The 56,484-nt window shown below is 75.6% G+C and carries 50 protein-coding genes and 2 riboswitches (1 of these 52 only partly in view); of the genes, 15 read left to right on the top strand and 35 right to left on the bottom strand.

Going from position 1 to position 56,484, the window contains the following annotated elements:
* From AB6N24_RS06885 to AB6N24_RS06875, 3 genes are all read right to left on the bottom strand, one after another.
* A protein-coding gene (locus tag AB6N24_RS06885; protein WP_412868681.1) for a methylated-DNA--[protein]-cysteine S-methyltransferase crosses the window boundary here: on the bottom strand, positions 1-417 show its 5' portion. Its footprint begins 147 nt before the window's first position; the window shows 417 of its 564 coding nt (coding positions 1-417); it begins with the start codon at positions 415-417; the stop codon falls past the left edge of the window.
* A 7-nt stretch (positions 418-424) separates the two neighbouring features.
* Complete coding sequence (locus AB6N24_RS06880; protein ID WP_412868680.1) at positions 425-2,245, bottom strand: DNA-3-methyladenine glycosylase 2 family protein; 1,821 nt, start codon at positions 2,243-2,245, stop codon at positions 425-427.
* Between the two features lie 114 nt (positions 2,246-2,359).
* The gene (locus AB6N24_RS06875; RefSeq protein ID WP_034626666.1) at positions 2,360-2,569 is read right to left on the bottom strand and encodes a BldC family transcriptional regulator; all 210 of its coding nucleotides are present in this window, start codon (positions 2,567-2,569) and stop codon (positions 2,360-2,362) included.
* Between the two features lie 435 nt (positions 2,570-3,004).
* Here AB6N24_RS06875 and AB6N24_RS06870 point away from each other — a divergent pair, with 435 nt between their 5' ends.
* Positions 3,005-3,208: a DUF3073 domain-containing protein gene (locus AB6N24_RS06870; RefSeq protein WP_034626664.1), complete on the top strand. Its 204-nt coding sequence runs from the start codon at positions 3,005-3,007 to the stop codon at positions 3,206-3,208.
* 356 nt (positions 3,209-3,564) lie between these two features.
* Here AB6N24_RS06870 and purM read toward each other — a convergent pair whose 3' ends face one another.
* The 8 genes from purM to purL form a co-directional block, all read right to left on the bottom strand.
* Entirely contained in the window at positions 3,565-4,713 is a 1,149-nt protein-coding gene (gene purM / locus AB6N24_RS06865; protein WP_412868679.1) for a phosphoribosylformylglycinamidine cyclo-ligase, read from the bottom strand.
* Entirely contained in the window at positions 4,710-6,257 is a 1,548-nt protein-coding gene (purF, locus tag AB6N24_RS06860; RefSeq protein WP_183298139.1) for an amidophosphoribosyltransferase, read from the bottom strand. Before purF ends, purM begins: the two co-directional genes overlap by 4 nt.
* 54 nt (positions 6,258-6,311) lie before the next feature.
* Positions 6,312-6,848: a histidine kinase gene (locus tag AB6N24_RS06855; protein WP_412868678.1), complete on the bottom strand. Its 537-nt coding sequence runs from the start codon at positions 6,846-6,848 to the stop codon at positions 6,312-6,314.
* Positions 6,849-6,945: 97 nt separating this feature from the next.
* Entirely contained in the window at positions 6,946-7,323 is a 378-nt protein-coding gene (locus AB6N24_RS06850; protein WP_412868677.1) for a sterol carrier family protein, read from the bottom strand.
* A gap of 503 nt (positions 7,324-7,826) precedes the next feature.
* Positions 7,827-9,188 (bottom strand): glycoside hydrolase family 6 protein, encoded by a 1,362-nt coding sequence (locus AB6N24_RS06845; RefSeq protein WP_412868676.1) that lies wholly within the window; start codon positions 9,186-9,188, stop codon positions 7,827-7,829.
* 370 nt (positions 9,189-9,558) lie between these two features.
* On the bottom strand, positions 9,559-11,061 hold the full coding sequence (locus tag AB6N24_RS06840) for a cellulase family glycosylhydrolase (RefSeq protein ID WP_412868675.1): 1,503 nt from the start codon (positions 11,059-11,061) through the stop codon (positions 9,559-9,561).
* A 290-nt stretch (positions 11,062-11,351) separates the two neighbouring features.
* Complete coding sequence (rsgA, locus tag AB6N24_RS06835; protein ID WP_412868674.1) at positions 11,352-12,491, bottom strand: ribosome small subunit-dependent GTPase A; 1,140 nt, start codon at positions 12,489-12,491, stop codon at positions 11,352-11,354.
* Positions 12,492-12,637: 146 nt separating this feature from the next.
* Positions 12,638-15,034 carry a phosphoribosylformylglycinamidine synthase subunit PurL gene (gene purL, locus AB6N24_RS06830; RefSeq protein WP_412868673.1) on the bottom strand — a complete coding sequence of 799 codons (2,397 nt, stop codon included), beginning with the start codon at positions 15,032-15,034 and terminating at the stop codon, positions 12,638-12,640.
* A 243-nt stretch (positions 15,035-15,277) separates the two neighbouring features.
* On the opposite strand from purL, the gene AB6N24_RS06825 reads away from it, so the two are divergent.
* The 3 genes from AB6N24_RS06825 (at position 15,278) to AB6N24_RS06815 (ending at position 18,439) form a co-directional block, all read left to right on the top strand.
* Positions 15,278-16,381 carry a right-handed parallel beta-helix repeat-containing protein gene (locus AB6N24_RS06825; protein ID WP_412868672.1) on the top strand — a complete coding sequence of 368 codons (1,104 nt, stop codon included), beginning with the start codon at positions 15,278-15,280 and terminating at the stop codon, positions 16,379-16,381.
* Between the two features lie 744 nt (positions 16,382-17,125).
* Positions 17,126-17,425, top strand: coding sequence for a cellulose binding domain-containing protein (locus AB6N24_RS06820; RefSeq protein ID WP_412868671.1), 300 nt, complete (start codon positions 17,126-17,128; stop codon positions 17,423-17,425).
* A 162-nt stretch (positions 17,426-17,587) separates the two neighbouring features.
* The gene (locus tag AB6N24_RS06815; RefSeq protein ID WP_412868670.1) at positions 17,588-18,439 is read left to right on the top strand and encodes a DUF2599 domain-containing protein; all 852 of its coding nucleotides are present in this window, start codon (positions 17,588-17,590) and stop codon (positions 18,437-18,439) included.
* A 46-nt stretch (positions 18,440-18,485) separates the two neighbouring features.
* Here AB6N24_RS06815 and AB6N24_RS06810 read toward each other — a convergent pair whose 3' ends face one another.
* Both AB6N24_RS06810 and AB6N24_RS06805 read right to left on the bottom strand, forming a co-directional pair.
* Positions 18,486-19,112 (bottom strand): hypothetical protein, encoded by a 627-nt coding sequence (locus AB6N24_RS06810; protein ID WP_412868669.1) that lies wholly within the window; start codon positions 19,110-19,112, stop codon positions 18,486-18,488.
* The gene (locus AB6N24_RS06805; protein ID WP_412868668.1) at positions 19,109-19,699 is read right to left on the bottom strand and encodes a SigE family RNA polymerase sigma factor; all 591 of its coding nucleotides are present in this window, start codon (positions 19,697-19,699) and stop codon (positions 19,109-19,111) included. Before AB6N24_RS06805 ends, AB6N24_RS06810 begins: the two co-directional genes overlap by 4 nt.
* A gap of 129 nt (positions 19,700-19,828) precedes the next feature.
* Here AB6N24_RS06805 and AB6N24_RS06800 point away from each other — a divergent pair, with 129 nt between their 5' ends.
* A complete protein-coding gene (locus AB6N24_RS06800; protein WP_412868667.1) occupies positions 19,829-20,593 on the top strand; it encodes a LysE family translocator in 765 nt (254 codons plus the stop codon).
* Complete coding sequence (locus tag AB6N24_RS06795; RefSeq protein WP_412868666.1) at positions 20,590-21,396, top strand: phosphotransferase; 807 nt, start codon at positions 20,590-20,592, stop codon at positions 21,394-21,396. Before AB6N24_RS06800 ends, AB6N24_RS06795 begins: the two co-directional genes overlap by 4 nt.
* Positions 21,397-21,476: 80 nt before the next feature.
* Here the strand turns inward: AB6N24_RS06795 and AB6N24_RS06790 are convergent, their stop codons facing one another.
* Positions 21,477-21,839 carry a hypothetical protein gene (locus tag AB6N24_RS06790; protein ID WP_412868665.1) on the bottom strand — a complete coding sequence of 121 codons (363 nt, stop codon included), beginning with the start codon at positions 21,837-21,839 and terminating at the stop codon, positions 21,477-21,479.
* Positions 21,840-22,083: 244 nt separating this feature from the next.
* On the opposite strand from AB6N24_RS06790, the gene AB6N24_RS06785 reads away from it, so the two are divergent.
* The gene (locus AB6N24_RS06785) at positions 22,084-23,289 is read left to right on the top strand and encodes a TerC family protein (protein ID WP_412868664.1); all 1,206 of its coding nucleotides are present in this window, start codon (positions 22,084-22,086) and stop codon (positions 23,287-23,289) included.
* A 57-nt stretch (positions 23,290-23,346) separates the two neighbouring features.
* On the opposite strand, the gene AB6N24_RS06780 is transcribed toward AB6N24_RS06785, so the two are convergent.
* From AB6N24_RS06780 to AB6N24_RS06755, 6 genes are all read right to left on the bottom strand, one after another.
* Positions 23,347-23,733 carry a DUF1761 domain-containing protein gene (locus AB6N24_RS06780; RefSeq protein ID WP_412868663.1) on the bottom strand — a complete coding sequence of 129 codons (387 nt, stop codon included), beginning with the start codon at positions 23,731-23,733 and terminating at the stop codon, positions 23,347-23,349.
* A 144-nt stretch (positions 23,734-23,877) separates the two neighbouring features.
* Complete coding sequence (locus tag AB6N24_RS06775) at positions 23,878-24,111, bottom strand: hypothetical protein (protein ID WP_412868662.1); 234 nt, start codon at positions 24,109-24,111, stop codon at positions 23,878-23,880.
* A 156-nt stretch (positions 24,112-24,267) separates the two neighbouring features.
* Positions 24,268-25,548, bottom strand: a complete 1,281-nt coding sequence (locus AB6N24_RS06770) for a histidine--tRNA ligase (RefSeq protein ID WP_412868661.1) — start codon at positions 25,546-25,548, stop codon at positions 24,268-24,270.
* A 117-nt stretch (positions 25,549-25,665) separates the two neighbouring features.
* On the bottom strand, positions 25,666-28,509 hold the full coding sequence (locus tag AB6N24_RS06765; protein ID WP_412868660.1) for an EAL domain-containing protein: 2,844 nt from the start codon (positions 28,507-28,509) through the stop codon (positions 25,666-25,668).
* A 171-nt stretch (positions 28,510-28,680) separates the two neighbouring features.
* The gene (locus tag AB6N24_RS06760; protein WP_412868659.1) at positions 28,681-30,903 is read right to left on the bottom strand and encodes an acyl-CoA dehydrogenase family protein; all 2,223 of its coding nucleotides are present in this window, start codon (positions 30,901-30,903) and stop codon (positions 28,681-28,683) included.
* Positions 30,900-31,838 carry a TetR family transcriptional regulator gene (locus AB6N24_RS06755; protein WP_412868658.1) on the bottom strand — a complete coding sequence of 313 codons (939 nt, stop codon included), beginning with the start codon at positions 31,836-31,838 and terminating at the stop codon, positions 30,900-30,902. The genes AB6N24_RS06760 and AB6N24_RS06755 overlap by 4 nt, the downstream gene beginning before the upstream one ends.
* Positions 31,839-32,000: 162 nt before the next feature.
* Here AB6N24_RS06755 and AB6N24_RS06750 point away from each other — a divergent pair, with 162 nt between their 5' ends.
* The 4 genes from AB6N24_RS06750 (at position 32,001) to AB6N24_RS06735 (ending at position 36,789) form a co-directional block, all read left to right on the top strand.
* A complete protein-coding gene (locus tag AB6N24_RS06750; protein WP_412868657.1) occupies positions 32,001-33,359 on the top strand; it encodes an acetyl-CoA C-acetyltransferase in 1,359 nt (452 codons plus the stop codon).
* Complete coding sequence (locus AB6N24_RS06745) at positions 33,356-34,732, top strand: 3-oxoacyl-ACP reductase (protein ID WP_412868656.1); 1,377 nt, start codon at positions 33,356-33,358, stop codon at positions 34,730-34,732. Before AB6N24_RS06750 ends, AB6N24_RS06745 begins: the two co-directional genes overlap by 4 nt.
* Complete coding sequence (locus AB6N24_RS06740) at positions 34,729-35,718, top strand: MaoC/PaaZ C-terminal domain-containing protein (protein WP_412868655.1); 990 nt, start codon at positions 34,729-34,731, stop codon at positions 35,716-35,718. The genes AB6N24_RS06745 and AB6N24_RS06740 overlap by 4 nt, the downstream gene beginning before the upstream one ends.
* A gap of 141 nt (positions 35,719-35,859) precedes the next feature.
* On the top strand, positions 35,860-36,789 hold the full coding sequence (locus AB6N24_RS06735) for a DUF2510 domain-containing protein (protein ID WP_412868654.1): 930 nt from the start codon (positions 35,860-35,862) through the stop codon (positions 36,787-36,789).
* On the opposite strand, the gene AB6N24_RS06730 is transcribed toward AB6N24_RS06735, so the two are convergent.
* Together AB6N24_RS06730 and AB6N24_RS06725 are read right to left on the bottom strand one after the other, a co-directional pair.
* Positions 36,761-37,342, bottom strand: a complete 582-nt coding sequence (locus tag AB6N24_RS06730; protein WP_412868653.1) for a GNAT family N-acetyltransferase — start codon at positions 37,340-37,342, stop codon at positions 36,761-36,763. The genes AB6N24_RS06735 and AB6N24_RS06730 overlap by 29 nt on opposite strands.
* Positions 37,343-37,521: 179 nt before the next feature.
* Positions 37,522-38,805, bottom strand: a complete 1,284-nt coding sequence (locus AB6N24_RS06725; protein WP_412868652.1) for an APC family permease — start codon at positions 38,803-38,805, stop codon at positions 37,522-37,524.
* Between the two features lie 250 nt (positions 38,806-39,055).
* Here AB6N24_RS06725 and AB6N24_RS06720 point away from each other — a divergent pair, with 250 nt between their 5' ends.
* A complete protein-coding gene (locus AB6N24_RS06720) occupies positions 39,056-41,443 on the top strand; it encodes a putative bifunctional diguanylate cyclase/phosphodiesterase (protein WP_412868651.1) in 2,388 nt (795 codons plus the stop codon).
* Positions 41,444-41,622: 179 nt separating this feature from the next.
* On the opposite strand, the gene AB6N24_RS06715 is transcribed toward AB6N24_RS06720, so the two are convergent.
* The gene (locus AB6N24_RS06715) at positions 41,623-43,014 is read right to left on the bottom strand and encodes an aminotransferase class V-fold PLP-dependent enzyme (RefSeq protein ID WP_412868650.1); all 1,392 of its coding nucleotides are present in this window, start codon (positions 43,012-43,014) and stop codon (positions 41,623-41,625) included.
* Between the two features lie 38 nt (positions 43,015-43,052).
* Positions 43,053-43,168, bottom strand: a riboswitch (SAM riboswitch).
* Positions 43,169-43,286: 118 nt separating this feature from the next.
* Positions 43,287-43,387: riboswitch (SAM riboswitch) on the top strand.
* 4 nt (positions 43,388-43,391) lie between these two features.
* Here AB6N24_RS06715 and AB6N24_RS06710 point away from each other — a divergent pair.
* From AB6N24_RS06710 to AB6N24_RS06700, 3 genes are read left to right on the top strand one after another with little or no spacing between them, the layout of a single operon-like run.
* A complete protein-coding gene (locus AB6N24_RS06710; RefSeq protein WP_412868649.1) occupies positions 43,392-43,691 on the top strand; it encodes a DUF1737 domain-containing protein in 300 nt (99 codons plus the stop codon).
* Complete coding sequence (locus tag AB6N24_RS06705) at positions 43,688-44,113, top strand: rhodanese-like domain-containing protein (protein ID WP_412868648.1); 426 nt, start codon at positions 43,688-43,690, stop codon at positions 44,111-44,113. Before AB6N24_RS06710 ends, AB6N24_RS06705 begins: the two co-directional genes overlap by 4 nt.
* Positions 44,110-45,369: an O-succinylhomoserine sulfhydrylase gene (locus tag AB6N24_RS06700; RefSeq protein ID WP_412868647.1), complete on the top strand. Its 1,260-nt coding sequence runs from the start codon at positions 44,110-44,112 to the stop codon at positions 45,367-45,369. Before AB6N24_RS06705 ends, AB6N24_RS06700 begins: the two co-directional genes overlap by 4 nt.
* A 296-nt stretch (positions 45,370-45,665) precedes the next feature.
* Here the strand turns inward: AB6N24_RS06700 and AB6N24_RS06695 are convergent, their stop codons facing one another.
* The 12 genes from AB6N24_RS06695 to AB6N24_RS06640 form a co-directional block, all read right to left on the bottom strand.
* Positions 45,666-46,358 (bottom strand): hypothetical protein, encoded by a 693-nt coding sequence (locus tag AB6N24_RS06695; RefSeq protein WP_412868646.1) that lies wholly within the window; start codon positions 46,356-46,358, stop codon positions 45,666-45,668.
* 166 nt (positions 46,359-46,524) lie between these two features.
* Positions 46,525-47,898 carry a DUF418 domain-containing protein gene (locus tag AB6N24_RS06690; protein ID WP_412868645.1) on the bottom strand — a complete coding sequence of 458 codons (1,374 nt, stop codon included), beginning with the start codon at positions 47,896-47,898 and terminating at the stop codon, positions 46,525-46,527.
* Positions 47,899-47,965: 67 nt separating this feature from the next.
* Positions 47,966-49,387: a DUF418 domain-containing protein gene (locus AB6N24_RS06685; RefSeq protein ID WP_412868644.1), complete on the bottom strand. Its 1,422-nt coding sequence runs from the start codon at positions 49,385-49,387 to the stop codon at positions 47,966-47,968.
* A gap of 82 nt (positions 49,388-49,469) precedes the next feature.
* The gene (locus tag AB6N24_RS06680) at positions 49,470-50,516 is read right to left on the bottom strand and encodes a GNAT family N-acetyltransferase (RefSeq protein WP_412868643.1); all 1,047 of its coding nucleotides are present in this window, start codon (positions 50,514-50,516) and stop codon (positions 49,470-49,472) included.
* Entirely contained in the window at positions 50,513-51,208 is a 696-nt protein-coding gene (purQ, locus tag AB6N24_RS06675) for a phosphoribosylformylglycinamidine synthase subunit PurQ (protein WP_141372195.1), read from the bottom strand. Before purQ ends, AB6N24_RS06680 begins: the two co-directional genes overlap by 4 nt.
* Positions 51,205-51,471 carry a phosphoribosylformylglycinamidine synthase subunit PurS gene (gene purS, locus AB6N24_RS06670; protein WP_141372194.1) on the bottom strand — a complete coding sequence of 89 codons (267 nt, stop codon included), beginning with the start codon at positions 51,469-51,471 and terminating at the stop codon, positions 51,205-51,207. The genes purQ and purS overlap by 4 nt, the downstream gene beginning before the upstream one ends.
* Before the next feature lie 76 nt (positions 51,472-51,547).
* Entirely contained in the window at positions 51,548-52,048 is a 501-nt protein-coding gene (locus AB6N24_RS06665) for a hypothetical protein (protein ID WP_412868642.1), read from the bottom strand.
* Positions 52,045-52,695 (bottom strand): hypothetical protein, encoded by a 651-nt coding sequence (locus AB6N24_RS06660; protein ID WP_412868641.1) that lies wholly within the window; start codon positions 52,693-52,695, stop codon positions 52,045-52,047. Before AB6N24_RS06660 ends, AB6N24_RS06665 begins: the two co-directional genes overlap by 4 nt.
* Positions 52,692-53,264, bottom strand: coding sequence for a hypothetical protein (locus AB6N24_RS06655; protein ID WP_412868640.1), 573 nt, complete (start codon positions 53,262-53,264; stop codon positions 52,692-52,694). The genes AB6N24_RS06660 and AB6N24_RS06655 overlap by 4 nt, the downstream gene beginning before the upstream one ends.
* A gap of 47 nt (positions 53,265-53,311) precedes the next feature.
* Positions 53,312-53,641: a PadR family transcriptional regulator gene (locus AB6N24_RS06650; protein ID WP_412868639.1), complete on the bottom strand. Its 330-nt coding sequence runs from the start codon at positions 53,639-53,641 to the stop codon at positions 53,312-53,314.
* A 107-nt stretch (positions 53,642-53,748) separates the two neighbouring features.
* On the bottom strand, positions 53,749-55,290 hold the full coding sequence (locus AB6N24_RS06645; protein WP_412868638.1) for an NCS1 family nucleobase:cation symporter-1: 1,542 nt from the start codon (positions 55,288-55,290) through the stop codon (positions 53,749-53,751).
* Between the two features lie 120 nt (positions 55,291-55,410).
* The coding region (locus AB6N24_RS06640; RefSeq protein WP_412868637.1) for a zinc-dependent alcohol dehydrogenase family protein at positions 55,411-56,484 on the bottom strand (1,074 nt) is incomplete at its 5' end.

Raw genomic sequence — 56,484 nt, 5'->3', positions numbered from 1 at the left:
CACGAGGTTGCGCGCGCACGCCCCGCCCGCCGCCCGGACCGCCGCCGGCCGTCCCGCGGCAGCGGCGAGCGCGGTGTAGCTGACCGTCGCCCCCGGCGGGATCGCCCGCATCGCGCGCCAGAGCTCCTGCTGGAACGGCCCTCCGGGCTGGGCGACGGGCACGGTGTCGAGCGCTCCGACGTGCCCGGCGGCGTACGCACGGACGGCGTCGACGACCGCAGCAGGTCCGGGTCCCACCGCCTCGAGCGCGTCGGGGTCGAGGCGCTGGACGCCGGCGGCGCGCACGTCCGCGGGCAGCCGCTCGACGGTCTCGTCGAAGGGCCCGAAGCCGGAGACCCGGACGATCCCCTCGGCGTCGAGCACCACGGTGAGCGGACCGGCGGGGGTGTCGAGGATGGCCGCGAGCAACGTCGTCATGCCTCCATCATCGCGCCACGCGGCGCACCCTTCTGGCGGCTTTCGGACGCCGCGGCTCGGCAGCGGCGAGCTCCACCCGGTGCGACCACGCCGACCAGAGGTGCTGCGCCGCATAGCCGCGCCAAGGGCTCCACGCCGCAGCCCGTGCCTCCGCCGTACGGACGTCGACCGGCTCCCCCGCGCCGCCCGGCAGCTCGGCCAGGGCGCGCCGGAGGATCAGGTCCCCGGCGGGGAAGACGTCGGGGTCGCCGAGCGCGCGCAGCGCGACGTAGTCCGCGGTCCACGGCCCGATCCCGGGCAGCGCGAGCAGCTCGGCGCGCACGCGCTCACGGTCGACGCCGGGGTCGAGGCGCAGCCCGTCCGCGACCGCGCGCGCGACGACGCCGATGGTCGACGCGCGGCCTTCGTTGAGCCCGAGCGCACGCAGCGCGGGCGTCCCGACCGCCGCGAGCGTGCCGGGCGACGGGAAGAGGCTCAGGCCGTCGGCACCCGGCTCGCCGTACGCCGCGACGAGCCGGCCCGCGATCGTGCGTGCGGCCGCGGTCGACACCTGCTGCCCGAGCACCGCCCGCACCGCGAGCTCGAACGGGTCCGTCGTGCCGGGCACGCGCAGACCGGGCCGCGCGGCGACGAGCGGCCCGAGCAGGGGGTCACCGCCGAGCGCGGCGGCGATCAGCCCGGGGTCGGCGTCGAGGTCGAGCCACCGCCGCAGCCGGGTCACGGTCGGTGCGAGGTCGGCGAGCGAGGTGAGCTCGAGGTGCGCGTGGACCGCGCTCCCGTCGGCCGCGAGCACCACGGTCACGTGGACCGGCCCCTCGGCGCCGCGCAGCAGCCGCGTGACCGACATCGCGGCGGTTGCAGGCTCGGCGGGCGCCGCTGCCGCAAGGCCACCCGTCTCCACCGTCGCGTGCGCGCCGCCGTCGTCCGCGTGCGCCCTGGCCCCGGTGCGGCCCGCCGCCTGCGCGACGGCGGCGTCGACCGTCCGGACCCCGTCCTCCGCCGCGCCCGTGCCGGACCCGAGCGGTGCTGGCCCCGGTCCCCCCGCCGCCCGCTCGAGCCCGGGGACGGCACGGTGCGCGACGTGGCGGAACCACGAGCCCACGTCGAACGGCGGGGTGAACCGCAGCCGCAGGCTCAGGCGGGCGCCGGTCACGGGCAGCCGGTCCGTCGCGGCGGCGTCATCCAGCGCGAGGGCCCCACGGCGTCGGGCCCGGCGGAGCTCGCTCGGCGGTGCGCCGAAGTGCTCGCGGACGACGTCGTTGAACTGGCGCACGCTCGCGAAGCCCGAGCCGAACGCGACGTCGGCCATCGACAGGTCGGTCTGGTCGAGCAGCATCCGGGCGAGCTGGGCACGCCGGGTGCGCGCGAGCTGGAGCGGCGACGCACCGACCTCGGCCACGAGCACCCGGTGCAGGTGCCGCACGCTGACGTGCAGCCGCGCCGCGAGGCCGTCGACACCGACGTCGTCGACGGCGCCGTCGGCGATGGCCCGGAGCGCGCGGGCAGCGAGGTCACCGCGCACGTCCCACTCGCGCGAGCCGGGCAGGGCGTCGGGGCGGCAGCGCCGGCACGCACGGAAGCCCGCGGCCACGGCGGCGGCGGCCGCCGGGTAGAAGCGGCAGTTCTCGGGTCGGGGGGTGCGCGCGGGGCACGAGGGCCGGCAGTAGACCCCGGTGGACACGACGCCGACGTAGAGGCGTCCGTCGAAGCGGGGGTCGCGGCCGCTGATCGCGCGGTAGGCCGCATCGGGGTCGAGCCACGGCACGACCGGGGCCTCCGCGGCATCGTCGCCGTGAGGGCCGGTCGGGCTGGTCGCGGTGAGGGGCACGTCTCGAGTGTCTCCCGGGACCCGTGAGGCTCACGCGCGGAGATCGGACGGGGCAGTGACGCGCGTCGGGACAGGACGCGGCACGCCCGAGGGGAGGGCGGTGCGGTCGTCGTCTCAGGCGGTGGTGGCGCGCTGGCGCGGGATGCCGTCCAGGAGCTCACGGACCTCGGCCTCGCGGTAGCGGCGGTGACCGCCGAGCGTGCGGATCGAGGTGAGCTTGCCGGCCTTGGCCCAGCGGGTCACGGTCTTCGGGTCGACGCGGAACAGGCTCGCGACCTCGGACGGAGTGAGCAGCGCCTCGGACTCTGCGGGGTGTGCGGACATGGACATCCTCCAGGTCGAGCACCGCCGAAGCAGCAGCCCCTACCTACGGCGCCCCCACCCCGACCGTGCTGGTGTACGAATACTGCTGACCGGCACGCACACGACACCTGGGGCAGCCCCCCACGCGCCGCTTCACCTAGCATGACGTACCCGTCTCAAAGCCGCATTTCGTAGCACGAGTTGCTCACACCGGCCACTCGCGGCGTACTCTGGAACGGTTCTGCAACGATACACATCGGGGCGATCCCGACCAAACGGTAGCTTTGAGTTCGTCGGCCCCGCTGTGACGCGATCGCCCGGGTGAGAGCTCGCCGCGAGTGGTCGGAATACCGACGGAGCATGTACCGTTGCCCCACGAAGAGACGATTCAGCACCCCGGGGCCGCACGTGTCAGCACGTAGCCGCCCCGCATCCACGTAAGAGGGGGTCGATGCCATGGGGCGCGGCCGTCAGAAGGCTAAGCAGACGAAGGTCGCTCGGGAGCTGAAGTACTTCAGCCCGGAGACGAACTACCGAGCTCTCGAGCAGGAGCTCACGTCGCACGGCCGCAACGATGTCGTGACCGACAGCCGCCGCGCTGTGGACACCGACGACGACCCGGACGGGGACGACCTCCCCTCCTGGCTCACCGAGCGCTGAAGCACCCGCCGAGGCCGACCGCGAGTGATCGCGGTCGCTCGGCCGTGCCGTTCGCCGGGTGACTCCGGATCGATCGGGAGCAGCCGCGGCTGACGCCGGATCGGTCGGGACGAACCCCGGCTGACACCGGATCGGGGGCGCCGGGTTCCGGCTGCCCTCGTGGCCGGTCGACGTCGACCCCGCGCGGCGCGCGCTGTCGACGGTGCGGGCTCGAGCCGGTGGTCGCCAGCGGCAGCGCCGCACACCGGTGCAGCGGTGCCCGCGGCAGCACCGCACCCGCACGCCGGGCCCGGAGGCAGCCGCGCGCACGCCACCGCCGGCGCAACCGCGCGTGAGGAGCCGCAGCGCGTACCGGGTCAGCCGACGCGGTACGCGCCCGAGAGCCGCACGGCCCCCGCGTGGACGCCCTTGGTCCCCGTGACGAGGTCGCTGTCGCCCGCGACGTCGCGCACCGGGTCGAGCTCGCGCACCGAGCCGAGCACCCACGCGGGCAGCCCGAGCTCACCGGCGTGCGCGAGCACCCCGTCCACCGCGTCGGCGGCGACGATCGCGACCATGCCGACGCCGAGGTTGAGCGTGTTCTCGAGGTCGCCCCAGGGGACGTTGCCGAGCCCCTGCACGAGCGAGAACACCGGCGGCAGCGTCCACCCGGCACGGTCCACGTCCGCGACGACGCCGGCCGGCAGCACGCGCGCGACGTTCGCCGCGAGGCCTCCCCCGGTCACGTGGCTGAACGCGTGCACGCCACCGGCGGCCCGCTCGACGAGCGCCAGGCAGTCGGACGCGTACACGCGCGTCGGGGTGAGCAGCTCCTCGCCGAGCGTGCGACCCAGCTCGGGCACGTGGCGCTCGAGGCCCCACCCGGCGACCTCGACGACCTTCCGGACGAGCGAGTACCCGTTCGAGTGCAGCCCGGACGAGCCGAGCGCGACCAGCACGTCGCCGGTGCGCACCCGTTCGGGGCCGAGCAGCTCGTCGGCCTCGACCAGGCCCGTGGCGGCCCCGGCGACGTCGTACTCGTCGGGTCCCAGCAGGCCGGGGTGCTCCGCGGTCTCACCGCCGACGAGCGCCGTCCCGGCGACCTCGCACGCCGCCGCGATGCCGCGCACGATCCCGGCGATCCGCTCGGGCACGACCCGGCCGCACGCGATGTAGTCCGTCATGAACAGCGGCGTCGCCCCGACCACGACGATGTCGTCGACGACCATGCCGACGAGGTCGAAGCCGATGGTGTCGTGGATGTCGAGGGCCTGCGCGATCGCAACCTTGGTGCCGACCCCGTCGGTCGACGTCGCGAGCAGCGGGCGCCGGAAGCGGAGCAGCGCCGAGGCGTCGTAGAGGCCGGCGAACCCACCGACGCCGCCGAGCACCTGCGGCCCGTGCGTCGCTCGCACGGCGTCCTTCATCAGCTCGACGGCCTTGTCGCCGGCGTGCGTGTCGACCCCGGCGTCGGCGTACGTGACGGCGGGCGCGGCGCCGCCGGCGCCGGGGACCGCGGCGGTCACGGGTGGTCCAGCGCGGTCGCGCCGCCGGCACCGTGCAGGAGCGTCGCGAGGCCGTCCTCGGGGGCGCCCAGCGGCAGCTCGTTCTGCTCGAGCAGGTGCTTGCCGAGCCGGTCCGACGGCGGGAGCTCGATCGGGTACTTCCCGCTGAAGCACGCGGTGCAGAGCTGCGTCGCGGGCTGCTCGGTCGCCGCGATCATCCCCTCGGCGGAGATGTAGCCGAGCGAGTCGGCGCCGAGCGAGGCCCCGATCTCCTCGACCGCGAGCCCGTTCGCGATGAGCTCGGCGCGCGACGCGAAGTCGATCCCGTAGAAGCACGGCCACTTCACCGGCGGCGAGCTGATGCGGATGTGCACCTCGGCGGCGCCGGCCTCGCGCAGCATCCGCACGAGCGCCCGCTGGGTGTTGCCGCGCACGATCGAGTCGTCGACCACCACGAGGCGCTGCCCGCGGATGACGTCCTTGAGCGGGTTGAGCTTGAGGCGGATGCCGAGCTGGCGCAGCGTCTGGGACGGCTGGATGAACGTGCGGCCGACGTAGGCGTTCTTCGTCAGGCCCTGCCCGAACCGGATGCCCGACTCGGCGGCGTACCCGACGGCTGCGGGGGTGCCGGACTCCGGGACGGGGATCACGAGGTCGGCCTCGACGGGGTGCTCCTGCGCGAGCCGGCGGCCCATCGCGACGCGCGCGGCGTGCACGGAGCGGCCCGCGATCGACGTGTCGGGGCGCGCGAGGTACACGTACTCGAACGCGCAGCCCGCGCGGTCGACCTGCGCGAAGCGGGTGCTGCGCAGCCCGTCGGCGTCGATCGCGACGAGCTCGCCCGGCTCGATCTCCCGGACGAACGAGGCGCCGACGATGTCGAGCGCCGGGGTCTCGCTCGCGACGACCCAGCCGCGCTCGAGCCGACCGAGCACGAGCGGGCGGACGCCCTGCGGGTCGCGCGCGGCGTACAGCGTGTGCTCGTCCATGAAGACGAGGCAGAAGGCGCCCTTGAGGCGCGGGAGCACCTCGAGCGCCGTGGCCTCGAGCGTGTGGTCCGGGTCGCCCGCGAGCAGCGCGGTGATGAGCGCCGTGTCGGTCGTGTTCCCGCGCGCGAGCTCCCCGCGGCGCTGCGAGCCGTAGCGCTCGGCGACGAGGTCGACGAGCTCGGCGGAGTTCGTCAGGTTGCCGTTGTGCCCCAGGGCGACCGTCCCGCCCGCGGTGGCACCGAGCGTCGGCTGCGCGTTCTCCCACGTGCTGCCGCCCGTGGTCGAGTACCGCGTGTGCCCGACGGCGATGTGCCCCTGCAGCGCGTTGAGCGCGGTCTCGTCGAAGACCTGCGAGACGAGGCCCATGTCCTTGTAGACGAGCAGCTGCTCGCCGTTGGACGTGGCGATGCCCGCCGACTCCTGGCCGCGGTGCTGCAGCGCGTACAGCCCGAAGTAGGCGAGCTTGGCGACCTCTTCACCCGGAGCCCAGATCCCCATGACGCCGCACGCGTCCTGGGGTCCCTTCTCGTGGGGTAGGAGGTCGTGGTTCAGAAGTCCGTCTCCGCGAAGGGCCACGTCACCATGGTCGCACAACGGGCCCCGACGGCAGCACCGACGACCGCACCGCGGTCACCGCCCGCGCAGGCTCCGCCGGTCGGCGACGATCGCGGCGATCCCCGCGACGAGCGCCCCGAGGGTCGCGCCCGCGAGCGCGACGAGCAGCCGCGCGGAGCCCTGCCCGTCGAGGAACGAGATGAGACCGGTGCCGCCGTCGCCCTCGACCGCGGAGCCGGTGATCAGGGCGACCACGAAGCCCAGCACGGCGCCCAGGAGCACGCCCGCGGTCACGAACGCCCCGAACTTGGGGGCCCGACGCACGGTCGCGGGCTCGGCGACGCGCGCGAGCTCGGCCTCGTCGGGCACGGGGGCGGTCGCCGCCGTGGGGGTGTCCGAGGACGCGGTCGGCGACGCGGGCCTCGGCGCTGGGCCCGTGGTGGTGGGCGCTGCCTCCGCCGGCAGGGTCGGCGCCGCGTCCGCGGGGGTCGGCGCCGCGTCCGCGGGCGTCGTCGTCACCGCATCGGCGGGCGTCGTGGGCGCCGCGTCCGTCGGCCTGGTGGGCGCCGCGTCGGGGTGGTTCCGGGGCGGCTCGTGCGACTCGTCGGGCATCGGACCAGCGTAGGGCCGGTCGGGCGGCCGCCCCTCGGCAGCGCCGCCCGCACCTCAGCCGGCGCACGCGTCAGGCAGCGGGGCGGCCGCCTCGCGGTCAGCGCGCACGAGCGGCGTGCAGGGGCAGGTACCCCGAGAGGTCGGCCCGCTCGCCGGACGCCCGGACGCGACCCGCGGCGAGCGCGTCGTCCCACGTCAGCTCGCCGGTCGCCAGCGCGAGCCAGGTCGCGGGGTCGGTCTCGACGACGTTCGGCGGGGTGCCGCGCGTGTGCCGGGGGCCGTCGAGCGCCTGGACGGCGCCGTCGGGCGGGACGCGCACCTCGACCGCGTGGCCGGGCGCGACGTCCGCGAGCTCCTCGAGCGTGAAGCGGACCGCGGTGCGGCGGGCGGGGACCGGGGCGGCCGACGGGTCGGCGCGCCAGACGGCGAGAGCGGCACGCCCGTCGGCGGGCTCGGTGCGGCGACGTGGAGGCATCCTCCGATCCTGCCGGACGCCCCCGGACGCCGACGACCCGGGCGTCGGGCGCCGCCTCGGCCCACGCGGGAGCTCACCAGCGCACGGAGGTGTGGCCGTCGCGCGGGGCGTCGTTCCGCGCGCTGGGCGTGGGCGTCGCGCGGGACGCGGCCGGGCATGCGGGGCGTCGTTCGGCGCGCGGGGCGTGGGCGTCGCGCGGGACGCGGCCCGGCATGCGGGACGTCGTTCGGCGCGCTGGACGTGGGCGGCGCGCTGGACGTGGGCGGCGCGCTGGACGTGGGCGTCGCGCTGGACGTGGGCGTCGCGCGGGACGTGGCCGGCATGCGGGACGCGGCCCGGCGTGCGGGTTCGGGCCGGCGCCCGGGGCGTGGCCGGCATGCGCGACGTGGCCCGGGATGCGGGGCGGTGGCCGGCGCTCGTGCAGCACGACGCCGGCCGGGCGGTCCCCGCGGAGGGGTCCGCCCGGCCGGCGTCGGTCGGTCAGCCGGCGTGGGTCGCCGACGTCACCACTTGGCGTTGCGCGCGAGCTCGAGGGCCTGCGACTGGAACCACTGGCCGGCCGCGGGGCCGCCGTTGCACGCGCCGTCGCTCTCGCCGGGCAGCTTGACCCAGAGCGTCGCGTCGAGCCCACCGCTGTTGACCAGCGCCGGCTTCTCGCCGAGAGCGCGACCGCTCGGGTTGCACCACTCGGACCCGTTCGGCCCGTTGCCGTTGCGCGAGGTGTCGATGACGAACGTCTTGCCGCCCGTCAGCTGCGAGATCTGCTGGCCGTAGGACCGCGACTCGGCGGTCGTCCGGTAGTTCGACGTGTTCAGCGCGAAGCCGACCGCGTACTCCCAGCCGATCTGGTTGAGGCGCTGCGCCGCGACCGACGGCGAGAGCCAGGCCGAGTGACCGGCGTCGATGTAGACGCGGCCGCCGGCCTGCGTGAGCTTCTGCGCGGCGTACTTGAGGTAGCCGACGCGGTCGCCCTGGCCGTCGCAGTCGCCGAGCTGGGCGAGGGCGTCGGGCTCGAGCACGATCCACGGCTTGCCGACGATGCCGGCGGCGACCTGGTCGATCCAGCCGGCGTACTCGCTCGTCGCGACGCCGCCGCTCGAGTGGTTGCCGCAGTCACGACCGGGGATCGCGTAGATGACGAGGAGCGCGGTCTGGCCCTTCGCCGCGGCGGCCTGCGTGACGGTGCGGACCTCCTGCTGCGAGGTCGTGCCGCTGTTCCAGTTGCCGATCCAGGAGCCCGCGGCGTTGGTCGAGATCTTCTCGAGCAGGCGCCGGGTGTCCCCGCTGGCCGCAGCCGCCGCGGTGGCGGCCTGGGTGTTGGGGTTGACCCAGAACGTGCCGCTCGGAACCGGGGTCGTCGTCGGGGTGACGGTCGGCGTCGGGGTGGGCGTCGTCGTGGCTGTCGGCGTCGGCGTCGAGGTCTGCGTGGGCGTGGGCGTCGGCGTGCTCACCGGGGCGCCCGTGCAGGCGACGCCGTTGAGCCGGAACCCGGTCGGGGCCGTGTTGGCGCCGCTCCAGGACCCGTTGAAGCCGAAGCTCGCGGTGCCGCCCGAGCCGAGGTTGCCGTTCCAGGACATGTTCTTCACGGTCACGGCGGAGCCGCTCTGGCTCGGGACCCCGTTCCACAGCTGCTGGATCGACTGGCCGGAGGGGAACGTCCAGTCGACGCTCCACGAGCTCACCGGGTCGCCGAGGTTGGTCACGGTGACGTTGGCGCCGAAGCCGCCGCCCCACTGGTTCGTCACGGCGTAGTCGACCTTGCAGCCGGCGGCGGCCTGCGCGGACGTCGCGGTGACCGCGCCGATCCCCGTCACCGCCAGCAGGCTCGCGGACAGCAACGCGGCTGCCTTCGTGCGCTGAGACATGCTTCTCCCATCGTCAGGGTGCGTGTGCCCGCGGGATGTCGACGTCGGTGTCGGGAGCCGCGCGGGGTCGCTTCGTCAGGAGACGAGACAAGCCCAGCGAAGCCCTTCGACGCCAGACGGCAAGCGCATTCCGCGGTTCGCGAATCGTTTTGGCAAAGTGCATCTGCACCGGTGCAGGGCGGAGGCCGGAGCACCGGACGTGCCCCCGGCGCCCGGGGGTGCCGGGCGCCGCTGGGGTGACCACGGTCGGACGGGTCGCACTGCTGGGCCGCCGTGCACCGACAGGCCCGACCGCCCCGCGACGCGGCCCGGAGACCTCGGCGCCACCGGGCTCGTGCGGCCCGGTGGCGCCGAGATCAGGCGCCCGAGATCAGGCGGTCGGGAGGACGTCCGCCGTGCGGGTGCGCTCGCGCAGGAACACGCCGCCCTCCTTGAGCACGCCGGCGCCCGACTGCGAGCCGCCGCTGCACGCGCCCGGCTTGAGCAGACCGCTCGACTCGCCCTTGTCGGACCAGTTCCACGCGACCCAGCTGATCTTCTTGCTGTCGAGCAGGTCGAGCCACGCCGCCGTGCTGGCGAGGTCGTTCGGCCCGTCGCCCGAGGCGCTCGGCGTGCCGAACTCGGTCACGAACATCGGGATCCGGCCGGCCGCACGCGACAGCACGTCGCGGTAGCTCTGCTGGTGGGAGCCCGCGTAGAAGTGGAACGTGTACATGATGTTCGTCGCGTTGACCGGGTTGTTCACGACCTCGGACTCGTTCGAGCCCTCGGACACGCCCAGCGAGGACCACGCACGCGTCCCGACGAGGATCACGGCGTCGGGGTCGGCGGCGCGGATGACCGGGATGACCTGCTCGGCGTAGGACTTGATGCCGGCCCAGCTCACGCCGTTCGGCTCGTTCGCGATCTCGTAGATCACGTTCGGGTTCGCGGCGTTGCGCTTGGCGACCGACGCGAAGAACGTCTTCGCCCGGTCCAGGTTGTAGTTCGGGTCACCCGGGTTGAGCAGGTGGAAGTCGATGATCGCGTACATGCCGCGCTGCGAGATCTCGTCCACGTAGGTGTTCACGCGGTCGGTGAAGAGCGACGGGTTCGTCTCGTAGCCCTGCTCCTGGACGTACATCGCGACGCGCGCGACGTCGGCCTTCCAGTCGGTCGCGAGCGCGTCCCACGTGGCGTCGGTGTAGCACGAGGCGAACCACTGGATCCCGTGCGTGCTGACCCCGCGCAGCTGGATCGGCTGGTTGAAGCGGTTGCACAGGTTCACGCCGCACACGTGGAGCTGGCCGTTGACCTGCGCGGGCGAGCCGACCGGGCCCTGGCCCCCGCCGGCGGGCGGCGGCGTCGTGGTGGCCGTGGGCGTGGGCGTCGCGGTGGGCCGCGGGGTGGACGTCGCGGTCGGGGTCGAGGTCGGACGAGGGGTGGACGTCGCCGTGGGGGTCGGGGTCGGCGTCGTCGTGGTGCCGCCCGTGCACGTGGTGCCGTTGAGGCGGAACGTCGTCGGGACCGGGTTGCTGCCGCTCCACGAGCCGTTGAAGCCGAAGCTCGCGCTGCCGCCCTTGGCGAGCGAGCCGTTCCACGTGGTGTTGCGGACCGTCACCACCGCGCCCGACTGCGACGCGACGCCGTTCCACAGCTGACCGACCTGCTGCCCGCCGGCGAACGTCCACTGGACGTCCCAGGAGCTCACGGGGTCGCCGAGGTTCGTGACCTTGACGTCGGCGCCGAAGCCGCCGCCCCACTGGTTGGTGACCTTGTACTCGACCGAGCAGCCGACGGCCGCCTGGGCGGTGGTCGCGGTGATCGCGCCGATCCCTGTGACTGCCAGGACCGTCGCGGACAGCCACGCGGCTGCCTTCCTGCGCTGGAACATGCATCTCCTCGTCGTGAGCACGTGCGTGCGGACGCCCGACCACCGGCCCGGACCGCCGGCACGAGGGGTGCGCGCGGTCCCGGGCCCGCGCGGGGGTCACGCGAGCGGGTTCTCCAGGGTGCCTCGCGGGGGTGCGTGCGTGCACGCGATACGGCATGAGAAACGTTTCATCACTCGGCCGCGGTGCCGCGCGCCTGGCCGTCCGCCGTGGCCATGGGGCGTCGCGGGGACCCGTGCGACGGGCCCGCGGCCGCGCCCGAGGGACCCTGGCCCGGACCGGTCCGCGGTGCTCAGCGGCGCGGCGCGGTCGCCCGCTGGTGGCGGTGGTGGTCGGCCGTCGCCCGCTTGTGCTGCGCCTTCGCCTCCGCGGCCAGGCGCGCGTCCGCCCGCCGCGCCTGGAACGCCGCCTCGCGCGCCAGGCGCTGCCAGCTCGCGAACCGCCGCTGCGGCAGCTCCCCGGAGTCGAGCGCGTCCCGCACCGCGCACCCGGGCTCGCTCGCGTGCGCGCAGTCGCGGAACCGGCACCGCGCGGCGAGCTCCTCGACGTCGGGGAAGGTCGTGCTGAGCGCGTCGGCGTCCGCGACCAGACCCACGCCGCGCACGCCCGGGGTGTCGATGAGCATCGCCCCGCCGCCGAGCGGGACGAGCTCGCGGTGAACGGTCGTGTGCCGGCCCCGGCCGTCGGCGCGGCGCTCCCCGGTCGCCATGACCTCGCGCCCGGCGAGCGCGTTGACGAGCGTCGACTTCCCCGCGCCGGAGGGTCCGACGACCACGATCGTCGCGCCCGGCGTCAGGAGCGCGCGCAGCGGCTCGAGGCCGGTGCCGCCGGTCGCGCTGACGACGTGCACCTCGACCCCGATGGCCACGTCCGCGACCTCGGCGGCGATGGCGTCGGCGTCCGCCGCGAGGTCCGCCTTGGTGAGCACGACGACGGGCTGCGCGCCCGAGCGCCACGCGAGCGTCAGGAGGCGCTCGACGCGACCGAGGTCCGGCTCGGGGTCGAGGTGCTCGGCGACGACGACCACGTCGACGTTCGCGGCGAGGGCCTGGGTCAGCGAGGTGCGGTCCGCCGAGTCGCGGACGAGCGCGGTGCGACGGGGCACGAGGCGGGTCACGCGGGCGGGGGCGCCGGGGCGCTCGTCGAGCACGAGGACGTCCCCGACCGTCGGGGCGAGGCGCACGCCGTCGTCGGTCGGGACGAGGCCGTCGCGGTCGAGCTCGACGCGCTGCGGGACGACCGGGACGCGGGCGCCCCGTCCGTCGTCGGAAGCCCGGGGCGCACCGGGCGCGTGCCGGCCGCCGTCGTGCGCGGCCGCGCCGTCCCCCTGCACCGGCTCGACCGTGCCCGCGGCGTCCGTGGGCAGCACCAGGACCGCGTGCCGGTCGACACGCACCACCCGGACCACCGGGCCGTCCTGCTGCTCGCTCATGCGGGCGACGCTAGGACCGGCCCGGTGCGGTGGGCCACGGATTTACGCGACCGTCAAGGCGACCGGGCGCCGGTGCACACGTGGGTCCGGGCCGCGTCGGCTCAGGTCCACCCGGGCAGCAGCCCGGGCCCGCGCTCACCCACCGGTCACGCGAAGTACCGCGGCAGCGTCCCCTCGTGCGCGGCGCGCGCCTCGGCGAGCGGAAGCGTGAACAGCCCCGCGACCTCGACCGACGGCGTGTGCTCGTGCTCGGCGACCGCGTCGGCGCCGCCCGTCGCGACCCCCGCACCGGGGGCGCACGCGTCGTCGGTCACGCCGAGGCGCAGGACCGGGACGCCGCGCGCGGTGCACAGGTCCGTGAACCGGACCTCCTCGCTGCGCGGGACCGCGACGATCGCGCGGGCCGTCGACTCGGAGAACAGCGCCTCGAAGGGCGTCACCCCGTCGCGCCGGCACAGCGGCTCGAGGTCGACCTGGACCCCGACGTCGAACCGGAGGCTCGACTCGACGAGCGCCTGGGCGAGCCCGCCCTCGGAGAGGTCGTGCGCGGCGTCGACCAGGTTGTCGCGGCTCGCCCGGATCAGGACCTCGGCGAGCCGGCGCTCGGCCTCGAGGTCGACCGCCGGGGGCAGGCCGCCGAGGTGGGCGTGCGCGACGTCGTCCCACGCGGAGCCGTCGAGCTCGCCGCGGGTCGTGCCGAGCAGGTAGACGCCCTGCCCCGGCTGCGTCCACCCCGACGCGGTCGCGCTGGCCACGTCGTCGAGCACGCCGAGCACACCGACGACGGGGGTCGGGTGGATCGCGGAGTCGATGTGCCCGGGCTCGCCGGTGCCGTTGTAGAGCGAGACGTTGCCGCCGGTCACGGGCACGCCGAGCGCCTGGCACGCGTCCGCGAGGCCGCGGATGGCCTCCACGAGCTGCCACATCGAGTCGGGGTGCTCGGGGCTGCCGAAGTTGAGGCAGTCGGTCACCGCGAGCGGGCGCGCGCCGGTCGTGGCGACGTTGCGGTAGGCCTCCGCGAGCGCGAGCTGCGCGCCGGTGTACGGGTCGAGCTTGGCGTAGCGGCCGTTCGCGTCGGTCGCGAGCGCGACCCCGAGCCCGGTGGTCTCGTCGACCCGGACCACGCCGCCGTCGTCGGGCTGCGCGAGCGCGGTGTTGCCCTGCACGAAGCGGTCGTACTGGTCGGTGACCCACGCCTTCGACGCGAGGTTCGGCGACGCGAGGAGCTGCAGCACCGTCGCGCGGAGCTCGTCGGGCGTGCTCGGGCGGGCCACGCGCCCGGCGGCCTCGGGGCCCGAGACGGTGTCGGCGTTGAGGGCGTCCTGCCAGGCCGGGCGCGCGTACGGGCGGTCGTACACCGGGCCCTCGTGCGCGACCGTCTTCGGGTCGACGTCGACGATCCGCTGCCCGTGGTGGTCGATCGTGAGCCGGCCCGTGCCGGTGACCTCGCCGATGACCGCGGTCTCGACGTCCCACTTCGCCGTGATCGCGAGGAACGCCTCGAGCTTGTCCGGCGTGACGACCGCCATCATGCGCTCCTGCGACTCCGACATGAGGATCTCGCCGGCGGTCAGGGAGGGGTCGCGCAGCAGCACGTTCTCGAGGTCGACGTGCATGCCGCCGTCGCCGTTGCTCGCGAGCTCGCTCGTCGCGCACGAGATGCCGGCCGCGCCGAGGTCCTGGATGCCCTCCACGACGCGCGCCGCGTACAGCTCGAGGCAGCACTCGATGAGCACCTTCTCCATGAACGGGTCGCCGACCTGCACCGACGGGCGCTTGGAGGGCTTCGCGTCGTCGAACGTCTCGCTCGCGAGGATCGACGCGCCACCGATGCCGTCGCCGCCCGTCCGGGCCCCGAACAGCACGACCTTGTTGCCGACGCCCGACGCGTTCGCGAGGTGGATGTCCTCGTGGCGCAGGACGCCGAGGCACAGGGCGTTGACCAGCGGGTTGCCCTGGTAGGACGGGTCGAACACGAGCTCGCCGCCGATGTTCGGCAGGCCGAGCGAGTTGCCGTAGCCGCCGACGCCGGACACGACGCCGTGCACGACGCGCGCGGTGTCCGGGTGGTCGACCGCGCCGAACCGCAGCTGGTCCATGACGGCGACGGGCCGCGCGCCCATCGAGATGATGTCGCGCACGATGCCGCCGACGCCGGTCGCCGCACCCTGGTAGGGCTCGACGTAGCTCGGGTGGTTGTGCGACTCGACCTTGAACGTGACCGCCCAGCCGTCGCCGATGTCGACGACGCCCGCGTTCTCGCCGATCCCGACGAGGAGGTGCTTCTTCATCTCGTCGGTCGTCTTCTCGCCGAACTGGCGCAGGTGGTTCTTGCTCGACTTGTACGAGCAGTGCTCGGACCACATCACGGAGTACATCGCGAGCTCGGCGGCCGTGGGGCGGCGCCCGAGGATGTCGCGGATCCGCTGGTACTCGTCGGGCTTGAGGCCGAGCTCGGCGAACGGCTGCTCCTGGTCCGGGGTCGCGGCCGCGTGGTCCACGGTGTCGGACTGGTGCTGGACGTGCTGGGGCGCGGTGGTCATCGATTCCCTCGGCTGGTGGCCCGGCCCGGGCGTGAGCCCGCGGGCGTCCGTCGGCAGACGTGGTCCAGGCTACCGGCGGCGGGTGGGCGCACGTGCGGGCGTCCGTGGGCGGCGGGTGAGCGGCGGGTGAGCGGCACGAGCGTGCCCGGAATGTTTCACCCTGTCCCGTTTGCCCCGGGCTCGCTAGCGTCCGATCAGCGGGTGGCGACGGCGCCCCCGCGCACCGGATCCGGGGGGACCTCCATGGCACGCACCTTGCTGGCTGCTGCATTCGTCGTCACGACGGCGGTGACGGGTTACGCCGCACCGACGCCCACACCCACCGCCCCGCCCGGGCCGGTGGCGGTCACGACGTGCGGGCAGACCGTCACGTCGGACGCGTACCTCGCGCGCGACCTCACCTGCCCGACCGACATCGCGGTCGTCCTCGCCGGGGACGGGGTGGACCTCGACCTGCGCGGACACGTGCTGCGCGGGTCGCGCGAGAGCAACGGGGTCGTGCTGCCCGGCTGGGAGAACCACACGATCAGCAACGGCACGATCCGCGGCTTCAGCGCCGGGGTCTCCACCACGGAGGTGGACGTCACGGTCCCCGAACCGCGGGTGCGCCTGCAGGACGTCGTCCTGCGCGAGAACTGGTTCGGGCTCGACGCCTCCTTCACGAGCCGGGTGCTGGTCACCGGCGGACGGGTGGTCGACAACGACTTCGGCCTCGCGGGCGGGTTCCAGGGGTACGTCGAGGTGACCGGCGGGACGGTGTTCCGCGGGAACGGCGTGGCGCTCGACCAGTGGGCCGACGTGCACGGGGCGACGTTCACGCGGAACGACGTCGTGGCGGAGTGCTCGGACGGGTGGCTGAGCATCAGCGAGTCGCGCATCACCCGCAACACGGCGGTGTTCGGCTCCACCTTCAGGTGCGCCCCGACGCTCGAGCGCTCGTTCGTCGCCCACAACGACGTGGTGCTGCCCGTCGCGCACGACCCTTCCGTCACGGCGCGCGTCGTCGACAACGAGTTCCGCGACAACGGCGTCGTGATCGACGCGTTCGGGCCCGTCGAGGCGATCGGCAACACGTTCGTGCGCAACGACGTCGCGGTCCGCTCCCCCCTGACCGGGGTGCCCGAGGAGAACCCGGACTGGGTCTGGCCGTTCGTGACGCTCACGGACAACGTGTTCCTGCGCAACGGCGACGCGATCGACGTGCTGAGCCCGGGGGTCCTCACCGGCAACCGCGTCGAGCGCAGCACCGGCTGGGGCATCCACGCCCCCAACGTGGCCGACGGCGGCGGCAACACCGCGTCCCGCAACGGCCGCGAGCCGCAGTGCACCGGGGTGGTCTGCGGCTGAGGTCGACTGCGGGGCGCAGCACGGCGACCCGCACCCACCGCTCGGCCCGCCCGCCGCCGAGCCCGTCGCACCCCGCGGCGGGCTCGGCGCCCGCGCGCCCGGCGAATCGATTCGCCCCGTCGCCGTGCTCGATCCACCTGCGCGCCGGGTGGCACGCTCGGGTGTGGCGGCTCACCGGCCGTCCCCGGTCCGGCGGCGAGCCGCGCGACCCACCCGGAGGCACCGTGCAGCAGCAGCCCGCGCCTCGCGTCGCGGCGCTCGGCGCCGCCCTCCTCGTGGCCGCGCTCGCCGCCGTCGGAGTCACGGCGCCGGCTCTCGCCGCGGGCGACCGTTCCCGCGCGTCGGCGCCCGTGCCCTCCGCGACCCCGTGGCCGTCCCCCACGCCGTCGACGCCCTGGGAGGGCGACACGACCCCACCGACGGCGCCCGGAGCCCCCGAGGTCGTCGGCCTCGACGGCACGACGGTCGACCTGCGCTGGACGGCGTCGCAGGACGAGTGGGAGGTCGTCTACACGCTCCACGACGAGCTCACCGGAGCGTTCCTGGCGCGGACGTACGCGCCGGGGGCGCGTCTCGAGGGGCTGACGCCGCTCACGGACCTCGCCGTGCACGTGACGGCGCAGGACATGGCGGGGAACTCGGCGCCGCGCTCACCCGCGACCCGGTTCACGACCGGCGCGGCACCCGCGCCCGCGTGCACCGACCCGGTTCACGACCGGCGCGGCACCCGCGCCCGCGTGCACCGTGGAGTACCGCACGCACCGCCTGCCGGGCGGGTTCGTCGGCCGCGTGACCGTGCGGAACGGCACCACCGAGCCGATCCACGGCTGGCGGCTCGGGTGGGCGTTCGTCAACGGCGAGCAGGCGACGCAGGTTTGGGGCGCCGCGGTGATCCAGCTCGAGCAGGGCGTGTACGTCGAGAACCTGCCGCGCGACGCGGTCATCGAGCCCGGCGGCAGCGTCACCGTGCGGTTCCGGGCCACCGGGTCCCCGCGGCCGCCCGCGGAGGTGCGGCTCAACAACCGGGTGTGCGCGTCCGCCTGACGCCGGCCCCGGATCGCCCGTCTCCCGGGTCGCCCGGCACCCGGCGTGCCCGTCCCTCGGGTCGCCCGTCCCTCGGGTCGCCTGCTCCCGGGTCGCCCGTCCCCCGGGTGATGCCGCGCGGCACCGCACCGTCCCGGCAGCGACGCGGGATACCGTTCGGGCATGCACCGGACGACGCCCCGGCTCGCGCTCGCGGGGCTGGTCCTGACCGGGCTGCTCGCCGCGTGCGGACCTGCCGCCGGCCCCGGGCCGTCGCCCTCGGCGCCGAGCACCGGGACCGAGCCCGGCCGTGACCCGCAGGCGGTCGAGACCCCCGCCCCGCCGACAGCGGCCGACGTCCGCGCGACCGGCACCCCGGTGTCGTCGGGCGCGCTCACGCTCGCGGCGCGAGCGGAGCTCGAGACGGCGACGGTCACGGTCGAGCCGCAGCCCGACGGGTCCGTCGCCGCGACCGTGCCCGTGTGGGCCCGCACGACCCCGCCGGCGCTCGTCGCGACGCTCGCGGCCCCCGAGGGGACGACGTTCGACCCCCGCGGCGACGGCTCGGTCGTGGTGCGCGACGCCGCCGGGACGTTCGTGGGAGGGCTGGCCCCGGCCACCGCGGCGAGCGACGACGACGCCCGGCTGCGCGCCTCGTACGAGGTCGCCGCGCCCGACCTGCTCACGGTGACGGTCTCGCCCGGGCTCACCGGCGCCGCGTTCGACGCGCCCGGCACCGTCCGCGTGTGGTTCGGCACCGCGGTGATCGAGAGCGCGACGTGGGGCGAGCGCGAGGGCGGGCGCTCGCTCGCGGTCGACCCGACGCCGTGGGCGCGGGCCGGGGGGCTCGCCGCGCAGGACGGCACCTGGGCGGCCGTCGTCGCGCAGGAGCCCGAGGCCGACACCACCGGGATGCGCGACCAGTTCCTCTGCCACGCCGTCGGCGCACCGGACAAGGACACGTGGAACCTCGAGCCGTGGCGCCCGGACGCCGGCTCGCTCGCGACCCTCGCGGCGCGCTGCAACCCCGAGTGACGCGGCCGGGTGGCGGAGCGTCGACCCCTCCGCCACCCGCTCCCCGTCAGCCGCGCGAGTGCTGCGCGCTCGCCGTGACGTCGAGCCCCTCGACGAACCGTGCCGCGACGTCGGCCGTCCAGTGCAGCTCGGGCGGCAGCTGCACCGAGAGGTAGTCCCCGTCGCCCTCGGGCGCGAAGACCCCGAGGGTGCCGCCGGGCTCGCCGTCCGCGTCGAGCAGCTCGTAGACGAGCACGTCCCGGCCGTCCACCTCGAACGTCTCGGCGTCGATGCCGCTCGGCACGGACTCCTGGCCGACGAGGCTCGCGACGATCCGTCCCTCGAAGCTGTTCGGGTCGGCGCCGGGGTCGTCGCCGTCCGCGAGCACGAGGCTGCTGGGGTCCGACGACAGCACGTGCCAGCCCTCGGGGACCTCGGCGATGGTGAACCCGGCGGGCTGCTCGGCGGTGTACGCGACGAGCTCGGTGGCGGCGGCGGACGGTGCCGTCGACGTGAGCGACGCGGCGACCGCGGCCGTCACGGCGAACGCACCGACGACGCCGGAGCCGACGAGGCGCGTGCGGCGGCGGCGCGCGCGGCGGCCCCGGCTCACGTCGTCGTCCAGGGTCGCGGCCGAGGGGCTCACGTCGTGGGTGCTCGTCGCGCGGGTCATCAGGGTGGTCAGGTCGCTCATCGCAGGCTCCCGGCGGGGTGGGGGGTACGGACCAGAGGGGTGGGGAGGGTGTCGGGCCGGGGCCGGCCGGCCGGTCGCGGAGCCGCACCGTCGTCGGCGCGCAGCACGGGCCCGAGGCGGCGCGCGAGCTTCTCGAGCGCCCGGGCGGTCTGGCTCTTGACCGTGCCCTGCGTGCACCGCAGGGCACGGGCGGTGTCCGCGACGCTCAGGTCGTGGAAGTAGCGCAGCACGACCGCGGCCCGCATCCGCTCGGGCAGCTCGCCGAGCGCGGCGAACAGGAGCCGGGCGTCGTCGTCGGCGCCGCCGTCGCCGGTCGCACGGTCCGGGAGCTCCGGGCGGAGGTCCTCCCGCTGCCGGCGCGTCGTCCGCATCTCGTCGGTGAACGCGTTGACCAGGACGCGGCGCGCGTACGCGGTGCGGTTGTCCACGCCGCGCAGGCGCGGCCACGCGAGGTACAGGCGGGTCAGCGCGGTCTGCACCACGTCCTCCGCGGTGTGGGGGTCGCCCGCGGTCAGCAGCGTCGCGGTGCGGACCAGGAGCGGCCGGTGCTGCGCGGCCCAGGCCCGGAAGTCGTCGTCAGGTGTCATCGGGTGCTCTCCATCCGTTCATGCCCCTCAGACGGACCCGGGACCGCGATCGGTTGCATCCTCGCGCGACGCGACGCTCCCCCGGCAAACCCCTGGTGCTCCCCCGGCCCGCTGGGCCACCCTCGGGGCATGGTGCCCACCGACCGCCTCGCGCTGTTCGTCGTCGCGTCCGTCTCGCTGATCCTCGTGCCCGGACCGTCGGTCGGGTTCGTCGTCGCCACGACGCTGCGGCACGGGCGCCGGGCCGGGCTCGCCGCGACCGCGGGGGTCGAGGTCGGGTACCTCGTGCACGTGCTCGGGGCCGTCGTCGGGCTGTCCGCCGTGGTCGTCGCGAGCGCGAGCGCGTTCACGGCGGTCAAGGTGCTCGGCGCCGCGTGGCTCGTGTGGCTGGCCGTGCGGTCGTGGCGCGCGCGGACGCCGGGGACGCTGGGCGACACCGGGCCGGCGGACGGCGGGGCGGCGGGCACCGCCTCGTCGGGCACCACCTCGTCCGGCACCGCCGCACCGCGCACCGCCGGGCCTCGTGCCTCGTCGTCCGCTCCTGGGTCTCCCGGCACCCTGGGGCGCCCGAGCAGCCCGCCGGCCGCGCTCGGCGCCCGCTTCCGGGCGGGCCTGCTCGTGGGCGCGCTCAACCCCAAGACCGCGGTCTTCTACCTCGCGTTCCTGCCCCAGTTCGTGGTGCCCGCGGCCGGGCCGGTGTCGCTGCAGCTCCTCGAGCTCGGGCTCGTGTTCATCGTGCTCGCGTGGGTGCTCGACTCGATGTGGTGCGTCGCGGGAGGCGCGCTGCGGGACCGGCTGCCCACGTTGCGGCTGCGCGTGCTCGACCGGGTCTCGGCCGGCGTCTACGCCGCGCTCGCCGCCGTCACGCTCACCGCGCGCCGGGCGGCGGCGTGACGGCGCTGCCCCGGGTGCCCGACGACGCGCCGGGCGACGTCGAGGAGCCGCTCGCCGGCGGCAACGTGAGCGCGGGGGTCGTCCGGGTCGGCGACACCGTGCGCCGCCCCGCCGGGCCGTGGACGCCTGCGGTGCACGCCGTGCTGACCCGGCTCGCGGACGTCGGGTTCCGCCACGCGCCGCGCTCGCTCGGGCTCGACGACCGGGGGCGGCACGTCGTCGAGCACGTGCCCGGGGTCATGGCGCACCCGCTGCCCGACGGCGTGACCGCGCCCGGGCTCGCCGACGTCGGTCGGCTCGCACGCGACCTGCACGACGCGCTCGACGGCTGGTCCCCACCGCCCGACGCCCGGTTCCAGCGCGTGATCCCGCCCGACCGCGAGGACCTCGTGATCCACCACGACCTGGCGCCGTGGAACCTCGTGCTCGCCGAGGACCGGCTCGTGCTCATCGACTGGGACGGCTGCGGCCCGGGCACCCGCACGTGGGACCTCGCCTACGCGGCGCACGCGTTCGTCCCGCTCGCCCCGGCCGACGCCGGCGGGCCGGGGACCGACGCCGCCGCGGCGGGGCTGCGTGCGCTCGCCGACGGGTACGGGCTCGACGACGCGGGCCGCGAGCGCCTCGCGCGCACGCTCGCGCCGCGGACGTGGAGCATGCACACGCTGCTCGAGCACGGGCACCGGACGGGCACGCAGCCGTGGGCGCGGCTGTGGGACGAGGGCCACGGCGGCTTCTGGCGGCGCGACGCCGAGTGGGTCGAGGAGCACGCGGCGGCGCTCCGTGCGGCGCTGACCGCCTGACGGCGCGCAGCCAGGCGCCGGGTCAGGCCGCCCCTGCAGTGAAGCGCCGCGTCAGGCCGTCCCTGCAGCGAGGCGCGGGGTCAGGCCGTCCCTGCGCGGCGCCGACGCAGCACCGCGGCCGTGACGGCGGCGACCACGCCCGCGCCGACCGCGACCCCGACCAGCACGAGCAGCGCGCCGACGAGCCACAGCCCGGTCTCGTCGGCGCTCGCCGTGACCGACCACGCGACGGTGAACGCGAGCGTCGTCACGACGACGGTCACGGGGCCCCCGAGCTTGACCGTCCCCAGGACCACCGCGACGACGAGGCTGACCACGCAGCCGAGCACCTGCCACGCCTCGTACGGCCCGGACGCGACCCCGGTCGCCGGGTCGACCTGGTAGGTCGTGTCCCGACCGAGCCACGCGAACCAGCACGCGGCGGCCAGGACCGCGAGCGCCACCACGCGCACCGCACGGTCGGCGCCCCTCGGTCCCGGCGTCGTCCCTGCTGCGCGCGGACCGGCCCCGCCGGCGCCGGACCCGCCCGGCCCGCGGCCGCCCGAGGTTCCCGCGCTGTCGTCCGACGCTGCCACACGTGCCTCCCGAGGTCCCTGCGGCCGGGCGCCGCCCGAGGACCGCACCTACGCTGAACGCCAGGCCGCAGCACGGGCCGAACCGCAGACCGAACCGTACGGGAGCCCCGCCATGGACGTGTCGACCCCCGTCTGGATCGCGACGATCGCCTTCATCGTGGCGCTGCTCGCGTTCGACTTCGTCTTCCACGTGCGCAAGGCCCACGTGCCGACGCTGGGCGAGGCCGCGCGCTGGTCGGCGATCTACGTCGGCATCGCGATCGCGTTCGGCATCGGCGTGTGGGCGTTCGGCGGGCACACGATGGGCGCCGAGTACTTCGCGGGGTACGTCACCGAGAAGGCGCTCTCGGTCGACAACCTGTTCGTCTTCCTGATCATCATGCAGAGCTTCAAGGTGCCGAGGGCCGACCAGCAGAAGGTCCTGCTCTTCGGGATCGTGTTCTCGCTGATCGCCCGGACCGGGTTCATCCTCGTCGGAGCGGCGCTGATCAACCGGTTCGCCGCGGTCTTCTACATCTTCGGCCTGATCCTGCTGCTGACCGCCGGGAACCTGCTCAAGCCGGAGTCCGAGGACAGCCACACCGCCGACAACATCATGGTCCGGCTCGCCCGGAAGCTGTTCCACTCCACCGACTACTACGACGGCGACAAGCTGTTCACGATCAAGGACGGCAAGCGGGCGCTCACGCCGATGCTGCTGGTCATGGTCGCGATCGGCGGCACGGACATCCTGTTCGCGCTCGACTCGATCCCCGCGATCTTCGGGCTCACCCAGAACGTGTTCCTCGTGTTCACGGCGACCGCCTTCTCGCTGCTCGGCCTGCGCCAGCTCTACTTCCTCATCGACGGCCTGCTCGACCGGCTCGTCTACCTCTCGTACGGCCTCGCGGCGATCCTCGCGTTCATCGGGGTCAAGCTGATCCTGCACGCGCTGCACGAGAACAACCTGCCGTTCATCAACGGGGGCGACCCCGTCCCGGTCGTGGAGGTCAGCACGCCGGTGTCGCTGGGCGTCATCATCGGGACGCTGGTCGTGACCGTCATCGCGTCGCTGACGAGCGCGAAGGGCCGGGCCCAGAACTCCGTCGCGGCGGCCCGGCGGCACGCGACCGAGTACCTCGAGACCGAGAACGACCCGGCCTACGAGGAGGAGCTGTTCACGCGCCTCCTGCGCGAGGAGGAGCAGCTCAAGGCGCTGCCCGAGAAGTACCGGGCCCGCATCCGCTCGGAGCGCGAGCTCATGGAGCTGCTCCAGCGCGCGCACGCGGAGCACGACGAGGCCGTCTCGACCGGCTACCTGCCGCCCGCGGGGGGCTGAGCGCGCGACGCGGGCGGCTCCAGGACGCCCGGCGCCCCCGCCCCCGGGGCGTCCGGCTCAGCCCCAGACGCTCAGGACGACCGAGACCAGCACCAGCTTCAGCAGCCAGTCACCGGCGTGCAGCGCGGCGAGCCGCCACGGCACCTTCTCGTGCACGACCGAGCCGGTCAGCAGCACGACGGGGAAGCCGACCCAGAGCACGAGGCCGAGCAGCGCACCGGCCGCCCAGCCCTCGACGCCCCCGAGCGCGACGAGCGCAGCGACGACTGCGGTCACCACGAGCGTGCGCAGGACCTCGACGGGCATCATCCACGCCGGTGCGGGTCCCGTGGCGCCGCTGCCGAGCCGCTCGAGCCGGCCCCCGAGCACCCCGTAGTACACCGCCGTCGCGACGAACCCCGCCACCGTCGCCCCGAGGACGGGGAGGATCTCGATGTCGTCCATCACGCGCTCCGCTCGTCCGCCCGTCGTCCGTCACCCCGGCAGACCGGCGTGCGGGCGCGAACTCATCGCGGCGCCGGCACCGCGGCCCTGGCACCCAGCTCCCGGGAGGTCCGCGGGGCACCTGGGCGCGCGGGCCCGCTGAGCTCAGCGGCCCTGCAGCTCGCCCGGGTCGGGCGTGCGGAACGGCGGGTCGTCGAGCGTCCCGGGGCGGAGCCCGTCCTCGTCGGTCGCCTCGGTGTCGCCGTCGGGCACGCGGTCGGGCTCCTCGCCCTCGACCCCGAAGCCGTCGGCGGGCGCGGGGGCGCCGGCCCCGGCGTCGGCCGCCGGGACACCGGGGTCGGGTTCTCCGTGGGGCAGGAACGGTGCAGCCATCGACATGCCGCCCACGATGCCGCCGGGCGGCGGGCGCCGCGCGCCGTGGACGCCGCGTGCGCCGAGAGTTCGCCCGCCCGTCACCTCGTCGTCACGGCCGCCGTGCGGCCCGTGGGAACGAGGCTCGTGAACGTGCGGCCCGCGGACGCACGGCTGGTGGCGTCAGCCCCGGCGCAGCTCGCGCACCGTGCCCGGCCCGTCGCCCGAGACGGCCCCGCTGTCGACGTGCGTGAACCCCTCCGCGGTCAGGCCGTCGAGGAACCGGCCGCTCAGCTTCCGGGGAGCCCGGACGAGCGCGACGTCGCTGCCGTCGGCCTGGTGCTGCTGGCGCGCCGTCAGGACGTCCGCGGCGGGCGTCCCCTCGGCGTACAGGACGGCGACCCGGCGGCGCGTGCTCGGCACGTCGGGCACGAGGTCGATGATCCGCTCGAAGCCGATCGAGAACCCGCACGCCGGCACGTCGCGCCCGAGCCACTTGCCGACGACGGAGTCGTAGCGCCCACCGCCCGCGACCGACCCCGGGGACGACGGGTGCGTCATCTCGAAGATGGGGCCGGTGTAGTACCCCATGCCGCGCACGAGCGAGACGTCGAACGCGACGTCGGCCCACGGGGCGAGCTTCGCGACGGTCGCGACGATCTCCGGGAGGTCGTAGAGGCTGACCTGCACGTCGGTGCCGTCGACCGTGAACGCGCCGTCGCGCAGCGGGGCGTCGTCGAGCCCGGTCTGCGACTGGAGCGCGGTGACCGACGCGAGGAGCCGCTCGACGGTCTCGCCGGACGCGAGCCCGCGGCCCTCCAGCTCGGCGGCGACGCCCGAGGCGCCGATCTTGTCGAGCTTGTCGAGCGCGATGAGCGTCTCGGCGGACCGCTCGGGGGCGATGCCGACGGCCGCGAGCAGGTCGAGCAGGATGCGCCGGTCGTTGATCCGCAGCGTGATGCCCTCGGCGAGGCCCAGGTCCTCGAACGCCGCGAGCGTCGCGACGACGAGGTCCATCTCGGCGATCGTGCCGGGCTCGCCGATGATGTCGATGTCGCACTGCGTGAACTGGCGGTAGCGGCCCTTCTGCGGGCGCTCGGCGCGCCACACCGGGCCGGTCTGCAGCGCGCGGAACACGGTCGGCAGCTCGGCCGCGTGCGACGCGTAGAACCGGGTCAGCGGCACGGTGAGGTCGTAGCGCAGCGCGAGGTCGACCGCCTCGGCCGGGTTCACGGGGGTGCCCGAGTCGAGCCCGCGCTTCATGATCTGGAAGAGCATCGACTCGTTCTCGCCGCCCTGGTTCGAGCGCAGCCGCTCGATGGGCTCGACCGCGGGGGTCTCGATCTCGGTGAACCCGAACCGGCGGTACGTCGAGCGGATCGAGCCGAGGACGCGCTCCCGCTTCTCCTTCTCCGCGGGCAGGACGTCACGCATGCCGCGTGCGGGAACAGCTGCTCTGGCCATGACCGCCAGGGTACCGGCGGCGGCACGGCCCCCTCCGCGGCGCCCGCGGGCGCACACCCCGCCCGAGCCGCGCAGGAGCAGCGCAGGGACCGGGGCCGGAGACCGACGACCGAGGTGTCAGAGGCCCATGTCGAGCTCGGGCTGGGGTCGCCCGAGGAGGTACCCCTGCACGAGCCCGCAGCCGACCTCGCGCAGCGCCGCGAGCTGCTCGAGCTCCTCGACGCCCTCCGCGACCACGCCGATGCCGAGGTCGCTCGCGAGCGAGAGGACCGCCCGCACGACGGCGAGCGACGCGTCGTCGTCGGGCAGCGCCATGATGAACGTGCGGTCGATCTTGATCTGGTCGACGGGCAGCGCCTGGATCCAGGCGAGCGTCGAGTAGCCGGTGCCGAAGTCGTCGAGCGAGATCTTCACGCCCATCTGCCGCAGCTCGCCGAGCCGCTCGACGGCCCCGGGGATGTCGACGAGCGAGCGGCTCTCGACGATCTCGAGGTGGAGCTGGTCGGGCGTGATCGCGTTCGCGGTCAGGGCGCCGCGCACGGCGGGCAGCAGGCGCGGGTCGACGAGGGTCGCCCCCGCGAGGTTCACCGCGACGTGCATCGCGCGGCCCGACTCCTCGCACCAGCTCGCGAGCGTGCGGCACGCGGCACCGAGCGCCCACAGGTCGAGGTCGGTGACGAGCCCGGCCTCCTCGGCGAGCGGCAGGAACGCACCGGGGGCGAGCAGCCCGAGGCGGGGGTGGGCCCAGCGCAGCAGCGCCTCGCCGCCCACGACGTCGCCGGACTCGGACGGCCCCGACACGTCGACGACCGGCTGGAAGAAGAGCCGGAGCTGGTCGTTGGTGATGGCGCTCGACAGCTCGGCCTCGAGCGACGGGACGACGCCGCGCTTGACGAGCCCCCCGGCGACGGCGACCTGGTTCCGGCCCCGCTGCTTCGCCTGGTACATCGCGGAGTCGGCGGACGCGAGGAGCTTGTCGCCGCGCCCGTCGGGCCCGGCGTGCAGCGAGATGCCGATGCTCGCGGTGATGCGCAGCTCGCGGCCGTCGATCCGGAACGGCTTGTCGAGGGACTCGATGATGTCGATCGCGATCCCGACCGCGTGGTCCTCGCCCGAGACGGACGGCAGCACGACGGCGAACTCGTCGCCGCTGAGGCGCCCGAGCACGTCGCCGTCGCGCACCCGCTCGCGCAGCCGCGCACCGACCTGGCGCAGGAGCTCGTCACCCGCCGCGTGGCCGAACCCGTCGTTGACGTACTTGAACCGGTCGAGGTCGCAGAACAGCACCGCGACGGTCCGGTCCGCCGGGGTCGCGCGCAGGCAGTCGTCGAGCGCGCGCGCGAAGAGCACGCGGTTCGGCAGGCCCGTGAGCGCGTCGTGCTGCGACTGGTGGTGCACGGTCGCGAGCAGCCGGGCGTTCTCGAGCGCGGTCGCCGCCTGGTCGCTCAGCCCCTCGAGCCGGGTCAGCGCCTCGGCGAGCGTGGCGGTCCCCACCATCGACCGGGGCCAGCTCGCGGTCGCGATGCCCATGAGCGAGTCGCCCGCGAGCAGCGGCACGACGATCGCCGACCGGGCGCCGACACCCCGCAGCAGGGCCGCGACGACGGGGCTCGCCGTGCCGACGTCGAGCACCAGGGGCTCGCGGCGCGTGATGAGGCCGGCGAGCTCCGGCACGTTGTCCATGCGGATCGTGGCGTTCGCGAGCACCTCGGTCTCGTGCGGCTCGTGCCCGTGCGAGGCGACGGACCGCAGCGACCCGGTCGCGGCGTCCCACAGCATGACGCCCGCGCCCCGGCACCCGACGATGCCGGGCATCGCCTGCACGACGACGGTCGCGGCGGCGAGGGTGTCCCGCGCGCCGGCGAGCGAGTGGGCGAGCGCGAGGAGCGCCGTCGCGCGGCTGGCCTCCCGGCGGCTGTCCTCGAGCGCCGTCAGCAGGTCGAGCGCGGCGGCGGCGTGGCGCGCGTAGGCCTCGAGCAGGTGACGGTCCTGGTCGAGCCCGCGCTGCCCGGGCCCGAACACCGCCGCGAGCTTCCCGTGCGCGTGGCGCGTCGAGGCGACGTCGACGACGACCGCCCGCGCCCCGAGGTCGTCCCCGCGGCGCATCGCGTCGGCCAGCTCGCGCGCCTCGTCCGCGTCGAGGCCGCTCGAGCGCACGACCGGCTCGTCGCCGTCCTGCCCCTCGACGACCAGCAGGTACGCGGGGGCGAGCAGCGCGCTCGCGGCCCGGTCCGTGATCCGCTCGAGCACCGCGTCCACGTCGTCGCTGCTGACCAGGTCGGACGCCGCGAGCTGGAGGTCCTCGAGCTGGGCACGCAGCGCGCCGAGCTCGACGCTCTCGTCGGCCCGGCGCCGGAGCAGCGCGAACCGCCGGTAGCGGGGCCACCGGATCGTGTAGACGCAGTGCGGGTGCCCGTCCGACTGGCACGCCTCGTGCTCGACGACCGCCGCGGGCAGGTCGAACAGACGCGGCACGGCGGACATGAGGCCGCGTGCGTAGTCGCAGTCGAGCCGCGAGTGCTCGTAGCCGTCGTGCAGGCGGTAGTGGACCGTCGCGGACGTCGCGTTCAGGCTCACGATCCGCAGGGTCGACGTGGACGTGAACTTCGAGACCGCACGGGGCAGCTGGCGGTACACCTCGCGCGGGCTGCCGAGCGTGCGCAGGAGCAGCACGAGCGCGTGGTCGAGGCCGTTGGCGATGGCCGTGACGCCGACGTCGAACATCGCGCCGGGGTCGCCGAGCACGTCGACCGCGGCCTGGAACAGCCGGATCCGCGTCCGGTAGTCGATCCAGTGCGCCATGTCGTCGACGTGCGCCGCGAGCTCGGGGGCACCGGCGCGCTCGAGGACCGCCTGGACCGCGGCGTCGCCGCCGTGCGCCCGGACGTGCCGGAAGAGCAGGGTCGTCGTCCCCCCGGACGTCTCGCGTCCTGACGTTGCGTGCTCTCCGGTGGTCTCCATCGCGTGAGGCCTCATCGGTCCCGAGCGGCGGAGTTCAAGGGCTCGACGTCCGCGGGTGAGGGTGAAGCGCCGATCTCACCCGGCCGCCGGGGCCGTGCGCCCGGGACGCAGCAGCGCGGCCGCTCCCCGGGTGGGGGGCGGCCGCGCTGCGGGACCGTGAGCGGCGACGCGTCAGGCCGGCGAGCCGACCGCGGCGACGCCCGAGTCCTCGCTCGACGCCGGCTGGTCGCCCGCGCCCGGGTCGCCCGTGACCGGGCCGGTCGTCGGCGTCTGGCGGGCGACCGAGCCCGCCGGGAGGTGCTTCTCCGGGACCGGTGCGTCGCCCGACGCGCGCTGGACGCGGTAGTAGGTGCGGGCCTCGTCCTGCCGCTCGCGCTCGGCGCCCGACGCGATCGCCGCGCGCACGTGCTCGGGCCCGTACCCGAACGCGTCGACCAGGTCCTGCGCGTGGGGCCGCAGCCGCGCGAGCAGCCGGTCGATGTACGACGTCACGGTCCGCGCCCGCCCGGCCGACATCCGGCCGTTGATCAGGTACCACGCGAGGTTGCGCTCGACGAGGCTGAGCCCGAACAGGTCGCGCAGCCACGTGAGCACCTGGCGCGTCCCGGCGTCCTCGGTCTGCGCGAGGGCCGACGTGAACGCCTCCCACTGGATGAGCTCGGCGTGCGCCCGCGCCGTCTCGATGAGCTCGTGCTGGTGCGCGTTGAACAGCGCCGCGGCTGCCTCCCTCGACGAGCGCGACGCGGGGCGCAGCGCCTGCGCGAGGTCCGCGACCATCGTCTCGACGCGGTCGGTCAGCAGCTCGCGCTGCGTCGCCGTCTCGCGCAGCTGGCCCGCGGACCGGCGCGCGTCGCCCGCGTCCGTGAGCGTCTGGACGGCCCGCAGGAGCGGCGTGCGGTGCAGCGCGGCGTCGGCCGCCCGGCCCGCGACGTACCGCGCGACCGCGCTCGCGTCGACGTCCTTGAACGCCTTGCCGTAGTCCGCGAGCAGACGCTTCGCGACGAGCTGGAGCAGGACCGTGTTGTCCCCCTCGAACGTCACGTACACGTCCATGTCGGCACGCAGCGACACGAGCCGGTTCTCGGTGAGGAAGCCGGCGCCGCCGCACGCCTCGCGCGCCGTCTGCAGCGCGTCGAGCGCGAGCCACGTCGACTTCGGCTTGAGCGCCGCCGCGAGGGTCTCGAGGTCCTGGCGCGTGTCCTCGGTGTCCGCGCGGCCCGAGAAGACGTCGTCGAACGCGCTCAGCAGGTGCTCGTGCGCGAACGCCGACGCGTACGTCTCCGCGAGCAGCGGCAGCAGGCGGCGCTGGTGCTCCGCGTAGTCGAGCAGCACCATCTCCTCGGTGTCGGACGCCGCGGTGAACTGCCGCCGCTGGTTGCCGTACGTGACCGCGGTGATGAGCGCGAGCTTCGCGACGTTGACCGCCGCACCGTCGAGCGACACCCGGCCCTGCACGAGCGTGCCGAGCATCGTGAAGAAGCGGCGACCCGGGCTCGCGATCGGCGAGGAGTAGGTGCCGTCGGCCGTGACGTCGCCGTAGCGGTTGAGCAGGTTCGCCCGCGGCACGCGCACGTGCGTGAAGTGCAGGCGCCCGTTGTCGATGCCGTTGAGGCCGCCCTTGAGGCCGTCGTCCTCGCCCCCGACGCCCGGCAGGAACTCCCCGGTCTGCGGGTCGCGGATCGGCACGTAGAGCGCGTGCACGCCGCGGTTCACGGGCCGGCCGCCCTCGCCGTCGGGCGTGATGAGCTGCGCGAAGACGACCGCCGCGGTGCCGTGCTGCGCGGCGTTGCCGAGGTAGTCCTTCCACGCCGCGCGGAACGGCGTGTGCAGGTCGAACTCCTCGGTCGCCGGGTCGTACGTCGCGGTCGTCCCGATCGACGCCACGTCCGAGCCGTGCCCCGTCTCGGTCATCGCGAACGCGCCCGGGACCTCGACGGACATGGCGTCCGGCAGCAGGCGCGCGTGGTGGTCGGCCGTGCCGAGGTGCATGATCGCGGACGCGAACAGGCCCCACTGCACGCCGGCCTTGATCTGCAGCGACGGGTCCGCGACGACCAGTTCCTCGAACCGCGACAGGCTGCCGCCGTGGTCCGAGCGGCCACCGAGCACCTCGGGGAACGCGCGCAGCACGTCGGCCTCGGCGGCGAGCTGCTTGAGCTGGCCCAGGACCCGCTCGCGGTGCTCGGCCATCGACTGGCCCTCGATCCGGTGGAACCGCGGGTCCCCGGCGACCGCGCGCGCACCGCGGCGGAGCTCGGCGTAGCGGCCGAGCAGCTGCTCGCCGAGCGCGGCGACGTCGACGGCCGGGGTGGCGTCGCCCGGGGCGGCGTCGCGCTGGGGGCCGGCGGCGGGGCGGTCGGGACGGGCTGCCGGACGGTCGGTCGTGGCGGTCATCGGGACTCCTCGGTCGGGGTGTGAGGTGCGGGCGCGGGGCCGGCGTCGGGGATGGTGGCGTCGGGCGCGGGGGTGCGGTCGGGGGCGCGGGTGCGCTCGCGGGCGAGGAGGCCGACGGGCCCGGCCCACAGCCACGCGGCGACGGACGCGGTCAGCACCTCGCGCGTCGGGGAGCCGGGGGCGCCGCGGTTGGCGAGCCAGCGCTCGCCCGCGCCGCGCACGAACCCGACGGCGCCCGCGGCCCACGCCTCGGCGAGGGCGAGCTGCTCCGGGTCGGGGCCGCCGTCGTCGTCCGCGAGCGCGTGGGCGAACGGGGCGGCGACGAGCGCGGTCACGGAGTCGAGGAAGTGCCCGAGCGGCCCGCCGGACTCGACCGAGCCGTCGCGCGTCACGAACGCGTAGACGTGCGGGGAGTGCTCGATCATCTCGAGGTAGACAGCGACCATGCCGCGCAGCCCGTCGCGCGGGGTCGGGGCGATCCGCAGCACGGCCTCGAGCGCGCCCTGGATCTGCAGCACGACGGCCTCGGCGACGGCGATCTGCAGGCCGGTCTTGTCGCTGAAATAGCGGTAGACGATCGACTTGGAGGTGCCGGCGGCGGCGGCGATCTCCTCCATCGAGACGTCGGGTCCCTGGTGGTGGACGGTCCGGCGGGCGACGCGCACGAGCTCGGCGCGGCGGGCCTCGCGGTGGTCGGCCCAGCGCGTCGAGCGACCGTCGGGGGCGGCCTCACCACCGAGGACCGGGCGCGCGGACTCGTCGGCCCGCCGGTAGCGGTCCGCGTCGGGCGGGGCCTGCGGGGGGCGCTGGGGCTGCTGCCCGGGGCGGACGGTGCGCAGCGGGTTCGCGCCGAGCGGACGCGGCTCGCGCACCGTCGGGGAGGACGGTGCGCGGCGGCCCGTCGGCGTCGACGGATCAGGTGTGATCGGGCTCACGAAACCGACGGTATCAGGTACTGTGGGTTCTGGACATAGCACGGGGTGTCGCGCACGACCCGGGACCGACGTCCCGGCCGGCCGCTCCCCCACCCGCAGCACCGGCACGACCCCCGACGCAGCACCGAGCCTCGACCCCAGCGACGACGCGAGAGGAACGCCATGGCAGCCACCCGCTCCCCGGCCCCGACCCCCGCCCCCGACCACCAGCAGGGCGGCACCCCGCGCCGGGCGCTCGTGCTCGGCGGCAACCGGATCCCGTTCGCCCGGGCCGGCGGCAAGTACGTCCGCGCGAGCAACCAGGACATGCTCACCGCCGCGCTCGACGGGCTCGTCGCCCGCTACGGGCTGCAGGGCGAGCGCGTCGGCGAGGTCGCCGCGGGCGCCGTGCTCAAGCACAGCCGCGACTTCAACCTGACGCGCGAGTCGGTGCTCGGCTCCGCGCTGTCCAACGAGACCCCCGCGTTCGACCTCCAGCAGGCGTGCGCCACCGGGCTCGAGACCGTCGTGCTGCTCGCCAACAAGATCCGCCTCGGCCAGCTCGAGTCCGGGATCGCCGGCGGCGTCGACTCCACGTCCGACGCCCCGATCGCCGTGAGCGACCGCCTGCGCCGGGTGCTGCTCGACCTCTCGCGCGCCACGACCCCGCAGCAGAAGCTCGCCGCGCTCGCCCGGCTGCGCCCCGGCGACCTCGCGCCGTCGGTCCCCCGCACGTCCGAGCCGCGCACCGGGCTGTCGATGGGCGAGCACCAGGCGCTCACGACCGCCGAGTGGGGCATCACCCGGGAGGCCCAGGACGAGATCGCGCTGCTCAGCCACCAGCGCCTCGCCGCCGCGTGGGACGCCGGGTTCTTCGACGACCTCGTGACCCCGTACCGCGGGCTCACGCGTGACGCGAACCTGCGCGCCGACACCTCGCTCGAGAAGCTCGCGAAGCTCAAGCCGACGTTCGGCCTGACGCTCGACACGCCCGCGACCATGACCGCCGGCAACTCCACGCCGCTGACCGACGGCGCGTCGACCGTGCTCCTCGGCTCGGAGGAGTGGGCCGCCGCGCACGACCTCACGCCGCTCGCGAGCGTCGTCGACGCCGAGACGGCCGCCGTCGACTTCGTGCACGGCGTCGACGGGCTGCTCACCGCCGGGGTGTTCGCCGCGCCGCGCCTGCTCGCCCGCAACGGGCTCACGCTCGACGACATGGACTACGTCGAGATCCACGAGGCGTTCGCCGCGACCGTCGCGGTGACCCTCGGCGCGTGGGAGTCCGACGAGTTCTGCCGCACCCGCCTCGGCCTCGACGGCCCGCTCGGCAAGGTCGACCGCAGCCGGGTCAACGTGCACGGCTCGTCGCTCGCCGCCGGGCACCCGTTCGCGGCGACCGGCGGGCGCATCGTCGCGACGATCTCCAAGGAGCTCGCGCGACGCAAGGCCGCGAACGGCGACGGCCGGCCCGTGCGGGCCCTCATCTCGGTGTGCGCCGCGGGCGGCATCGGCGTGACCGCGATCCTGGAGGCAGCGTGACCGACACCTACCTGAACCTCGTCAACTCGGGGTTCACGAAGAAGATCGCGAAGCAGCTCGGGCTGCCCCGGCCCGTCCCGCTGCGGCGCCACCAGCCCGGCCGGCCGCTCGTCGACGGGCCGGTCCTCGTGCTCGGCACCGGGGAGGACGCCGACACGGTCGCGCACGTGCTCGCGGGGACGGCAGCGCTGAGCGGCGCGTCGCTCGCGCCCGGCTGGGACCTCGACGTGCGCCGGCACCCCGCGCAGGGCGAGCGGTACGCCGCCGTCGTGCTCGTGCTCACCGGGCTCACGCACCCCGACGAGCTCGCGGCACCCGTGCTCGCGCTCGGGTCGACGCTCCAGGGCCTCGCGCCGCACGCGCGCGTCGTCACGGTGTCCCGGCCCGCGACGCCCGACGACGGCCCCGCGGTCGCCGCCGCGCGCCAGGGCGTCGACGGGATCCTCCGCTCGGTCGCCAAGGAGCTGCGCAACGGGGCGACGGGCAACGGCGTGGTCGTCGCCGACGGGGTCCCCGTCACCGCACCGAGCGTCCTCGGGGCGCTGCGCTTCTTCCTGTCGGCCCGGTCGGCGTTCGTCGACGGCCAGCTGCTCGCCGTCGACAGCGACGGCGGCTCGCTCCCGCTCGACTGGGACCGTCCGCTCGACGGCCGGGTCGCGGTCGTGACCGGCGCCGCGCGCGGCATCGGCGCGGCCATCGCGGAGACCCTCGCGCGCGACGGGGCGACGGTCGTCGCCGTCGACATCCCGGCGGCGGGCGAGCAGCTCGCGGCCGTCGCCAACAAGGTCCGCGGCACCGCCCTGCAGCTCGACGTGACCGCCGAGGACGCCGGGACCCGGATCCTCGAGCACGCGCGCACCCGGCACGGCCGGCTCGACGTCGTGGTCCACAACGCGGGGATCACGCGCGACAAGCTCCTGGTCAACATGACGCCCGACCGCTGGGACCCGATCGTCGCGGTGAACATCGCCGCACAGCTGCGGATCAACGAGCAGCTGCTCACGTCGGGCGACTTCACCGAGGAGCCCCGCATCGTCGCGCTCGCGTCGACGTCCGGCATCGCGGGCAACCGCGGCCAGACGAACTACGCGGCGTCCAAGGGCGGCGTCGTCGGCATGGTCCGCGCGACCGCTCCCCTGCTCAGCGCGTTCGGGGGGACGGCCAACGCCGTCGCCCCCGGGTTCATCGAGACGGACATGACGGCGAAGATCCCGGCCGTCACGCGGCAGGTCGCGCGGCGCCTCAACTCGCTCCAGCAGGGCGGGCAGCCCGTCGACGTCGCCGAGGCCGTCGCGTTCCTCGCGTCGCCGCAGGCCGGGGGCGTCGTCGGCCGCACGCTGCGGGTGTGCGGGCAGAACCTGGTGGGCCAGTGACCGCTGCGGGCGGCACCTCCGCGGGCCGGGACCTCGCGCAGGACCTCGCGGACCTGCGCGAGGAGGTCGTGCTCCCCGGGGTGCCGTCGCTCGGGCGGCTCTACGCGCGCGGCGCGGCGTCGTCCGGGCGGCTCGCGCTCGCCCGGCGGCTCGGGCGAGGGCCCGTCGACCTGCCCGAGGTGGCGTACCTCGTCGCAGGCGTCCAGCCCGACGCCGCGCACCTCACCGCCTACCAGCACCTGCTCGGCGAGACCGCGTCGGACGTGCTGCCGGCGGGGTTCGTGCACGTGCTCGCCTTCCCCGTCGCGACCGCGGTCATGGCCCGGCCCGACTTCCCGCTGCCGCTCGCCGGGCTCGTGCACCTCGCGAACGAGGTCACGCAGCACGTGCCGCTGCGCCTCGGCCAGGCCGTGGACGTGCGGGCGTGGGCCCAGGGGCTCGCGGCGCACCGCACGGGGACGACCGTCGAGCTCGTGACCGAGGTCCGGCTCGCCGGCGCCGCGCGCGAGCTCGGCGAGGGGCCGGTCGCGTGGCGCGGGGTCTCGACGTACCTCGCCAAGGGCACGCACCTCGTGCGGGCGGGCGGGGCCGACGGCGGCGAGACCCCCGGCGAGGCGCGGCCGGCGTTCGTGCCGCCCGTGCCCACCGCACGCTGGGAGCTCGACGCCGGCACCGGGCGCCGGTACGCGGCCGTCTCGGGCGACCGCAACCCGATCCACCTCTCCGCGGTGTCCGCGAAGGCGCTCGGCTTCCCGCGGGCGATCGCCCACGGGATGTACACGGCGGCGCGCGCGCTCGCGACGGTCGGCGCCGAGCGGGGCGACGCGTTCACCTGGTCGGTCGAGTTCGCCAAGCCCGTCCTCCTGCCCGGGTCCGTCGCGGTGCGGGTCGCCGCCGACGGCGAGCCCGGCGACGGCTTCACCTACGCGGGCTGGCACGCCCGCACCGGCAAGGTGCACCTCACGGGGTCCGTCCGGCCGCTGTGACGCACGCGTCGGCAGGTCCCGCCCGAGCACCTCTGCGGGACCTGCCGACCCGCCCCGCGCTCACCCTCCGGCGGGGCTCAAGCGACGGACCGCACGCGCCGAAGACCCTGCGTACGCAGGACGGCGGCGGAGGGTTCAGGCATGTCGATGCACGGTACGGATCGCGCCGAGGGCGCCACCACGCCCCAGGCGGGCTGGTACCCCGACCCCGACCCCGCCGGCAACGGCGTCCGGTGGTGGGACGGGCAGGGGTGGACCGAGCACGTGAGCGCGCCGCCGGAGCCCGCGAGCGCCGGGACGACCTCGCACGGGTACGACTCCGCCGCGCGGACGGCCGCGGGCGCGCACCTGAGCCCCGGGCAGACGGGATCCGACGCCCAGGCGCGGTTCGGCGGGCAGGCCGGGTTCGGCGGGCACACCGGGCTCGGCGGGCAGACCCCGTTCGGCGAGCAGACCGGGCTCGGCGGGCAGACCCAGTTCGTTGCGCAGGCGCCGCTCGGTGCGCAGGGCTTCGGAGCGCAGCCTGGGTTCGGCGCGCAGGGCGGGCTCGGTGCGCCGTCGGGCTTCGGTGCGCAGCCCGGGTTTGACGCGCAGGGCGGGCTCGGTGCGCCGTCGGGCTTCGGTGCGCAGCCCGGGTCCGGCGCGCAGCCCGGGTTCGGCGCGCAGCCCGGGTTCGGTGCGCAGCCCGGCTTCGGTGCGCAGCCCGGCTTCGGTGCGCAGGCTGGGTTCGGCGCCGCGCCCGGGCAGGCCGGCGGGTGGCAGGCCGGCCCCGCGGCGTTCGGCGCCGGTGCGCCCGGTCCCTACCTCCCGGGTCCGAAGCCCACGAACGGCCTGGCCACCGGCGCGCTCGTCGTGAGCATCGCCGTGGTGGTGGTCGGCTTCCTCACGGGCATCGCGTACGCCTTCGTCCTCTCGCTCATCCTGTCGGTGAAGGCGCTGCAGAGGTCGAACGAGATCGCCCGGGAGGGGCACGGGGCCGTCGGGCGCGCGCGTGCGGTGTGCGCGCTGGTGATCTCGGGCCTCGTGCTGCTCGACGTCGTGCTCAGCGCGGTGCTGCTCCGAGGCGTGTGAGCAGCCGGTCGCGCACCGCGGGCCACTCGTCGGCCAGCACCGAGAAGTAGGCGGTGTCTCCGCGGGAGCCGTCGGGCGCGACGCGGTGGCTGCGCAGCACGCCCTCCGGGACCGCGCCGAGCCGCGTGATCGCCGCGACCGAGCGGGTGTTGCGGGCGTCGGCCCGGAGCGCGACGCGCTGCATCCCCCACTCCTCGAACGCGTGCCGCAGCATCAGGTACTTGCATGCCGGGTTGTTCGACGTGCCCCACCAGCGCGGCGCGAAGTACGTGTGCCCGACCTCGACGCGGGCGAGCTCGGGCGCGAGGTCGTAGAACGAGGTGCTGCCCCGGACCTCGCCCGTCCCGGCGTCGAGCGCCGCGAGGGCGACGCGTCCCGGCGTCGCGACGGCGGCCTCGACGTGCGTGCGCATCGCGTCGACCCCGCGCGGGACGGGCGTCGTCATCCCGGCCCAGATGCGGTCGTCGACGAACGCCGCGAGCCCCTCGGCGTGCTCGGGCGCGAGAGGGACGAGGCGGACGCCGAAGCCGTCGAGCGTGAGGTCGTGCAGCACGCTGCACAACCAAGCACACAAGACCGGCGGCGGGCGACCCGTTTCGCCTCGCACGCCGCCGCCCGACGGCCGAGGACCGCGAGCACCCACCGGTCCTGGCTCGTGACCGCCCGACGGCTCACGCCACCCGACCGCCCGGCCGTGACCGCCCGACGGCTCAGGCCACCCGACCGCCCGGCTCAGGACCCGGGACCGCCCGCCGGGGCACCGCGACCGGCCCGGAGCACGCGTCGGCGCAGGACCCGGTGCACCACCCCGAGCCCGAGCACGACGGCCCCCGTGAGCACCGCGCCGACGGGCAGGGTCACGACGAGCGCGACGCACCCGACCAGGCCGACGACCGCGAGCGCGCGCGGGTAGAGCCGCTCGGCAGCCGGCTGGGTCAGCGCGGACGCGTTCGCGACCGCGTAGTAGAGCAGCACGCCGAACGACGAGAACGCGATCGCCCCGCGGAGGTCCGTGACGACCACGAGCACCGCGACCGCGCAGCCGACGGCGACCTCGGCGTGGTGCGGGACGTGCGAGCGAGGGTGCACGGCCGCGAGCCAGTGCGGGAGCTCGCTGTCGCGGGCCATCGCCAGGGCCGTCCGCGAGATGCCGGCGACGAGCGCGAGCAGCGCGCCGAGCGACGCGGCGACCGCGCCGGCCCGGACGAGCGGCGCGACCCACGGTGCCCCCGGCGCCCCCGCCTCGGCAGCCGCCGCCAGCGGGGTGCTGCTCGCGGCGACCCCGTCGGGCCCGAGCACCGCGAGCACCGTCACCGCGACGACCGCGTAGACGACGACGGCCAGCGTCAGCGCGAGCACGATGGCGCGCGGGATGGTGCGCGCCGGGTCGCGGACCTCCTCCCCCATCGTCGCGATCCGCGCGTACCCGGCGAACGCGAAGAAGAGCAGCCCGGCCGACTGCAGCACGCCGTGCACCCCGGCCGACGCGAGCCCGTCGCCGAGGGAGGGCGCGTCGACCCGGACGCCCGTGCCCGCGAGGCTCGTGACCACGAGCGCCGCCAGCACCGCGAGCACGAGCACGACGAGGACGCGGGTCAGGGCGGCGGTCCGGGTCACCCCCCGGCAGCCCACCGCCGTGACGCCCGCGACGACGACGACCGCGAGCGGGCGCTGCCACGTCACGGGGACCGCGTAGGACGCCACGGCGAGCGCCATCGCGGCGCACGACGCGGTCTTCCCCACGACGAACGACCAGCCCGCGAGGTAGCCCCACCAGGGGCCGAGGCGTTCCCGCCCGTAGACGTAGGTGCCGCCCGAGACGGGGTGCACGGCGGCGAGCTGGGCGGACGAGGTGGCGTTGGCGAAGGCCACGACGGCGGCGACCACGAGCCCGACGAGGAGCGCGCTGCCCGCCGCACGGGCCGCGGGCGCGACCGCCGTGAAGACGCCGGCGCCGAGCATCGAGCCGAGCCCGAGCACCACGGCGTCGCGCGTCCCGAGGCGTCGCGCGAGCACCGGTGAGCCACATGCCGCCGGACCTGCCACCGTCGTCCTCCTGTCCCGTCGCCGTGGTCAGCCCACGCGCTCGTGCTGAGTCTGCCTACAGTGGACCAGGACCTGGCACTCGTCCCGCTCGGGCAGCACGACCTGCTCACCCGGCCGGCGTCACGTGCCGGGCCGACGGTCAGCGGTCGCGCCGATCGAGGGGGGTAGGCGCATGGACGGCACGAGCGCGCCCTCGCCCGGTCGCGGACAGCGGCCCGACGTGGACGCCCAGACCGGCACGCCCGCGTCGGGTGCCTGGCCGGTCAGCACCTACGTGGCCGTCGCGCTCGCGCTGCTGCTGCTCGCGACCGCGCTGGGCCTGGGGTTCGCGTACCAGACCAACGCCCAGCGGGCCCGGGAGGACGCGACCGACGCCCTGCGCGCCGACGCCGAGCTCGCCGCGTGGACGGTCACCCAGTCGGTCGTCTCCGCGCGCGCCCAGGTCGAGTCGCTCGTCGCGGCCCCGGGCCTGGCCACGCTGCTCGACGACGGCACCGGCTGCGTGCTGCCGCCCGCCGGGGCGGCGATCCTCGCCGAGGTGCGCGTCTCGCTCGTGACCGGCGCAGGGGACGTCGCGTGCACGTCGCGGCCCGAGCAGGTGGCCGCGCAGCCCGGTCTGCACGCCGGCAGCGAGTGGCTCACGCGCACCCTCCGGACCTCGTCGACGCAGGTCCTGTGGGGGACCGAGGACCCGGCGACCGGTCGGCCCGCGATCGTCGTCGCCCGGTCGTTCCCGTCCGACGACGCGGGGGGCCGGGCCGCAGCGGTCCTGGTCCTCGACGTGGAGAGCGCCGCCGCGGACCTCGGCTCGATCCTGGGGCTCGGGCCGGACGCGTCGGTGGGGATCGTCGAGCGCGGCACCGGGCGGGTCGTCTCGGCGTCCGGGCGCGAGCCGGGGGAGCTCGTCGGTGCGGTCGTGGACCCGTCGCGCGACTCGGGCGAGACCAGTCGGCCGGACGGTGTCGCGCGGCTGTTCGCGTCGACGGACATCGAGCCCGCGGGCTGGCGCGTGTACCGGGGCGTCGAGACGACGTCGGTCGTCGCCGAGGCACGGCAGACCCTCTCGACCTTCGTCGTCCTCGGCTCGCTCGCCCTGCTCGCCATCGTCGTGCTCGGGTGGCTCGCCCAGCGCCGGGTCGCGCGCCCGCTGCGTGCGCTCACCGCCGCGGTCACGGACGCACGCACCACCGGCTCGGCGGCGGGCGCCCAGGTCGTGGTGGCCGGCCCCGCGGAGCTCCGGCAGCTCGCGCGGGAGTTCACCACGCTGCTCGACATCCGGGCCGGCCACGAGGCGCGCCTCGCCCACCTGGCGACGCACGACCGCCTGACCGGGCTGCCGAACAAGGACCTGCTGCGCGAGCGGCTCACCCGCGCGCTCGACGGCGCGAGCGGCGGCGGCCGGGTCTCGGTGCTGTGCGTCGGGATCAACCGCTTCCAGACGATCAGCGACAGCCTCGGGCACGACGGCGCCGACCGGGTCCTCGTCGAGGCCTCGGCGCGCCTGAGCTCCGCGCTGCGGCCCGGCGACCTGCTCGTGCGCGAGGGCGGGCACGACTTCATGGTGCTGGGCCGCGACCTGACCGTGGACGGTGCGGTGGTGCTCGCGCAGCGGCTGCTCGCGGCGCTCGCCGAGCCGGTCGGGATCGGGAGCGCGGGGATCGTGCTGACCGCGGCGATCGGGATCGCGCCGCAGGACCACGACTCCGCGCCCGAGCGGCTGCTGCGCGAGGCCGACACGGCGATGGGCCGCGCCCGCGAGCTCGGCATCGACTGGGCGGTGTTCGACGCGTCGATGCAGCGGCGCGCGACGCGCTACCTCGAGACCGAGCAGGCGCTGCGCCGCGCGCTCGCCGACGACGAGCTCGTCGTGTACTACCAGCCGCTCGTCGAGGTCGCGTCGGGCCGGATCACCGGCGCGGAGGCGCTCGTGCGGTGGAGGCACCCGACGCGCGGGCTCGTCGCGCCGCTCGAGTTCGTCCCGGTGGCCGAGGAGACGGGCCTCATCTCGGCGGTCGGCGAGGTCGTGCTGCGCACCGCGTGCGAGCAGGCCGCCCGGTGGTGCGTCGACGGCCACCCGCTGCGGATCTCGGTCAACGTCTCGGGTGCGCAGCTCCAGGACGGCGCCTTCGTGCCGCTGGTCGCGGACGTGCTGCGCAGGACGGGGCTGCCCGCCGAGCGGCTGTGCCTCGAGGTCACCGAGTCGACGCTCGTCCGCTGGGCGACGCACGGGCGCGAGAGCCTCGACCGGCTGCGGGCGACCGGCGTGCTGCTCTCGATCGACGACTTCGGGACGGGCTACTCGTCTCTGTCGTACCTGCAGGACCTGCCGATGTCCGAGCTCAAGATCGACCGCTCCTTCGTCGCCCGCCTCGCCCGGGACGCCCGCGACCTGCACCTCGTCGAGGCCGTGCTCGGCATGGCCCGGGCGCTCGGCCTCGGCGTGGTCGCGGAGGGCGTCGAGTCACCGGACCAGCACGCGATCCTGCGCCGGCTGGGCTGCGACCGGGCGCAGGGGTTCCACTTCGCGCCGCCGCAGACGGCCGCCGCCTTCGGCAGGCTGCTGCGTGACCGGGACAGCGAGCCCGACCTGGAGCAGACGCGCGCGTGAGCTCCGGCCGGTCCTCGACCGGTCCCGCGGGGTCGGTCGGTCGGTCGGTCGGTCGGACGTCGTCGGGGGCTGGTCGGGGTCCTCGGCTGCCGCGCCCGACGAGCCGCGTCAGGCGGGCTGGGCGGGCCAGGCTGGTCGGGCGGGCCGGTCGTGCCGGGCGACCGACGGGGCTCGTCCGGTCAGTCGAGCGCCGGACCGCACGCCGCGGCCGTCGCCGCGAGGCCGTCGAGGCCGTGCAGCGGGATGAGCGGGCGGGTGTCCTGCGCGACGACCCAGCAGCCGTCCTGCACCGCGTACCGCGTGCCCGGGCCCTCGGCGAGGTACGCCGCGACCCCGGCGACGAGCCGGTCGACGGCCTCGGACGGCGTGCCCACGCCGACCGACGCGCGGATGGCGCCGTCCGCCGCACCGAGGCGCTGGAGCAGGGGGTGGGCGCAGAACCGCCCGTCGCGCACGCCGATCCCGTGCTCGGCGGCGAGGTAGGCGGCGACGAGGCCCGGGTCGTGCTCGCCGACCGTGAACGTCACGACCCCGACGGGCTCGCCGGAGTCGGGCCAGATGCGCACGACCCGCACCCCGTCGAGCGCAGCGAGGCCGTCGACGAGCCGGGCGCGCAGCGCGGCCTCGTGCTCCTCGAGCGCACCGGCGGGGAGCCCCGCGAGCACCTCGCACGCCTCGGCCAGCGCGATCGCGCCGACCACGTTCGGCGACCCGGCCTCGTGCCGCGCGGGCGCGGGCTGCCAGATCGTGCGGTCCGCGCGCACGTCCCGCACCGCGCCGCCGCCCGCGAGGTACGGCTCGCCCGCGTCGAGCCAGTCGCGCCGGCCCACGAGCGCACCCGCACCGAACGGCGCGTACGTCTTGTGCCCCGAGAACGCGACGTAGTCGGCCCCGGTCGCGGCGAGGTCGAACCCGCGGTGCGGGACGAGCTGCGCGCCGTCGACCACGACCCGCGCACCGGCGGCGTGGGCCAGGCGCACCACCTCGTCGAGCGGCAGCGCCTCGCCCGTGACGTTCGACGCGCCGGTGAGCGCGACGAGCGCGTGCGGCTGCGCGGCGAGCTCGCGGGCCAGCACGTCGAGCGTCTCGGCGACCGTCCCGGCGATCGGCACGACGGTCGACGCGCGGTCCGGGCCCTGGCCCCACGGCAGCAGGTTCGCGTGGTGCTCGACGTCCAGCACGAGCACCCGGCCCGGGGTCCCGTCGGCGCCCGGCGGGACGACGCCCGCGAGCAGGTTGAGGGCGTCGGTCGTGTTCCGGGTGATGATCGCGACGTCGTCCGCGCGGGCCCCGACGAACCGGGCGATCGTCTGCCGGGACGCCTCGTACAGCGCGGTCGACACCTGCGAGAGGTAGCCGGCGCCGCGGTGCACGGACGCGTAGAGCGGCAGGACCTCGGTGACGCGCGCCGCGACGGCCTCGAGCGCGGGGGCGCTCGCCGCGTAGTCGAGGTTGGCGTAGGTGCGGCTCGTGCCGTCGAGCAGGGGCACCTGGGTCCCACCCCCGACGACGGGCAGGAGCCCGTCGAGCGGCGTCGTCGCACAGGCGGTGGCCTCGGTGATCACGGACATGGTGCTCCTCGACAGGTCGGTGGGGACCCGTGGTGAGGACCCCGCGCTTGCCGTCCGCCGATCGGCGGCACGGCCAGGTCGTCACCCGGGGCACCCCACCGCGGAGGAGGGTTGCCGGCCAGCAAGCCGGGGCTTCGTGCTGGCACTCATGACCTGCGTCGAGAATCCCCGGGAGAGCCCGTCGGTGTCAACGGGTGGGCACGGCGTCTCGCATGCCGGACCGCGTGGGGTCGAGGCTTGGACGGCGGCCGGACGTGAGCCTACGATCGCCGTCACCATCCAGAGCGGCCGAGAGATCTGGCTCGACGACGCCGCAGCAACCCGCAGGCACGACGTGCCTGGAGCAGGGTGCTACCGCCAGGACCGATGGAGGCGACATGAGCGACGCACCCGACCCGACGACCGGGACCGGCGGCACCGGCACGCCCGACCCCGCCCCGGACGCCGGCACCCCCGAGCCCGAGCGCCTGCGCTACCGGCTCCTGACCGGGCCCGACGACCGCACGTTCTGCGAGCGCATCAGCGCCGCGCTCGACGAGGGCTACGTGCTGCACGGCGGCCCCGCGGCGACGTTCGACGGGACCCGGGTGATCGTCGCGCAGGCGGTCGTCCTGCCCGACCCCGTCCCCACGTCCGGCCCGGTCCCCGTGCCGCGCGCCCAGGTCCTCCCCGCGTGAGCGCCGGCGGCTACGCGGGTGACCTGACCCCGCAGCAGGCGTGGGAGCTGCTGGAGCACGACGAGCGCGCGCTGCTCGTCGACGTCCGCACCGACGGCGAGTGGGCGACGATCGGCGTCCCCGACACGTCCACCACCGGTCGCCCCGCGGCGTTCGTCGAGTGGGTCGACGGCACCGGCCGGCCCAACCCGGCGTTCGTCGACGAGCTGGACGCGAGCGGCCTCGCACCCGGCGACGAACGGCCCGTGGTGTTCCTGTGCCGCTCGGGCGTCCGCTCGGTCGGCGCCGCGAAGCTCGCCACCGCCGCCGGGCTCGGCCCCGCGTACAACGTGCTCGACGGCTTCGAGGGCGGCGTCGGCCCGGACGGGCAGCGCGGGGCGACCGGCTGGCGCGCCGCCGGCCTGCCCTGGCGGCAGCGGTGAGCGCCCGCCGCACGCCCGGACCGTTCGACTGGGACGACCGCTCCGTCGACCGCAGCACGCTGCGCCCCGACACGCTCGCGGTGCGCGGCGGGCTCGTGCGCACCGAGTTCGGCGAGACGTCCGAGGCGCTGTTCCTGACCCAGGGGTACGTGTACGGGTCGGCCGGCGAGGCCGAGTCGGCGTTCGCCGGCGACGTCGACCGGTTCCTCTACTCGCGCTACTCCAACCCGACGGTCTCGACGTTCGAGGAGCGCCTGCGCCTGCTCGACGGCGCCGAGGCCGCGTACGCCACCGCGACCGGCATGTCCGCGGTCTTCACGGCCCTCGCCGCGCTCGTGCGCTCCGGCTCGCGCGTCGTCGCCTCCCGCGCGCTGTTCGGGTCGACCGTCGTGATCCTCGACGACATCCTCGCGAAGTGGGGCGTGACCACCGAGTACGTCGACGGGCACGTGCTCGCGCAGTGGGAGGAGGCGCTCGCGACCCCGGCCGACGTCGTGTTCTTCGAGACGCCGTCCAACCCGATGCAGGACCTCGTCGACATCGCGGCCGTCAGCCGCCTCGCGCACGACGCCGGCGCCGTCGTGGTCGTCGACAACGTGTTCGCGACCCCCGTCCTGTCCCGGCCGCTCGAGCACGGCGCCGACGTGCTCGTCTACTCCGCGACCAAGCACATCGACGGCCAGGGCCGGGTGCTCGGCGGGGCCATCCTCGGGTCCGAGGAGTACGTGCACGGCCCGGTGCAGACGCTGATCCGCAACACCGGCCCCTCGCTCAGCCCGTTCAACGCGTGGGTCCTGCTCAAGGGCCTCGAGACGCTGTCGCTGCGCGTGCGCCACCAGACGGCGTCCGCGCTGCGCGTCGCGACGTGGCTCGAGCTGCACCCCGGCGTGGCGGCCGTGCGCTACCCGTACCTGCCCTCGCACCCGCAGCACGAGCTCGCGCTGCGCCAGCAGAGCGGCGGCGGGACGGTGGTGACGCTCGACCTCGCGGTCCCCGAGGGCGCGTCGGTCGACGACACCAAGAAGGTGACGTTCGGCGTGCTCGACGCGCTGCGGATCGTCGACATCTCGAACAACCTCGGCGACGCCAAGTCGATCGCCACGCACCCGGCGACCACGACGCACCGCAAGCTCGGCGCCGAGGGCCGCGCGCGGGTCGGGATCGGCGAGGCGACCGTGCGCCTGTCGGTCGGCCTCGAGGACGTCGAGGACCTGATCGACGACCTCGCGCAGGCGCTCGACCCGCTCGCGGGCTGACCCCGGCCGACTTGCACCGGGTCCGGCGCGCCAGCGGGGGGCGTGGTGTCCGAGCGCGACGCCACCAGGGGTGCGGGCTGGCCGTGGTCGGGCGGCCGTCACGCGACCCGGGCCGTCGGGCGGCCGTCAGGCGCCCCGCGCGGCCGTCACGCGACCGGGTCGTCGGGCGGCCGTCACGCGACCCCGCGGCCGTCAGACGACCCAGGCCGTCCGGCGGCAGTCAGGCGACCGGCGCGGTTGTCAGGCGACCCGGGCCCCCGGGCGGCCGTCAGGCGCCCCTGGCCGTCGGGCGGCAGTCAGGCGACGGGTGCCAGCGCGCGGAGGTGGTCCGCGCCCGGGCCGTCGGCGAGCGGCACGAGGACGACGCCGTCCGCGCCGACCCGCCGGGCGAGGTCCACGGCCGTCCCCACGACCGCCTCGGGCGGTGCGACGAGGCGCGTGGCCGACGGCGCCCACGTGAGCCCCGCGAGCGCGTCGAGGTGCTCGAGGTAGGAGCGCTTGCGGCGCGCGACGTCCGCGTCCGCGGTCGGCAGCACGTCGAGGTCGAGCACGATGCGGACGCCCGCGCGCTCGCGGCCGACCGCGGCGATCTCGTCCTCGAGCCGGCCGACGAGCTCGGCCATCGCGGCGACGGTCGGGACCTGGGCCGAGAAGGACAGGTGCACGGCGTCGGCACGTGCGGCGGCGAGCGCGAGGGCCACGCCGGACGTGGGGCGGAAGGCGACCGGGTCGCCGGCGTGGGGGCGGGTGGCCGCGGGGGCGGCGACGGCGACCGTCACGTGGCGGGCACCGGCGGGCGCGATCGAGCCGGCGGGCGCGGTGGCGCTGTCAGGTGCGGTGGCACCGTCCGGTGCGGAGCGGTGGCGCGGCGCGAGGCGATGGTCCGGCGCGGGGTGGTGGTCCGGCGCGGCACCGTCGAGGGTGCCGGCGCCGTCGAAGGCGGGGGTCGACATGTCCGTGAGGAGACGGTCGAGGACGAGCTGAGACATGGAAGGTGTCCTGGGGTGCGGTGCAGCAGGTGCGCAGCGGGGGCCGGTGGCCGCGGGCGCGCGGGGTCGTCAGCTCAGCGACAACACGTCTGCATCAGGAACACCCCGCGATCGTACGGCGCCGGGACGGGGCTGCCTACCCCGTCCCGGCATCCGGTCGGAGATGTCACCCGCGCGGGGTGGCGGGTCCGTCGTGCCCCGCCGGGCGGGTCGCCGGAGCCGGCGAGGTCCCCGAGTCACCCACGCCGGCCGTGACCGGTGGGGCCGCCGGCCCGCCGGGCGGCAGGTCCGCCGGGGCGCGCACCGGCACCGTGACGGCGGACCCTCCGCGCCCGTAGGTGAGGCGCCGCAGCAGCACCTCGAACGGACCGCGCCGCCCGGCCCGGTGCATCGCCACCGCGATCACCACCGTCACCAGCCACACCGCGACCGCGAGCACCGCCGCCTGCGCCGTCCCGATCCGCCCACCCAGTCCCAGGCCCCACGCGCTCAGCAGGGGCGCGAACATCACCGACTGCAGCAGGTAGGACGTGAGCGACCGCTCCCCCACCGCCGCCACCGCCGAGACGACACCGCGACGCGGACGGTCCCGCAGCACGGCGGCGACCCACGCGAACAGGCACACGTACCCCAGCCCCATCACGACCCCCGAGAGGTAGTGCACGACCTCGAGCACGGTGGCCGTGGTCCGGTCCGGCGTCCAGACGCGGGCCGTGGCGAGCGCGTACGGGAGGTTGAGCACGAGGTTGACGGCGGCCGCGCCGAGGAACACCCGGCCGAGCGCCTGCCGGTGGTCCCACGGGCGCGTGAGCCAGCCGGCGCGCGCGAGCAGGATCCCGAGGATGACCTGCGGGACGAAGAACAGGGCCAGCGCGGACGCCGACATCGAGAAGACGGAGAGCGCCGCACGCTGCAGCGCCGACGCGAGGTAGTCGGACGTGGGCGTCGCGGTCATCTCGCCCTCGCTCTGCACGACGACGAGCAGCAGCACGACCCCGACGGCCGTGGCCAGCACGGACGACCCCCAGAACCAGCGCACGAGCACCTTCTGCGAGCGGTGCAGCAGCGCGAGCGTGATGAGCCCGGTGATGCCGTAGGCGGCGAGGATGTCGCCGCCGAACAGCAGGACCGCGTGCAGGAAGCCGAACGCGACGAGCCAGCCGCTGCGCCGGGCGAGGACGCGTCGCACACCGCGCCGGTCCGCACCCCGCGCGGCGAGCCGCGTCGCCATCGTCGCGATCCCGAAGCCGTACAGGATCGCGAACATCGGCCGCGACCGGTTGTCGACGAAGAACGTCACGAGCCCGTCGACGACGTGGTCCAGCGTCGAGCCGCCGACGGGCCGGTAGCTCACGGGGTTGAACGCGCCGTCGGCCGCCCACAGGTAGCCCCAGACGTTCGCCGAGGCGATGAACAGCAGGAGCATGCCGCGCGCGAGGTCGGGCGCGAGCGACCGGGGAGCCGCCGGCCGCGCGTCCGCGGTGGCCCCCGGGGGAGCGGGTCGGGTGGTCAGCACGGCCGTGGGCTCGTCGTGGCTCATGACTCACGACGCTAGGAGCCCGACCCTCCCCCGCACATCCGGGTAGCACCCCGGCTGACCTGGGGGTTCACCCCCATGCGCCGCTCAGGGGCGGGGCACCGGCTGACCCACGGGGGGGCGCGTCGTGACCGGCCGTGGGCGGTTGCCGACCGGCGACGGGCGGCTCCGCTGCGTGCGGGTGCTGCGCCACGACGACCGCCGCCGGGGACCCCCCGCGCCCGTAGGTGAGGCGCCGCAGCAGCACCTCGAACGGACCGCGGCGGCCGGCCCGGTGCATCGCCACCGCGACCAGCACCGTCACGAGCCACACCACGATCGCGAGCACCGCGGCCTGCGCCGTCCCGATCCGCCCGCCCAGCCCGAGCCCCCACGCGCTGAGCAGCGGCGCGAACATGACCGACTGCAGCAGGTAGCTGGTGAGCGACCGCTCCCCCGTCGCCGCGACCGCGGAGACCACCCCGTGCCGCGGACGGTCGCCCAGCACCGCCGCGACCCACGCGAACAGGCACACGTACCCGAGCCCCATCACGACCCCGGACAGGTAGTGCGCGAGCTCGACCGTCAGCCCGACCGCGCCGTCGGCAGGCGTCCACACCTGTGCGACCGCGAGCGCGAACGGCAGGTTCCCGACGAGGTTGACCACCAGCGCGACCACGACGACGCGCCCGAGCGCCTGCCGGTGCTCCCACGGCCGCGCGAGCCAGCCGCTGCGCGCGAGCAGGATCCCCAGGACCACCTGCGGGACGAAGAACAGCAGCAGCGCCGCGATCGTGGTGATCGCGAGCGAGCCGAACAGGCGCTCGACCACCGAGACGAGGTAGTCCGACGGCGGGATCTCGCCCGTGCCCCAGAACTCGTGCAGGAACGTCAGGACGAGGGCGCCGCCCGCGGTCGCGAGGATCGACGCACCCCAGAACCACCACAGCAGCACCGTGCGCGAGCGCTGCAGGAACGCGAGCGCGATGAGCCCGGTCACGCCGTAGGGCGCGAGGATGTCGCCCGCGAACAGCAGCGCGGCGTGCACGACGCCGAAGACGACGAGCCAGCCGCTGCGCCGCGCGATGACCCGCCGGACCTGGCGCGGGTCGGCGCCGCGGGCCGCGAGCCGGGCCGCCATCGTCGCGAGCCCGAAGCCGTAGAGGATCGCGAACATGGGCCGCGACCGGTCGTCGACGAAGAAGGCCACGACGCCGTCGACCGCGACGTCGAGCGACGAGCCGCCGACCGGGCGCAGCCCGTACCGCGACGCCTCGCCCGAGGTGTTCCACAGGTAGCCCCACACGTTCGCCGAGGCGATGAACAGCAGGAGCATGCCGCGCGCGAGGTCGGGGGCGAGCGAGCGGACGGTCGCCGCCGGCGTGCTGGCGGGCGGCGTTGCAGTAGCGGGCGCCGCAGCGGTCGCGGTCCCGGGCGCCGCGTCCGTGGAGGCGCCTGTGCTGCGTCCGGGGTACGGCGTCGTGGGTGCGTGGTCCGAGCGGTCCGCGGTCATGACCTCGACGCTAGGAGCCGGGCGGTCGAGGCCGCATCCACCTTCGGTCGCCCGCCCGTCAACCGATCGGCGGAACGGGCCGTCAACCGAGGTGCTTGGCGAACCAGAGGCCGTGCGGGTTGACGCGGTCGCGCGGGGTGAGCGGGAGGATCGGGCGGTACCCGCTCGACACGTACAGGCGGATCGCCTCGGGCTGCCGGTAGCCGGTCATGAGCACGACCTGGCTCAGCCGGTGGGCCCGGGCGGCGTCCTCGATCGCCTGCAGCATCGTGCGCGCGACGCCGGCGCCGCGGGCCGACTCGTCGACGAACACCTTCTTGAGCTCGCCGGACCCCTCGGGGTACCCGTCGCGGGCGGCCCGGAGCGTCGCGCAGCCGACGGGCACGCCGTCGATCTCGGCGAGCACCGTGGTCAGCGCACCCTCACCCTGCGCGGCGTCGTCCACCGCGAAGCCCCCACGCCCTTCGACGTGCTCGCGCAGCGCCGGGTAGAGGCGCGCGTTGGTCCGCTCGTACATCGCGAGACGCAGCGCGACGGCGTCGGCGTCGTCCCAGTCGACGAACCGGAGCGTGACCTCGGGACGCGCGCGGGCGGACCTCGCGGACGGCTCGTCGCGCGGAACATCGGTCTCCGCGCCGCCGTCGTCGGGCACCAGGGCCTTGCCGAAGCACCGCGACCCCGGATGGTCCTTGTACTCGCCGTAGGCCTCGATCGGGTCGTAGCCGAGCGCGAGGTACAGGCCGATCGCCTCGGGCTGCATCACGCCGGTCTCGAGGATCAGGCGGCCGTACCCGAGCTCCCGCGCGCGGGCCTCGAGCTCGGCCATGACGAGGCGGGACAGCCCGCGCCCACGCCGGGCCGGCGCGACGTACAGGCGCTTGATCTCGACGGTGCCCGGGCCCTGCGTGGCGGAGACGTCCCGCAGCGCGCCGCACGCGACCGGCTCGCCGCCGTCCCGCACGAGGAGCATCGCCACGACGCCCTCGGCGGTCATGACCGAGGGGTCGTCCTCCGAGCCGTAGCGCTGCGCGAGCTCCGACACCTGCGCGGCGCGCAGCCGGGTCGCGTCCGCGTCGTCCCAGTCGACCAGGGACGTCGTTCGCTCCGCGCGGGTGCCCGCGAGCGTCATCCGACCAGCGCGTGGAGCACGGACGTGAAGAAGCGCAGCCCGTCGGTGCCGCTGCGCGGGCCGTTCGCGCCGTCGGGGCCGAAGCCGGCCTCGACCGCGTGCTCGGGGTGCGGCATGAGCCCGACGACGTTGCCCTTCGCGTTCGAGATCCCGGCGATGCCGCGACGCGAGCCGTTCGGGTTGACGTCCTCGTAGCGGAAGACGACGCGGCCCTCGCCCTCGAGCTCGTCGAGCGTGCGCTCGTCGGCGACGTACTGGCCGTCCTGGTTCTTCAGCGGGATCGTGATGCGCTCGCCCGCCGCGTAGTCGCGCGTCCAGGACGTCTCGGCGTTCTCGACGCTGAGGACCTGCTCGCGGCACAGGAAGTGCAGGTGGTCGTTCTTGATCATCGAGCCGGGCAGCAGGTGCGCCTCGGTGAGGACCTGGAAGCCGTTGCAGATGCCGAGCACGGGCATCCCGCCGTTCGCGGCGTCGACGACCGACCCCATGACCGGCGCGAAGCGGCTGATCGCCCCCGCACGCAGGTAGTCGCCGTACGAGAAGCCGCCCGGCAGGACGACGGCGTCGACCTCGTGCAGGTTCTCGTCCGCGTGCCACAGCGCCACCGGCTCGCCGCCCGCCAGGCGCACCGCGCGTGCGGCGTCCCGGTCGTCGAGCGTGCCGGGGAAGGTCACGACACCGACGCGGGTCACGCGGTCACCTGCGCGGCGTCCTCCGCGTAGACCGCGACGACGTCCTCGATCACGGGGTTGGACAGCACGTGCTCACCGGCCTCGCGCGCAGCGGCCAGCACCTCGTCGGTGACCGGCCCCTCGAACTCGAGCTCGAAGCGCTTGCCCTGGCGCACGCTGGTGAACTGCGCGAAGCCGAGCCGCGGCAGCGCACCGGCGACGGCCTTGCCCTGCGGGTCCAGGATCTCGGGCTTCGGCATCACATCGACGACGACTCGTCCCACGGGTGGCTCCAGGTTTTTCGCGGCGGTGGGGGCGGGCCCAGCCTACCGAGTGCTGCGCGCGCGGCCGTCGCCGCGTTCACCCCTCGGCGCGACGGGGGCGCCGCTCGAGGTAGAGCTGCCGGCCGGTGCGCCGCGCGGGCCGCCAGACCACGGCGAGGACCACGACGTGGAACATCACGAGACCGCCGACCTTCACCACCCGCCAGCCGTCGTCCGGCTCCACGAACGCCACGTACAGGGGCAGCCCCCACGCCGGGGCGAGGAGCGAGAGGAAGCGCAGCGGGAACCACCGGCCCTCGACGTCGTCGCGCACCCACGGCCGGTACCGGCGCGGCAGGCGCTCGCGCAGCAGCCGGTAGCGCAGCCAGGCGCCCAGCGGCGGGTGCTGGCGCGCGCGGGTCGCCCAGCCGGCGACGAGCAGGCCAAGCGCGGTGCCGACGTCGAGGCGGCGGGCACCCGGCGGGGCGAGGTCCGCGAGCACCGCGGCGACCTCCGCCCCGCGGGCCTGGCGCCAGCGCCGCGGGTAGGCACGCAACCAGAGCGCGGCGGAGCGCGCGAACCGGGCGTCAGGCCTCATGCGTCGCCGTGCTCGGGGAGGGCGCCGGGCGGAGGTGGGGTCGCGCGCCGGGTGCCGTCACCGGCGTGCGAGTCGGTGCGGGCACGCCCGGGCCCGGAACGTCGTCGGTCCGGAGCACCGTCGAACCGGAGCGGCGCGTACGGGCCGAACGGGTCGAGGCCCTCGGGGGGCGGCGGGAACAGCTCGTCCCGCGTCCGACGGCGGCGGGACGCCCCGACGAACGTGAGCCCCACGAGGAGCACCGGGACGTAGACCGCGAAGAACCCCCGCGAGTAGGTGGTGAGACCTGCGGCCATCGCCGCGGACATCCCGAGCGCGACGAACGTCGTGATGTCGAGGGCGTACCGCAGGGGGTAGAGGGGACCGTCGACGTCGTCGCGCAGCCAGCCGTCCCAGGCTGCGGCCGGGCGGCGTCCGAGCAGCCGGTAGCGCAGGTAGACGCCGGCCGGCGGCCGCTCACGCCACCGCGTCCCCCACCCGGCGCGGAGCAGACCGAGCGCTGTGCGGGCGTCGAGCCGCGTCGTCCCCGGTGCCGCGAGGTCGCGCAGGACCTCGGTGACCTCGACCGCGCGGTCGGCCCGCCATCGCCGCGGGTAGGCGCGCAGCCACAGCGCCGCCGAGCGGGCGAACGGGTCGGGCCGGCTCATGCGTCCGCTCTCGGCGTCGTGGTCCCGTCCGCGGGGCCCGTGCGCTCGGTGTCGGGGGACCACGGCGACGCCGCCGACCCCGTGGAGGCAGAGCCCGCCGCGCTCGGGGAGGGACGCGACACGTCACGGGTGCTCGTCGCCGACTCGCCCGTCCCGGTTCCCGGCGGGCCTGCGGACAGGTAGAGCCGTTCGACCGACGGGTACGCGAGGGCGGCGACGAGTCCCTCGGTCAGGGCGAGCCGTGCCGGGTACAGCCGGCCGTCGACGTCGTCGCGGAGCCACGCGTCCCACTGCGGCCCCGGGTGACGGCCCGCGAGCCGGTACGCGAGGTACGCGCGGGGCGGCGGGTGCTCGCGCCAGCGGGTCGCGAGCCCGGCGACGACGAGGCCGAGCGCCGTGCGGGCGTCGAGGCGGTGCGCCGTGGGTCCCGCGAGGTCGGCGAGCACCGCGGTGACCTCGACGGCCCGCGCCCGCCGCCACCGTCGGGGGTAGGCGCGCAGCCAGCGCCGGACGGACCGCTCGAACGACGGCAGCGGCTCGACCGCGGGACCCGGCGTGGCGGCGGGCACCGCGCGGTCGTGGCGCCCAGCAGCACCCGGCACCGGCCGGCGGGCGCTCATGCCTGCCCCAGCGCGGGCCGCGGCGCTGCGGTGAGGACCCGCTGCGCGCGGCGGGCGAGGTCGCGCAGGCGCGCGGTCTCGGCGGTCAGCGCCTCGTGGCCCGCGTCCGTGAGCCGGTAGTAGCGCCGGAGGCGGCCGTCGACGACGACCTCCCCCGACGCCTCCGCCTGACCCGCCGCGACGAGCCGGTCGAGGATCCCGTAGAGCGTCCCGGCGCCGAGCCGCACGTCCCCGCCCGAGAGCGCGAGGACGGCCTGGACGACGCCGTACCCGTGCCGCGGCTCCTCGGCGAGCGCGAGGAGCACGAGGTAGGACTGCTCGGACATCCGTTTCGGCATGGTCGATATATATCGCGCGACGACCCATGCGCACAAGGGTGTGACCGGGGGGCACGGACGGTCGAGACCCCGCTGACCGCCCGTGCCCCCGACCGTCACCCGGCGTGCGCGTCCTCCGCCGCCGCCGGCTCCGCGGCGTCAGCGGGGGCGAGCGTCGTGCGGCGCCACATGACGGCCACGTACAGCGCGGCACCCAGCAGCGCGCCGATGACCCACGCGAAGCCCGAGAGCGCCGCGAGCGCGTCGACCCAGACGGCTGCGACGGAGAACACCGCCGCGACTCCCACGGCCGCGAGCGCGCGCACGTTCCAGCCGCGGTCGTAGAAGTACCGGCCCGTCGGGCTCATGCTGTACAGCTCGTCGACCACGACCCGGCGACGCTGGACCACGTAGAAGTCGGCCACCAGGACCCCGTACAGCGGGGCGAGCACCGCTCCGAGCGTGTCGACGAAGATCGGCAGCCCGACCTCGCTGACCACGGCGACCCACAGCGCGCCGACGACGAACCCGAAGGCGGCGGTGAGGTAGCCGCCCGTGCGGAAGCTGATCCGCTGCGGCGCGAGGTTCGACAGGTCGTACGCGGGCGGGATGAAGTTGGCGACGAGGTTGATACCGAGGGTCGCGACGAGGAAGGTCAGCGCCGCGACCACGGTGAGGACCGGGTTGCCGACGAGCCCGACGACCTCGGCCGGGTTGGTCAGCGGCTCCCCCACGCCGTCCTGATAGACGATGTAGGCGCCGGCGGTCGTGAACAGCGCGAGGAACGTGAAGAACGCCAGGCTCACGGGCAGCCCGAGGAAGTTGCCGCGGCGCATCGCCCGCTCGCTGCGGGAGAACCGAGCGAAGTCGCCGAAGTTGATCACGACCGCGGAGAAGTAGGCGATCATCGTGCCGATCACGCCGACGAAGGCCCCGACCGCCGCCCAGCCCTGCACGTCCGACTGGTCGAAGATCGAGCCGACCGCGGGCACCAGCCGGTCGCCGGCCTGGACCCACACCGCCACGAGCAGGCCGAGCATCACGACGTAGACGGCCGGTCCGGCGACGTTGAGGAACCGCTCGATCCACGCGATGCCGCGCACGAACAGCAGCACCTGGATCGCCGCGACGACGCAGTACGCGACCCAGTCGACCGAGTTCATCCCCAGCACGGTCGCGCCGCCCGGGCTCCCCAGCACCGTGTTCAGCGCCAGAGCCACGGCCGTCGACGCGAAGTACGTCTGCGCGCCGTACCAGAACACCGCCACGACACCGCGGACGAGCGCCGGGAACTGGGCGCCGCGCACGCCCATCGACGATCGCGCCATCACCGCGTACGGGATCCCCAGCTCGACGCTCGGCTTCCCCGTGAGGTTCACGAGCAGGTTCACGAAGAGCCCCGCGATGACGATCGCCGCGAAGACCCACCAGCCGTTGATCCCGGCGGTGATGAACAGGCTCGCCGCGAGCGTGTAGCCGGCGAGGCTCTGCACGTCGTTGGTCCACACGTTGAAGAACTCGAAGGCTCCCCACCGGCGCTGGTCCTGCGGCAGCGGGGCGAGGTCGGCGTTGTACAGGTCGGGGTGCGGGGCGTGCTCGTCGTGCGGCGCGTCCGGGGCGGTGGCGGGCTGCGTGGAGCCGTGCGTCGTGGTGGCCATCGGTGCTCCTGGGGTGGGAGTGGGGACGTGGACGATCCCTGGCGACGCCGACCGTAGTGAGCGGCCGTTGCGGAGCCTCGCTCCCCCGGTTTCCCGCCGGTTAACCCCCGTCCGGCGTCGTCACGGCACGACGACCGTCATCCCCACCGAGGTCGCCGGGCCGCTCATCGCCGCGAGAGCCGCCGGGGCGTCGTCGAGCGTCACGACCGGCCCGACGAGCCGGTCCGGCCGCAGCGTCCCGTCCGCGATGCGCGCGAGCATGGCCGGGTACTCGTGCGCGGCCATGCCGTGGCTGCCGTAGACCTCGAGCTCCCACGCGACGACGCGGCCCATCGGCAGCGCCGGGTCGGCGTCCGCCCCGAGCAGGAGCCCGACCTGCACGTGCCGACCGCGGCGGCGCAGGCCCAGGAGCGACGCGGCGGCGGTCGCGGCGCTGCCCAGCGCGTCGAGCGAGACGTGCGCGCCGCCAGCCGTGGCCTCGTGGACGGCGGCGGCGACGTCGGCCGGCGCGAGGCCCGACGCGTCCACCGCGAGCTCGGCGCCGAGGTCGAGCGCCGCCGCCCGGGCCGCCGGCGACACGTCCACCGCGACGACCCGCGCGCCGAGCGACGCCGCGACCATGACCGCGGACAGCCCGACGCCGCCGCACCCGTGCACGGCGACCCACTCGCCGGCGCGCGGCCGCCCGTGCACCGTGAGCGCGCGGTACGCCGTCGCGAACCGGCAGCCCAGTCCCGCCGCGGTCACCGCCGAGAGGGTGGGCGGGAGCGCGACGAGGTTGACGTCCGCGTGGTCGAGCGCGACCCGCTCGGCGAACGAGCCGTCGTGCGTGAAGCCGGGCTGCGTCTGCCGCTCGCACACCTGGTGCTCGCCCGCGGCGCACGCCGGGCAGTCCCCGCACGCGCACACGAACGGCACGGTGACCCGGTCCCCGACCGCCCAGCGCCGGACGTCGGCGCCGACCTCCACGACCGTGCCCGCGAGCTCGTGCCCGGGGACGTGCGGGAGCGTGATGCCGTCGTCGTGCCCCTGCCAGCCGTGCCAGTCCGAGCGGCACACGCCCGTGGCCTCGACGCGCAGGACGACCCCGTGCGGCGCGCACACCGGCTCGGGCACCTCACGGACGACGGGAACCCGACCGAACTCCTCGACCACGACGGCGCGCATGGGGTCCATCGTCGCGGACGCCCGATC

Source organism: Cellulomonas jepli, assembly GCF_047229345.1.
GTDB lineage: Bacteria > Actinomycetota > Actinomycetes > Actinomycetales > Cellulomonadaceae > Cellulomonas_A.
Note: the sequence above shows the minus strand (reverse complement) of the source record. Positions and strands in the feature narration are given on the sequence as shown.

What these genes read in the sequence shown, in the direction of transcription:
- AB6N24_RS06875 (WP_034626666.1), bottom strand. Translation starts at nt 2,569, where the DNA reads ATGTCCGCACACCCCGCAGAGTCCGAGGCGCTGCTCACTCCGTCCGAG.
- AB6N24_RS06870 (WP_034626664.1), top strand. Translation starts at nt 3,005, where the DNA reads ATGGGGCGCGGCCGTCAGAAGGCTAAGCAGACGAAGGTCGCTCGGGAG.
- AB6N24_RS06855 (WP_412868678.1), bottom strand. Translation starts at nt 6,848, where the DNA reads ATGCCCGACGAGTCGCACGAGCCGCCCCGGAACCACCCCGACGCGGCG.
- AB6N24_RS06850 (WP_412868677.1), bottom strand. Translation starts at nt 7,323, where the DNA reads ATGCCTCCACGTCGCCGCACCGAGCCCGCCGACGGGCGTGCCGCTCTC.
- AB6N24_RS06845 (WP_412868676.1), bottom strand. Translation starts at nt 9,188, where the DNA reads ATGTCTCAGCGCACGAAGGCAGCCGCGTTGCTGTCCGCGAGCCTGCTG.
- AB6N24_RS06840 (WP_412868675.1), bottom strand. Translation starts at nt 11,061, where the DNA reads ATGTTCCAGCGCAGGAAGGCAGCCGCGTGGCTGTCCGCGACGGTCCTG.
- rsgA (WP_412868674.1), bottom strand. Translation starts at nt 12,491, where the DNA reads ATGAGCGAGCAGCAGGACGGCCCGGTGGTCCGGGTGGTGCGTGTCGAC.
- purL (WP_412868673.1), bottom strand. Translation starts at nt 15,034, where the DNA reads ATGACCACCGCGCCCCAGCACGTCCAGCACCAGTCCGACACCGTGGAC.
- AB6N24_RS06825 (WP_412868672.1), top strand. Translation starts at nt 15,278, where the DNA reads ATGGCACGCACCTTGCTGGCTGCTGCATTCGTCGTCACGACGGCGGTG.
- AB6N24_RS06815 (WP_412868670.1), top strand. Translation starts at nt 17,588, where the DNA reads ATGCACCGGACGACGCCCCGGCTCGCGCTCGCGGGGCTGGTCCTGACC.
- AB6N24_RS06810 (WP_412868669.1), bottom strand. Translation starts at nt 19,112, where the DNA reads ATGAGCGACCTGACCACCCTGATGACCCGCGCGACGAGCACCCACGAC.
- AB6N24_RS06805 (WP_412868668.1), bottom strand. Translation starts at nt 19,699, where the DNA reads ATGACACCTGACGACGACTTCCGGGCCTGGGCCGCGCAGCACCGGCCG.
- AB6N24_RS06800 (WP_412868667.1), top strand. Translation starts at nt 19,829, where the DNA reads ATGGTGCCCACCGACCGCCTCGCGCTGTTCGTCGTCGCGTCCGTCTCG.
- AB6N24_RS06785 (WP_412868664.1), top strand. Translation starts at nt 22,084, where the DNA reads ATGGACGTGTCGACCCCCGTCTGGATCGCGACGATCGCCTTCATCGTG.
- AB6N24_RS06780 (WP_412868663.1), bottom strand. Translation starts at nt 23,733, where the DNA reads ATGGACGACATCGAGATCCTCCCCGTCCTCGGGGCGACGGTGGCGGGG.
- AB6N24_RS06775 (WP_412868662.1), bottom strand. Translation starts at nt 24,111, where the DNA reads ATGTCGATGGCTGCACCGTTCCTGCCCCACGGAGAACCCGACCCCGGT.
- AB6N24_RS06770 (WP_412868661.1), bottom strand. Translation starts at nt 25,548, where the DNA reads ATGGCCAGAGCAGCTGTTCCCGCACGCGGCATGCGTGACGTCCTGCCC.
- AB6N24_RS06765 (WP_412868660.1), bottom strand. Translation starts at nt 28,509, where the DNA reads ATGGAGACCACCGGAGAGCACGCAACGTCAGGACGCGAGACGTCCGGG.
- AB6N24_RS06760 (WP_412868659.1), bottom strand. Translation starts at nt 30,903, where the DNA reads ATGACCGCCACGACCGACCGTCCGGCAGCCCGTCCCGACCGCCCCGCC.
- AB6N24_RS06750 (WP_412868657.1), top strand. Translation starts at nt 32,001, where the DNA reads ATGGCAGCCACCCGCTCCCCGGCCCCGACCCCCGCCCCCGACCACCAG.
- AB6N24_RS06735 (WP_412868654.1), top strand. Translation starts at nt 35,860, where the DNA reads ATGTCGATGCACGGTACGGATCGCGCCGAGGGCGCCACCACGCCCCAG.
- AB6N24_RS06715 (WP_412868650.1), bottom strand. Translation starts at nt 43,014, where the DNA reads ATGTCCGTGATCACCGAGGCCACCGCCTGTGCGACGACGCCGCTCGAC.
- AB6N24_RS06710 (WP_412868649.1), top strand. Translation starts at nt 43,392, where the DNA reads ATGAGCGACGCACCCGACCCGACGACCGGGACCGGCGGCACCGGCACG.
- AB6N24_RS06695 (WP_412868646.1), bottom strand. Translation starts at nt 46,358, where the DNA reads ATGTCTCAGCTCGTCCTCGACCGTCTCCTCACGGACATGTCGACCCCC.
- AB6N24_RS06690 (WP_412868645.1), bottom strand. Translation starts at nt 47,898, where the DNA reads ATGAGCCACGACGAGCCCACGGCCGTGCTGACCACCCGACCCGCTCCC.
- AB6N24_RS06685 (WP_412868644.1), bottom strand. Translation starts at nt 49,387, where the DNA reads ATGACCGCGGACCGCTCGGACCACGCACCCACGACGCCGTACCCCGGA.
- AB6N24_RS06680 (WP_412868643.1), bottom strand. Translation starts at nt 50,516, where the DNA reads ATGACGCTCGCGGGCACCCGCGCGGAGCGAACGACGTCCCTGGTCGAC.
- AB6N24_RS06665 (WP_412868642.1), bottom strand. Translation starts at nt 52,048, where the DNA reads ATGAGGCCTGACGCCCGGTTCGCGCGCTCCGCCGCGCTCTGGTTGCGT.
- AB6N24_RS06660 (WP_412868641.1), bottom strand. Translation starts at nt 52,695, where the DNA reads ATGAGCCGGCCCGACCCGTTCGCCCGCTCGGCGGCGCTGTGGCTGCGC.
- AB6N24_RS06650 (WP_412868639.1), bottom strand. Translation starts at nt 53,641, where the DNA reads ATGTCCGAGCAGTCCTACCTCGTGCTCCTCGCGCTCGCCGAGGAGCCG.
- AB6N24_RS06645 (WP_412868638.1), bottom strand. Translation starts at nt 55,290, where the DNA reads ATGGCCACCACGACGCACGGCTCCACGCAGCCCGCCACCGCCCCGGAC.